This is a genomic window from Accumulibacter sp. (assembly GCF_023806635.1).
Classification (GTDB): domain Bacteria; phylum Pseudomonadota; class Gammaproteobacteria; order Burkholderiales; family Rhodocyclaceae; genus Accumulibacter.
Genome location: NZ_JAMTDQ010000023.1, coordinates 1 through 56103, shown reverse-complemented (window position 1 = coordinate 56103; position 56103 = coordinate 1). Strand labels below are relative to the sequence as shown.

At 67.4% G+C, this 56103-nt stretch carries 55 protein-coding genes, 1 tRNA gene and 1 riboswitch; of the genes, 38 read left to right on the top strand and 18 right to left on the bottom strand.

Annotated elements, in window-relative coordinates; translation table 11 throughout:
* The first annotated feature begins 73 nt into the window (after positions 1–73).
* The 13 genes from NFW30_RS03910 (at position 74) to dacB (ending at position 13164) form a co-directional block, all read left to right on the top strand.
* Positions 74–820 (top strand): WbqC family protein, encoded by a 747-nt coding sequence (locus tag NFW30_RS03910; RefSeq protein WP_295357620.1) that lies wholly within the window; start codon positions 74–76, stop codon positions 818–820.
* Positions 817–2034, top strand: a complete 1218-nt coding sequence (locus NFW30_RS03905; RefSeq protein ID WP_295357618.1) for an ATP-grasp domain-containing protein — start codon at positions 817–819, stop codon at positions 2032–2034. The genes NFW30_RS03910 and NFW30_RS03905 overlap by 4 nt, the downstream gene beginning before the upstream one ends.
* Positions 2035–2054: 20 nt before the next feature.
* Positions 2055–2846 carry an amidohydrolase family protein gene (locus NFW30_RS03900; RefSeq protein WP_295357616.1) on the top strand — a complete coding sequence of 264 codons (792 nt, stop codon included), beginning with the start codon at positions 2055–2057 and terminating at the stop codon, positions 2844–2846.
* Entirely contained in the window at positions 2843–4501 is a 1659-nt protein-coding gene (locus tag NFW30_RS03895) for a glycosyltransferase family 39 protein (protein ID WP_295357614.1), read from the top strand. Before NFW30_RS03900 ends, NFW30_RS03895 begins: the two co-directional genes overlap by 4 nt.
* Positions 4502–4745: 244 nt before the next feature.
* Entirely contained in the window at positions 4746–5126 is a 381-nt protein-coding gene (locus NFW30_RS03890) for an EamA family transporter (protein ID WP_295357613.1), read from the top strand.
* 67 nt (positions 5127–5193) lie between these two features.
* Complete coding sequence (gene rffA / locus NFW30_RS03885; RefSeq protein ID WP_295357611.1) at positions 5194–6318, top strand: dTDP-4-amino-4,6-dideoxygalactose transaminase; 1125 nt, start codon at positions 5194–5196, stop codon at positions 6316–6318.
* Positions 6319–6560: 242 nt separating this feature from the next.
* Positions 6561–7337, top strand: coding sequence for a tetratricopeptide repeat protein (locus NFW30_RS03880; RefSeq protein WP_295357608.1), 777 nt, complete (start codon positions 6561–6563; stop codon positions 7335–7337).
* Positions 7338–7494: 157 nt separating this feature from the next.
* Positions 7495–7571 (top strand) — tRNA-Arg (locus NFW30_RS03875).
* A 115-nt stretch (positions 7572–7686) separates the two neighbouring features.
* Positions 7687–8583 (top strand): dTDP-4-dehydrorhamnose reductase, encoded by an 897-nt coding sequence (gene rfbD / locus NFW30_RS03870; RefSeq protein ID WP_295357605.1) that lies wholly within the window; start codon positions 7687–7689, stop codon positions 8581–8583.
* A gap of 131 nt (positions 8584–8714) precedes the next feature.
* A complete protein-coding gene (rfbC, locus tag NFW30_RS03865; RefSeq protein WP_295357602.1) occupies positions 8715–9263 on the top strand; it encodes a dTDP-4-dehydrorhamnose 3,5-epimerase in 549 nt (182 codons plus the stop codon).
* A gap of 168 nt (positions 9264–9431) precedes the next feature.
* Complete coding sequence (locus tag NFW30_RS03860; RefSeq protein ID WP_295357599.1) at positions 9432–10139, top strand: Crp/Fnr family transcriptional regulator; 708 nt, start codon at positions 9432–9434, stop codon at positions 10137–10139.
* Positions 10140–10181: 42 nt separating this feature from the next.
* Positions 10182–11660 carry a CYTH and CHAD domain-containing protein gene (locus NFW30_RS03855; RefSeq protein ID WP_295357596.1) on the top strand — a complete coding sequence of 493 codons (1479 nt, stop codon included), beginning with the start codon at positions 10182–10184 and terminating at the stop codon, positions 11658–11660.
* Between the two features lie 115 nt (positions 11661–11775).
* Positions 11776–13164 (top strand): D-alanyl-D-alanine carboxypeptidase/D-alanyl-D-alanine-endopeptidase, encoded by a 1389-nt coding sequence (gene dacB / locus NFW30_RS03850; protein WP_295357592.1) that lies wholly within the window; start codon positions 11776–11778, stop codon positions 13162–13164.
* A gap of 10 nt (positions 13165–13174) precedes the next feature.
* Here dacB and NFW30_RS03845 read toward each other — a convergent pair whose 3' ends face one another.
* Genes NFW30_RS03845 through NFW30_RS03800 form a run of 10 tightly spaced genes read right to left on the bottom strand, consistent with a single transcriptional unit; the run spans position 13175 to position 24516 of the window.
* Positions 13175–14167: a HupU protein gene (locus NFW30_RS03845; protein WP_295357589.1), complete on the bottom strand. Its 993-nt coding sequence runs from the start codon at positions 14165–14167 to the stop codon at positions 13175–13177.
* Positions 14164–15624 carry a sigma-54 dependent transcriptional regulator gene (locus tag NFW30_RS03840; protein ID WP_295357586.1) on the bottom strand — a complete coding sequence of 487 codons (1461 nt, stop codon included), beginning with the start codon at positions 15622–15624 and terminating at the stop codon, positions 14164–14166. Before NFW30_RS03840 ends, NFW30_RS03845 begins: the two co-directional genes overlap by 4 nt.
* Positions 15621–17351, bottom strand: coding sequence for a hydrogenase maturation protein (locus NFW30_RS03835; protein WP_295357583.1), 1731 nt, complete (start codon positions 17349–17351; stop codon positions 15621–15623). The genes NFW30_RS03840 and NFW30_RS03835 overlap by 4 nt, the downstream gene beginning before the upstream one ends.
* Positions 17352–17364: 13 nt before the next feature.
* Positions 17365–18414 carry a hydrogenase expression/formation protein HypE gene (gene hypE / locus NFW30_RS03830; RefSeq protein WP_295357580.1) on the bottom strand — a complete coding sequence of 350 codons (1050 nt, stop codon included), beginning with the start codon at positions 18412–18414 and terminating at the stop codon, positions 17365–17367.
* Positions 18411–19556 (bottom strand): hydrogenase formation protein HypD, encoded by a 1146-nt coding sequence (hypD, locus tag NFW30_RS03825; RefSeq protein ID WP_295357577.1) that lies wholly within the window; start codon positions 19554–19556, stop codon positions 18411–18413. Before hypD ends, hypE begins: the two co-directional genes overlap by 4 nt.
* A 58-nt stretch (positions 19557–19614) precedes the next feature.
* Positions 19615–19863, bottom strand: coding sequence for a HypC/HybG/HupF family hydrogenase formation chaperone (locus NFW30_RS03820; protein ID WP_295357574.1), 249 nt, complete (start codon positions 19861–19863; stop codon positions 19615–19617).
* Between the two features lie 11 nt (positions 19864–19874).
* Positions 19875–22175 (bottom strand): carbamoyltransferase HypF, encoded by a 2301-nt coding sequence (gene hypF, locus NFW30_RS03815; RefSeq protein WP_295357572.1) that lies wholly within the window; start codon positions 22173–22175, stop codon positions 19875–19877.
* Position 22176: 1 nt separating this feature from the next.
* Positions 22177–23160 carry a hydrogenase nickel incorporation protein HypB gene (gene hypB, locus NFW30_RS03810; RefSeq protein WP_295357570.1) on the bottom strand — a complete coding sequence of 328 codons (984 nt, stop codon included), beginning with the start codon at positions 23158–23160 and terminating at the stop codon, positions 22177–22179.
* A gap of 17 nt (positions 23161–23177) precedes the next feature.
* A complete protein-coding gene (gene hypA / locus NFW30_RS03805) occupies positions 23178–23519 on the bottom strand; it encodes a hydrogenase maturation nickel metallochaperone HypA (protein WP_295357567.1) in 342 nt (113 codons plus the stop codon).
* On the bottom strand, positions 23512–24516 hold the full coding sequence (locus NFW30_RS03800; protein ID WP_295357565.1) for a hypothetical protein: 1005 nt from the start codon (positions 24514–24516) through the stop codon (positions 23512–23514). The genes hypA and NFW30_RS03800 overlap by 8 nt, the downstream gene beginning before the upstream one ends.
* Positions 24517–24654: 138 nt before the next feature.
* Here NFW30_RS03800 and ccmA point away from each other — a divergent pair, with 138 nt between their 5' ends.
* The 11 genes from ccmA to NFW30_RS03745 all read left to right on the top strand — a co-directional run bounded on the left by ccmA (position 24655) and on the right by NFW30_RS03745 (position 33546).
* Complete coding sequence (gene ccmA / locus NFW30_RS03795; RefSeq protein WP_295357563.1) at positions 24655–25296, top strand: cytochrome c biogenesis heme-transporting ATPase CcmA; 642 nt, start codon at positions 24655–24657, stop codon at positions 25294–25296.
* A gap of 8 nt (positions 25297–25304) precedes the next feature.
* Positions 25305–25973, top strand: a complete 669-nt coding sequence (gene ccmB, locus NFW30_RS03790) for a heme exporter protein CcmB (protein WP_295357561.1) — start codon at positions 25305–25307, stop codon at positions 25971–25973.
* Positions 25974–26723, top strand: coding sequence for a heme ABC transporter permease CcmC (ccmC, locus tag NFW30_RS03785; protein ID WP_295357558.1), 750 nt, complete (start codon positions 25974–25976; stop codon positions 26721–26723).
* A 1-nt stretch (position 26724) separates the two neighbouring features.
* On the top strand, positions 26725–26955 hold the full coding sequence (gene ccmD, locus NFW30_RS03780) for a heme exporter protein CcmD (RefSeq protein ID WP_287461488.1): 231 nt from the start codon (positions 26725–26727) through the stop codon (positions 26953–26955).
* Complete coding sequence (gene ccmE / locus NFW30_RS03775) at positions 26952–27431, top strand: cytochrome c maturation protein CcmE (RefSeq protein ID WP_295357553.1); 480 nt, start codon at positions 26952–26954, stop codon at positions 27429–27431. Before ccmD ends, ccmE begins: the two co-directional genes overlap by 4 nt.
* A 16-nt stretch (positions 27432–27447) precedes the next feature.
* Entirely contained in the window at positions 27448–29451 is a 2004-nt protein-coding gene (locus NFW30_RS03770) for a heme lyase CcmF/NrfE family subunit (protein WP_295357550.1), read from the top strand.
* 10 nt (positions 29452–29461) lie between these two features.
* Positions 29462–30046: a DsbE family thiol:disulfide interchange protein gene (locus NFW30_RS03765; RefSeq protein WP_295357547.1), complete on the top strand. Its 585-nt coding sequence runs from the start codon at positions 29462–29464 to the stop codon at positions 30044–30046.
* The gene (locus NFW30_RS03760; protein ID WP_295357544.1) at positions 30043–30528 is read left to right on the top strand and encodes a cytochrome c-type biogenesis protein; all 486 of its coding nucleotides are present in this window, start codon (positions 30043–30045) and stop codon (positions 30526–30528) included. Before NFW30_RS03765 ends, NFW30_RS03760 begins: the two co-directional genes overlap by 4 nt.
* A gap of 125 nt (positions 30529–30653) precedes the next feature.
* On the top strand, positions 30654–31868 hold the full coding sequence (gene ccmI / locus NFW30_RS03755) for a c-type cytochrome biogenesis protein CcmI (RefSeq protein WP_295357541.1): 1215 nt from the start codon (positions 30654–30656) through the stop codon (positions 31866–31868).
* A 142-nt stretch (positions 31869–32010) separates the two neighbouring features.
* Positions 32011–32598 (top strand): NapC/NirT family cytochrome c, encoded by a 588-nt coding sequence (locus tag NFW30_RS03750; protein WP_295357539.1) that lies wholly within the window; start codon positions 32011–32013, stop codon positions 32596–32598.
* A 108-nt stretch (positions 32599–32706) separates the two neighbouring features.
* A complete protein-coding gene (locus tag NFW30_RS03745) occupies positions 32707–33546 on the top strand; it encodes an ethylbenzene dehydrogenase-related protein (protein WP_295357537.1) in 840 nt (279 codons plus the stop codon).
* Positions 33547–33697: 151 nt separating this feature from the next.
* On the opposite strand, the gene NFW30_RS03740 is transcribed toward NFW30_RS03745, so the two are convergent.
* Entirely contained in the window at positions 33698–34522 is an 825-nt protein-coding gene (locus tag NFW30_RS03740) for a DNRLRE domain-containing protein (RefSeq protein WP_295357534.1), read from the bottom strand.
* 214 nt (positions 34523–34736) lie between these two features.
* Positions 34737–34923, top strand: a riboswitch (cobalamin riboswitch).
* A gap of 42 nt (positions 34924–34965) precedes the next feature.
* Here NFW30_RS03740 and bluB point away from each other — a divergent pair.
* From bluB to cobO, 3 genes are all read left to right on the top strand, one after another.
* Complete coding sequence (bluB, locus tag NFW30_RS03735; RefSeq protein ID WP_295357533.1) at positions 34966–35724, top strand: 5,6-dimethylbenzimidazole synthase; 759 nt, start codon at positions 34966–34968, stop codon at positions 35722–35724.
* Positions 35725–35787: 63 nt separating this feature from the next.
* A complete protein-coding gene (gene cobD, locus NFW30_RS03730; RefSeq protein ID WP_295357531.1) occupies positions 35788–36816 on the top strand; it encodes a threonine-phosphate decarboxylase CobD in 1029 nt (342 codons plus the stop codon).
* Positions 36803–37390, top strand: coding sequence for a cob(I)yrinic acid a,c-diamide adenosyltransferase (gene cobO / locus NFW30_RS03725; RefSeq protein WP_295357528.1), 588 nt, complete (start codon positions 36803–36805; stop codon positions 37388–37390). The genes cobD and cobO overlap by 14 nt, the downstream gene beginning before the upstream one ends.
* 202 nt (positions 37391–37592) lie before the next feature.
* Here the strand turns inward: cobO and NFW30_RS03720 are convergent, their stop codons facing one another.
* A complete protein-coding gene (locus tag NFW30_RS03720) occupies positions 37593–38000 on the bottom strand; it encodes a hypothetical protein (RefSeq protein WP_295357525.1) in 408 nt (135 codons plus the stop codon).
* Positions 38000–39280 carry an ATP-binding protein gene (locus tag NFW30_RS03715; protein ID WP_295357522.1) on the bottom strand — a complete coding sequence of 427 codons (1281 nt, stop codon included), beginning with the start codon at positions 39278–39280 and terminating at the stop codon, positions 38000–38002. The genes NFW30_RS03720 and NFW30_RS03715 overlap by 1 nt, the downstream gene beginning before the upstream one ends.
* Positions 39281–39565: 285 nt before the next feature.
* On the opposite strand from NFW30_RS03715, the gene NFW30_RS03710 reads away from it, so the two are divergent.
* The 3 genes from NFW30_RS03710 to NFW30_RS03700 are packed head-to-tail and all read left to right on the top strand — an operon-like array spanning position 39566 to position 41122.
* Positions 39566–39943, top strand: a complete 378-nt coding sequence (locus tag NFW30_RS03710) for a hypothetical protein (protein WP_295357519.1) — start codon at positions 39566–39568, stop codon at positions 39941–39943.
* A 34-nt stretch (positions 39944–39977) separates the two neighbouring features.
* Entirely contained in the window at positions 39978–40415 is a 438-nt protein-coding gene (locus NFW30_RS03705; RefSeq protein ID WP_295357515.1) for an antitoxin Xre-like helix-turn-helix domain-containing protein, read from the top strand.
* Entirely contained in the window at positions 40412–41122 is a 711-nt protein-coding gene (locus NFW30_RS03700; protein WP_295357512.1) for an RES family NAD+ phosphorylase, read from the top strand. The genes NFW30_RS03705 and NFW30_RS03700 overlap by 4 nt, the downstream gene beginning before the upstream one ends.
* A 411-nt stretch (positions 41123–41533) precedes the next feature.
* Here the strand turns inward: NFW30_RS03700 and NFW30_RS03695 are convergent, their stop codons facing one another.
* From NFW30_RS03695 to NFW30_RS03680, 4 genes are all read right to left on the bottom strand, one after another.
* Positions 41534–42295 (bottom strand): DUF4239 domain-containing protein, encoded by a 762-nt coding sequence (locus tag NFW30_RS03695; protein ID WP_295357509.1) that lies wholly within the window; start codon positions 42293–42295, stop codon positions 41534–41536.
* 85 nt (positions 42296–42380) lie between these two features.
* A complete protein-coding gene (locus NFW30_RS03690) occupies positions 42381–42680 on the bottom strand; it encodes a DUF126 domain-containing protein (protein WP_295357506.1) in 300 nt (99 codons plus the stop codon).
* Between the two features lie 174 nt (positions 42681–42854).
* Complete coding sequence (locus NFW30_RS03685; protein ID WP_295357503.1) at positions 42855–44210, bottom strand: APC family permease; 1356 nt, start codon at positions 44208–44210, stop codon at positions 42855–42857.
* Between the two features lie 10 nt (positions 44211–44220).
* Positions 44221–44592, bottom strand: coding sequence for a methyltransferase domain-containing protein (locus NFW30_RS03680; RefSeq protein WP_295357500.1), 372 nt, complete (start codon positions 44590–44592; stop codon positions 44221–44223).
* Positions 44593–45115: 523 nt separating this feature from the next.
* On the opposite strand from NFW30_RS03680, the gene NFW30_RS03675 reads away from it, so the two are divergent.
* Positions 45116–45859: a hypothetical protein gene (locus NFW30_RS03675; RefSeq protein ID WP_295357499.1), complete on the top strand. Its 744-nt coding sequence runs from the start codon at positions 45116–45118 to the stop codon at positions 45857–45859.
* Between the two features lie 35 nt (positions 45860–45894).
* Here NFW30_RS03675 and NFW30_RS20035 read toward each other — a convergent pair whose 3' ends face one another.
* Positions 45895–46128 (bottom strand): type II toxin-antitoxin system PemK/MazF family toxin, encoded by a 234-nt coding sequence (locus NFW30_RS20035; RefSeq protein WP_363322064.1) that lies wholly within the window; start codon positions 46126–46128, stop codon positions 45895–45897.
* A 5-nt stretch (positions 46129–46133) separates the two neighbouring features.
* Between NFW30_RS20035 and NFW30_RS03670 the strand changes: the two genes are divergently transcribed.
* The 7 genes from NFW30_RS03670 (at position 46134) to NFW30_RS03635 (ending at position 55253) form a co-directional block, all read left to right on the top strand.
* Entirely contained in the window at positions 46134–47189 is a 1056-nt protein-coding gene (locus NFW30_RS03670; protein WP_295357497.1) for a permease, read from the top strand.
* 441 nt (positions 47190–47630) lie between these two features.
* The gene (locus tag NFW30_RS03660; RefSeq protein ID WP_295357496.1) at positions 47631–47864 is read left to right on the top strand and encodes a thioredoxin family protein; all 234 of its coding nucleotides are present in this window, start codon (positions 47631–47633) and stop codon (positions 47862–47864) included.
* Between the two features lie 239 nt (positions 47865–48103).
* Entirely contained in the window at positions 48104–50116 is a 2013-nt protein-coding gene (gene pgaA, locus NFW30_RS03655; RefSeq protein WP_295357494.1) for a poly-beta-1,6 N-acetyl-D-glucosamine export porin PgaA, read from the top strand.
* Positions 50104–51645 (top strand): poly-beta-1,6-N-acetyl-D-glucosamine N-deacetylase PgaB, encoded by a 1542-nt coding sequence (pgaB, locus tag NFW30_RS03650; protein ID WP_295357491.1) that lies wholly within the window; start codon positions 50104–50106, stop codon positions 51643–51645. Before pgaA ends, pgaB begins: the two co-directional genes overlap by 13 nt.
* Entirely contained in the window at positions 51642–52925 is a 1284-nt protein-coding gene (pgaC, locus tag NFW30_RS03645; RefSeq protein ID WP_295357488.1) for a poly-beta-1,6-N-acetyl-D-glucosamine synthase, read from the top strand. The genes pgaB and pgaC overlap by 4 nt, the downstream gene beginning before the upstream one ends.
* The gene (gene pgaD, locus NFW30_RS03640; protein WP_295357485.1) at positions 52880–53350 is read left to right on the top strand and encodes a poly-beta-1,6-N-acetyl-D-glucosamine biosynthesis protein PgaD; all 471 of its coding nucleotides are present in this window, start codon (positions 52880–52882) and stop codon (positions 53348–53350) included. Before pgaC ends, pgaD begins: the two co-directional genes overlap by 46 nt.
* A 1114-nt stretch (positions 53351–54464) precedes the next feature.
* Positions 54465–55253 (top strand): PEP-CTERM sorting domain-containing protein, encoded by a 789-nt coding sequence (locus NFW30_RS03635; protein WP_295371771.1) that lies wholly within the window; start codon positions 54465–54467, stop codon positions 55251–55253.
* Positions 55254–56103: the final 850 nt, after the last annotated feature.

The window sequence follows — 56103 nt, the reverse complement described above, 5'->3', positions numbered from 1 at the left end:
CGAAGGCTCCGGCAGGGTGGAGCGTTCAGCGCAACAGCGAAGCCCCGCGATTGCAGGAGATGGGAAGCCTGAAATGAAATCCGTTGCCATCCTGCAATCCAACTACCTGCCGTGGAAGGGTTACTTCGACATCATCCACAGTGTGGACCTCTTCGTGTTCTACGATGACGTTCAATACACGCGGCGTGACTGGCGCAATCGAAACCGGATCAAGACCACGCGCGGCGCCGAGTGGTTGACGGTCCCGACCGATGGTGACCAGGACAAGCGCATCTGCGACGTGCGACTGACCGATCCACGTTGGCAAGGCAAGCACTGGAAGTCGATCGAACAGTCCTACAGCAAGGCGCCATTCTTCCACTCCTACCGCGAGTCTCTGCAGGAGGTCTATCTCGGTCGACGCTGGGACCACCTGTCCGACCTCAACCAGCACCTGATCATGATGATCGCGCGCGAGATGCTGGGGATCCGGAGCGAGTTTGCCGACTCGCGAACCTATGCTGCACGCGGCAGCAAGCAGGAGCGGATTCTCGATCTCCTCGATCGCTGCGCGGCCAGCTCCTACCTTTCAGGCCCAGCCGCCAGGGACTACATCGAAGAAAGTCGTTTTGCGGAGCATGGAATCGAGCTGCATTGGCAGGATTACTCTGGCTACCCGGAATACGTCCAGCCGCATCCACCCTTCGTGCATGGAGTCACCATTCTCGATCTGCTGTTCAGCGTCGGCCCGGACGCTCCGTGGTACATCTGGGGCTGGCGCAGCGACCGGCGTGACCCATTGGCGCGGCTGCCGGCGGCAGTGGCGGGCAACGCCGGATGAAAGCGAAACTGCTGCATGTGCTGGGAGGCGGGCAATGGCAATTGCCGACCGTACGACTCGCCAAGGCCCTCGGGCACCGCGTGCTGGTCAGCGACATGTATCGCGAGCGGCCAGCCTATGCCTTGGCGGACGAGCACGAGGTGGTCGATATCACCGACTGCGGAGCGACGCTGCAGCTTGCCTCGCGCTACCGCATCGACGGCATCATCTGCGACACCACCGATGTCGGCGTCGCGACCGCCGCTTTCGTCGCCGAGCGACTCGGACTGCCGGGAATCGGCTACGAGACGGCGCGCAATTTCACCGACAAGGGGCGGATGCGTCGCCTGACCGCCGCCGCCGGCATGGTCGTTCCCCGTTACCGCCTGCTGTCGTCGGCCGCCGGTCTGACGGCGGCGGCGGCAGAAGTCGCCTACCCGCTGATCGTCAAGCCGGTGGACAGCCAGTCGGGGCGAGGCGTCAGCAGACTGTCCGGACCGGACGGACTGGATGCCGCCTACCGTCTCGCGCGAAGCTGCTCGCGGTCGGGTGAGGTTCTGATCGAAAGCTGCGTCGACGGCAGCGAGATCATCGTCGACGGCTTCGTGGTTGCCGGAACGGCCCGGATCCTGGGCATCGCCCGGAAGGTGCCGTTTGCCGATTCGCTCACCGTCTCATCCCGCATTCACTATCCGGGAGCGCTGCCAAACGCCGAATTCGAGCGCATCCGGGCAACGGTCTGCTTCACGCTGTCGGTGCTCGGTCTCCAGGATGGCGTATTCCACGCCGAGTTCATGCTCAGCGGCGAGCACGTGGTGCCACTTGACATCGCTGCGCGCGGCGGCGGCGACATGATCTACACCCACGTCCTGCCGCACATCTCGGGGGTCAACGTGAATCAGGCGATGATCGAACGGGCACTCGGTGAGCCGGTCCACATCAACCCGCTGGCGGTGCCACGAGCCGCAAACATCGAGTTCTTCAGCATGCCACGGGGCACGATAGCGGAAATCGGCGGGGCCGACGCCGCAGCCGCGGTTGCCGGTGTCGTCGCAGTCCACTTCAACCTGCAAGCCGGTGATGAAGTCGGTCCGCTCGAGCACAAGGATCGCCGCCCCGGCTATGTTGTCAGCCTCGCCGACAACCCGGCCGAGGTCATTGAGATCGCCCGGCGTGCCATTTCCCTGTTGCGGGTCCGCATGGCTGGCGACGACGGATTCACCAGCATCGGCTGATTGACTGAAAGGAGAGCAGGATGAAGTTCTTCGACTCGCTGACGCACGTCACCCGTGACGGCAGCTGGTGCGGCGAGCGGCGCTACGACGCAACGCTTGCGCGGCTGTTGCAGGACATGGACGAGGCCGATGTGTACCGTGCCTGCCTGGTGGCTATCGCCGATTACGTCGACAACGAAGTGATCATCGAGTCGGCGCGCGCGCATCCGCAGCGCTTCGTCCCGATCGCCGGGCTCAACCCGCGCACCCTGCCGACGCTGCGCCGGGTCGAGGCGGTGGTGTCCGAACTGGCAGCGCAGGGCTTCGCCGGCATCAAGCTGCATCCGCGCATGAACGGCTACGATCCGCTCGACGCGAAATGCATCGCCGTCTTCGACGCGGCAGCCGAGCACGGGCTGGTTATCCTGCTCGACACGCTCTTCCGGCGTCGCGGACTGGCGACGACCAATGCCCCCGACACCATCGACTACATCGCCAACGCCTGCCCGGACACGCGCATCCTGCTGCTGCACGCCGCCGGTCCGTCGATGCTCGACCTCTTCGAGATCGTGCGCGCCAACCCGAACCTGATGCTCGATTTTTCCTTCACGCTGATGCGCTACGCCGGCAGCCGCCTCGACGACGACATGCGCTACCTCTTCTCGACGACCGACCAGTTGATCACCATCGGCTCTGACTTCCCCGAGTACCCGCCGGCGAGGATCCTCGAACGCTTCGCCCTGCTCAGCGAGGGCATCGAAGCACACCGTGTCGAGAACATCATGTACCGCAACCTCGAACGCCTGTTTGCCGGCTACCAGGTGCCGGTATGATCAGCGGCGAGCAGCGCCGCGCCGTCTTCGCGGTTCAGCCGGGCCAGCCCGCGGCGGGTGGGAGTGCGTCCCGGGACAACACCCACTGGTTGCTCCCCGCGCTGCTCCTGGCTGCCCTGGCCCTGCGCCTGGCGTTCTTCACCGGCTGCTTCGGTTCCGACGAAGTGACCTACACCGAGCAGGCGCTGAAGATTGCGCACGGAGAATGGGCGCGCTCCGACTACATCGGCGCCGTTCGCCTGGGAATCAGCCTGCCGGTCGGTTTCCTCGTCTCGATGCTGGGCCGCAGCGAGTTCGTTGCCAACCTCTGGTCCCTGCTCTGCTCCTTGGGCGAAATCGCCCTCGTCTACCTGATCGCGCGGCGCTTCTGGGGCGAGCGGGCGGCCGTGCTGTCAGGACTCGTCCTCGCCTTCACCCCCCTGCACGCCCACTATGCCGGGCGCCTGATGGCCGACGCGCCACTCGCCTTCTTCATCAGCCTGAGCTTCTTCGCCCTCTTCGAGGGCGATCGCAGCGGTCGGCGAGCGTACTACCTCTGCGCCGGGCTGGCAGCCGGCTTCGTCTGGTGGATCAAGAGCTCGGTCGCGCTGGTTTACGTCCTCGTCTTTGCCCTCTACGTGGTTCGCGAAAGGCGGCTGCATGGCAAGTGGCTGCTGATGGCCACTGGCTTCCTGGCAATGCTCGTGCTCAACGGACTGCTGTTCCTGATCATGGAAGACGACTTCTGGAAGATCTGGCGGATGACGACCTCGGGCGCCGCCGAGTACGTCCAGAAGGTGAGCAGCAGCAACGACCCGACCTTCTACCTGCGGCTCCTCCTGCTCGACATCAAGCACACCTGGCTGCTCGGGCCACTGGCAGTGGCGGGACTCCTTCTCTGGCTGACGCGGAATCGGCACGACGACGGCCTGACCCGTATCGCCATCTGGTGCCTCGGACTGATCGGCGTTTTCAGCCTGTTCATCGTCTCGTTCAGACCGCTGCTGTTGATCACCAAGCAGGTGAACTACGCCATCGTGTTCCTCGCCCCGCTCTCCCTGCTGGCAGGCTATGCACTGTCGCGCCTCGGCCGCAGCCTGGCGACCCTGGTCGCCGTTGGGGCGATCATTCCCCTCGGCATCATTGGCACCGCACTTGAACAACAGGTCATCCAGTCCTTCGTGGCGAACAGCAAGGCGGCGCTTCATTACGCCCGCGAGCGTCCCGACAGCGTCGTCTTCGGCATGACCAGCGCCATCCGCACCGGAAACTACGCCCGGCTGTTCGCAACGTCCCCAGCCGATGCGCCACGCATCGCCGATATCCAGTTGCTCGCCCGAAACGCCCCGGGCGTGGCCTTGAAGGCGGACGCCGACGGATTCGTCGCCTACGCGGTTTTCGATCGCCAGACTGCGGACTGGGGCCAGCAGGGCCCGTATTCACGCCAGGATGGTCTTCCCCGCTGCTGGCACCGCCTCGGCGAACTCGAGCCGGCCGGCATGGGACTCGGTTCATGGGTCGTCAGCGGTCTGCGTTCTGCCGCAGCGATCCTGCCTGCCGTGATCGCCGAGAAGGTGACAAGGCAGCTGGACTTGCTGGCACGCCCCCTGCCGGCGACGATCTACGGCATCAGAGCCGATTGCCTGGCGGACACCGCCGACGCGGAAGCGCGCTGAGGCGCGTGCTGCGCCGGCGGAAATCTGACGATGACTGATCATTCGATCACATTCACCAGCTTCTCCTCGCGCTATCGTTCGCGACGCCGCTGGAGGTGCCGCGGTCTGCGCGCGGCAGGCTCCCAGGGAAGACGAGCAGCAGCGCCGCCAGACGTCGATCGCCGGGGCACCACCAGGCCAACCCCCCGCCGACAGATCGCGGGCAAGACCACCGGTTGGCGGACCTTGACGAGGAGAAAGCCCGATGCAGGCGAGATTTGACATTCCCGGACACGTATACATTGCGCTCACGCTGCTGTTCACGGTGTACGGCCAGCTCGTTCTGAAGTGGCAGATGGGCAGCGTCGGCCCCATGCCCGCAGGTACGCTCGGCAAGCTGCAATTCCTGCTCCTGCAGTTCCTCAACCCATGGATCATGACCGGCCTGGCGTCCGCCTTTCTCGCCTCGCTGGCCTGGATGGCAGCCATGACACGCCTCGACCTGAACTACGCCTACCCGTTCATGAGCCTGGCCTTCCTCATCGTCATGGCTTTCTCGGTCGTCTTTCTGAATGAGGCGCTTTCGCTGCAGCGAATCCTGGGCACGTTGCTGGTGGTCACCGGCCTGGTGATCATGACTCGCTGATCAACAAGCAAGCCCGACCCACGCCTCGCCTTGGCCCCACTTCGACATCGCGTTCGGACCAACACTCATGATCCCGTTCAACAAGCCGTACATGACCGGCAAGGAACTCTGGTACATCTCACAGGCACACGCCGCCGGACACCTCGCCGGCGACGGCCAGTTCACCCGGCACTGCAACAACTGGCTGGAAAGCCGCATCGGCTGCCGCAAGGCCCTGCTCACCCACTCCTGCACCGCAGCGCTGGAGATGGCGGCGATCCTGGCCGACATCAAGGAGGGTGACGAGGTGATCATGCCCTCCTACACCTTCGTCTCGACCGCCAACGCCTTCGCCCTGCGGGGTGCGGTACCGGTCTTCGTCGACATCCGGGCCGATACGCTCAACATCGACGAAACACGGATCGAGCAAGCCATCACGCCGCGCACCAGGGCGATCGTACCCGTGCACTATGCCGGAGTCGCCTGCGAGATGGACAGCATCATGGACATTGCCCGACGTTACGGCCTGCTGGTCATCGAGGACGCGGCGCAGGGCATCATGGCCACCTACAAGGGCCGGCCTCTCGGCAGCATCGGTCACCTGGCAGCGCTGTCGTTCCACGAGACGAAGAACATCATCTCGGGCGAGGGCGGTGCACTGCTGATCAACGATGCCAGCCTGGTGACCAGGGCCGAGATCGTTCGCGAGAAGGGGACCAACCGCAGTCAGTTCTTCCGTGGGCAGGTCGACAAGTACACCTGGGTCGACATCGGCTCTTCTTATCTCCCCGGAGAGATCATCGCCGCCTTCCTCTGGGCGCAGATGGAAGAAGCAGACGCCATCAACAAACGCCGGCTTGCCCTCTGGTCGACCTACCATCAGTGGTTCCGGCGAGCCGAGGAGAAGGGTGCCTGCCGGCGGCCAATCATTCCGCGCGACTGCTCGCACAACGCGCATATGTATTACCTGCTGCTGCCCGACCTCGAACGCCGAACGCGCTTCATAGAAACGATGCGAGCGCACGCCATCGGCACGGTGTTCCACTACGTCCCGCTGCACAGCGCGCCCATGGGCCAGCAACTCGGACGCATCTGCGGCAGCATGGGTCATACCGATTCACTGTCCGAGCGGCTGGTTCGCATGCCCCTGTGGCTCGGTCTCGAGGACGAGCAGGCACGGATCATCCAGGAAGCAACCAACGCTCTTGCTTGATGGCGACATCTCCGGCAGCACAGTCCGGCTGCGGCGCGCAGGCTGCCATGTTCCGCGGAGTGCCGCTAGAATGCGAAGTGCGCCGGATCATGCCGACGGCGCTGCAAGACCGTCGCCGGCACGATACGCTGCCAGCCACCTCGACCAGGATGGCACAAACCCGAACGGGACGCAGTGCGCAGCGAGCCACCGGCGCTGACCGTGACCTCCCACCACCCCACCTGAGAACAGGAAAGCCGAGCATGTTCAGCGATGCCAACCGGTCCCGCCACCTCCCTGACCATCCAGTCGTACGCCTTGCCTGCGTCATCGCCCTGTGGAGCCTGACCGGGGTCGCCAGTGCGCAGGTGAAGAACGTTACGGCTGCCGAGATGGCCGCAGCCCCAAGCTACTGCCCCTACACGGCAAGCCATGGCAGGAGCGGAACGCCCGGCGCCCCGTCCGCCGAAGCCAAGCGCTGGGTCGCCATCCTGGGCCCGACCTTCTGGCATTTGCACCATTATTGCTGGGGGAAGTTGAACCTGCAGCGAGCGATGCGCAGCAGCACCACCGAACAGGAAAGGCAGTTCCTTCTCGGCACCGTGGTCGGCGACTACTGGTATGTGATCCGGAACAGCAACCGCGATTTCATCCTGCTCCCCGAGATCTACGCCGGCATCGGCGAGATCGAACTGCGTCGCGGACGCCCGCCGGAAGCGAGCAGGGCCTTCGCCGAGGCCAGGGCGCTGAAACCCGATTACTCGCCCGGATATTCGCACTGGGCCGAGCACCTGATTCGGTCCGGACAGAAGGCAGAGGCCAAGCAACTGGTCAGGACCGGACTCGAATACAATCCGGACGCCAAGACCCTGCGCGAGCAGTATCACCTGCTGGGTGGCAACCCGTCGGAGATCGTGCCGCGGGAAAAGGATGGTGGGAAGCGAGCGGAACCGATCGACGATGGCGAATCGCTCATGCTCTTCGAAGAGTCCGAACCCGAGGCAGCTGGCGCGTCGCGCCGGAGCGCGACGACGCCCTGATACGCGCAGCGGAACCCGGCTCCCGCACGACCGCGCAGGCGCGCGCGTTCACATCCCCGGCAAGCGGGTGATCCGGGTGGAAACAGTACAAGAGTGCAAAATTGTGCTTGAGCACGCGCCATCCGCCCAGTATAATCCTGCCCTCAAACACGGCAAGGCGCCCGTAGCTCAGATGGATAGAGTACTTGGCTACGAACCAAGGGGTCGGGCGTTCGAATCGCTCCGGGCGTGCCACTGGCAGCAAACACTGAAGCCACCGTCGCGGTGGCTTTTTTGTCGCCTCCCGGCAGCCGTCCATGCGAGAATCTTATTTCATCCACCGAACCGCGCGGCGACACCACCTGCCACCTTGAAGATCCTGCTCAGCGGCAAGAATGGCCAGGTCGGCTTCGAACTGCAGCGAGCGCTCGCGCCGCTTGGCGAGGTCGTCGCGATCGGCCGGGCGGAGTGCGACCTTGCCAAGCCCGCGGCCATCCGCCAACTGGTCCGTGCGGTCCGCCCGGCGATCATCGTCAACCCGGCAGCGCACACCGCGGTGGACCGAGCGGAGACCGAGCGCGATCAGGCCTTCGCGGTCAACGCGACCGCGCCACGAGTCTTCGGCGAGGAAGCGGCGCGGCTGGGCGCGTTCGTCGTGCACTACTCGACCGACTATGTCTTTGACGGCAGCAAGGAAGGTCCCTACGATGAACTGGACGCAACCCGACCGCGCAGCGCCTACGGTCAGAGCAAGCGTGAGGGCGAAGTCGCCCTGCAGGCGGCCACCCCGCGCCACCTGATCCTGCGTACCGGCTGGATTGCCGGTGCCCACGGCGGCAACTTCGCGAAGACCATTCTGCGGCTTGCGAGCGAGCGCGACAGTCTCGGCGTCGTTGGCGACCAGTGGGGAACCCCGACTTCGGCTGCGCTGCTGGCTGACATCACCGCCCACCTCGTTCGCCAGCAGCAACGAGCGGACGACCTGCAAGCCTTCCCCTACGGAATCTACCATTGTGTCGCCGGCGGCGACACCAACTGGTGCGACTACGCCCGCTTCGTCGTCGACGAAGCGATCCGTGCGGGCAGGCAGCTGCGGGCGAAACCGGAAACGATCACGGCGATTTCGACCGCCGAATACCCGACTGCCGCCAGCCGCCCCGCCAACTCCCGACTCGACACGCGCAAGCTGCAGCATGCCTTCGGCCTGGAGCTGCCACACTGGCATAGGGGCGTGCGACACGTTCTGCAGCAGATCCTCGGCACCTGAACGATGCCTGGCAGCCGGCTCCCCTTCGCCGCATCGCGGCCCCACACCGACGGCAGCAGAGTGGCGACCGCCGCTGCAACCTCGACGACCAGGGAAGCCCGGCCAGCGAGAAGACAGGAACCGGAGCACGGATGATCGTCACCGCCACCGCCATTCCCGACGTCCTGCTGATCGAACCGGAAGTTTTCGGCGACGAACGCGGATATTTCTTCGAGAGCTTCAATGCCCGCTCGTTCGCCCGCGCAACCGGCCTCGAACCCTCCTTCGTGCAGGACAACCACTCGCGCTCCGCCCGCAACGTCCTGCGCGGACTGCACTACCAACTACCGCCGAAGGCCCAGGGCAAGCTGGTGCTGGTCGTGCAGGGGATGGTCTTCGACGTCGCGGTCGATCTGCGCCAGCACTCGCCGACCTTCGGCCGTTGGGTCGGTCACGAACTCAGCGGAGAGAACAAGAGGCAGTTGTGGATTCCCCCGGGCTTCGCCCATGGCTTCTTGGTGCTGTCGCAAAGCGCCGAGTTCCTCTACAAGACGACCGACTACTACTCGCCGGAACACGAGCGCAGCCTGCTCTGGAACGACCCGGACATCGCCGTCGACTGGCCGCTCGATGGGCCGCCGATTCTCGCCCGCAAGGATGCCGGCGCACCGCCGCTGGCGGCTGCCGACCGCTTCCCCTGAATCCCGTATGGCCCTGCGCTCGCGCAACTGCCGTGGCACGGTCGGCGCCCCGAGCGGCGGCTGCGGCGATCATGGCACCGCTCCGGAACGCCGATCGTCCGGCGGCAGCTTGCCGCCGGGGGTGACACGTGCGAAGATTGGCGACCGACCCCTCCCGCGCTGACCGACTTGATCGGACCACACGCTCACCCACACCAACACGGCATCAACATCGAAGCGCTGCTGGCGCACGTCCCGCTGTTCAACGGACTGGAACCCGAAGAGATTGCCCGCCTGGCCCGCGGCTCGCGTGAAATCACCGTGACCCGTGGCGACATCCTGTTCCACAAGGGAGACACGCCGACCGGCTTCTACCTGATCGTCTATGGGCAGGTCAAGCTGGCCTTCACCTCGCCACAGGGTGGCGAGAAGGTCGTCGACATCGTCGGCCAGGGCCAGACCTTCGGCGAGGCCGTCATGTTCATGGACAAGCCGTTCATGGTCTACGCGCAGGCACTCGCCGACTCGCTGTTGCTGCACATCTCGAAGACCGCGATCCTCGACGAGCTGGACAAGGATCCGAAACTCGGGCGCAAGATGATTGCCGGGTTGTCGATGCGCCTGCACCACCTGATCAACGATGTCGAGTCCTATTCGCTGCACTCCGGTCGGCAGCGGATCATCGGCTATCTGTTGCGCGAGTACCCGAACGGCGGCGAGCGGGCGATCACCGTGACGCTGCCGACCAACAAGGGCGTCATTGCCTCCCGTCTCAACCTGACGCAGGAACACTTCTCACGCATCCTGCACGAACTCTCCGAAAAGGGATTGATCGTCGTGGAAGGACGAAAGATTCACATCCCGGAAGTCGAGAAGCTGCGTTGCCACGAGCACTGAGGCCGGGGCCACACCATACCAACCAAGAGGAGACAATGAAGCATGGCACTGGAAACCGAGATCAAGCTGAGCCTGCCCGCAGCGGCCGTACGCCGCCTGTCGTCTCACCCGCTGCTGGCCGCAAGCAAGCCGATGCGACAGAAACTGGTCAATACCTATTACGACACCCCGGACCAGCGACTGCAGCGCAAGCGCCTCGCCGTTCGTTACCGGCAGAAGGGTGAGGCATGGCTGCTCACCGTCAAGAGCGACGCCCCGTCGCCCGGCGGACTGGCGCAGCGCCGCGAATGGGAAGTACCCGGCCAGCCGGGGCAGTTCGACTTCACCCATGTCGACAGTCCCAAATTGCGCCGCTTCCTCGATGAGGCCACAGCAGAGCTCGCCCCGGTATTCACCACCGACTTCACGCGCAGCCTGTGGGTACTGACGCCGCGCGAGGGCAGCCGCATCGAGGTTGCTCTCGACCGCGGAACGATCGTCGCCGGCGAACGCAAGGAAAGCATCTGTGAACTCGAAATCGAGCTGCTTGAGGGAGATGCCAGCGACCTCTTCGCCGCCGCCCTGGCCCTGCAGTCCGATCTGCCGCTGCACCCTGAAGGCGCCAGCAAGGCCGAGCGCGGCTACCGTCTGGCGCACGATGCCAAGCTGGCACCCGTCAAGGCGGGGCCAGTCCCGCTGAGCATGGGGATGACCAGCATCGGCGTCTTTCGCAGCACTGCTTTCTCCTGCCTGTCGCAGCTGCAGGGCAACGAACGCGGCGTCCGTGAAACCGATACCCCGGAGTTCATCCACCAGGCACGGGTGTCGATCCGCCGCCTGCGCTCGGCGATCCGCCTTTGGCGACCGCTGCTGCCCGAGGACTACGTCAGCAACTTCGACCCGCGCTGGCGGACGCTGGCCAACCAGCTCGGCGACACGCGCAACTGGGATGTCTTCATCACCGAGATCCTGCCGCCGATCGTCAAAGCCTTCCCCGATCATGGTGACGTCCAGAGACTGTCGACGCTGGCGCGCAACCACCTGACCGCCTGCCGCAAGACGGCGCAGGCGGCGATCAAGGCGGAGTCCTACTCGCAGCTGCTGCTCGAGTTCACCGCCGCCACGCTGGCGCTCCCGGAGAGTCGAAAGCCCACCATCACGACCTTTGCACCCCGTTCGCTGAACAAGCGCGCGAAGCGTGTCGCCGCGCTCGCAGCCGAAACCCGCGATTCGAACCCGGAAGCCCGGCACGCCCTGCGGGTCGCCCTGAAACGCCTGCGCTACGCCATCGAGTTCTTCGCGCCGCTGTTCCCGGCGAAGCGGCTGCAGCGCTACCACCAGAGTGCCGCCGGCCTCCTCGACCTCCTCGGACGGATGAACGACGCGACGGTCGCCGAGCAACTCGTCCTGCAGGCCGTTCCGGGCCACCACAGCGACCTCGTGCGCGCCTGGTTGGCGGGTCGCAACGACCTGATGCTGACGCAGCTGGAGCCGCTGCTGGCCGAGTTCCTCAGCCACCCGCCGCCTTGGGAACATGGCTGAACGCCGGGCCGGCGATCGGCCCTGAGCCGGCGCCGATGAGGTTGCAGCGAGCCGTCGCCAGCACGCCGAGGTGCCGCATGTGGCCGCGAACTGCCGCAGCCGGACGGCGAACAGCTTGATCCGCGCCGCCCTCGTGCTGATGCTCGCCGGCTGGCTGGGCATGGTCGCTGCCGCCGAATTGCCGGCCAGCGTCAGCCGCGCGCTCGAGCAGGCGGGAATTCCCGTCCGCTCGGTCGGCATCGTCGTGCAGGCGGTGGAGGGTGGAGCACCACTGCTCGCCCACAATGCACGGACAGCGCTGAACCCGGCGTCGGCGATGAAGCTGCTGACCACCTATGCCAGCCTCGAACTGCTCGGCCCCGCCCACACCTGGCGCACGGAAGCGCTCGCCGACGCCGCCGTCCGCGACGGCCGGCTCGATGGCAACCTCTACCTGCGCGGCAGTGGCGATCCCAGGCTCGGCCTCGAGCAGTTCTGGCTGCTCCTGCGGCAGATCCGTGTTCGCGGCGTCAGCGAGATCAGGGGCGATGTCGTGCTCGACCGCAGCGCTTTCGCCGTCGCCGAACACGATCCCGGGGCCTTTGACGGCCAGCCCCTGCGCCCCTACAACGCCGGTCCCGACGCGCTGCTGGTCAACCTGGCGAGCATCCGGCTGACGCTGCAGGCTGACGCCGCACGGTCGATGGTCAGGGTGATCGCCGAGACGCCGAGCGACGGCCTGCGCATCAGCAACCGGATCAGCCTCGGGCACGAGGGCTGCGGCGACTGGCGCGAACAGATCCGGACGACGGTCAGCGGCCAGACGATCGAACTCGCCGGCAGTTTCCCGGCGGCCTGTGGCGAGAAGGCGCTGCACCTCATGCCCTGGCCTGCCGACAATCAGGTCGAGGGACTCTTCCGCGCCCTCTGGCAAGAGCTCGGCGGCAGTTTCGGCGGCCGCGTGCGTGCCGGGCGGACACCGGGCACGGCCAGCATGATCGCCAGCCAGGAGTCACCGCCACTCGGCGAGATCATCCGCGAGATCAACAAGTACAGCAACAACGTCATGGCGCGCCAGCTGTTCCTCAGCCTCGATGGCGAGCGACCCGCCACCGCCGACGGCGCACGCCGGCAGGTCGGAGCCTGGCTGCGGGCCAAGGGCCTCAAGCTGCCCGAACTGGTGGTCGACAACGGCTCCGGGCTGTCGCGCAGCGAGCGCATCTCGGCCGAGGGGCTGACGCAGCTGCTGCACGCCGCTTGGCAGAGCCCGGTCATGCCCGAATTCATCGCCTCGCTGCCGCTCGCCGGCGTCGACGGCACGCTGCACCGGCGCCTCAACGGCAGTGCCGCCGGCGGCAGAGCGCATCTCAAGACGGGCTACCTCGAGGGCGTCCGGGCGGTGGCCGGCTACCTTCTCGATCAGGGCGGCAGGCGCTGGATCGTCGTCTTCCTGATCAACGACCCGAAAGCCAGGCTCGGCAAGCCGGCGATCGACGCCCTGCTGCAGTGGCTGGCGGAGCGCTGAGCGGCATCACTCACTTGCCGCCGCCCTTGCGGACTCCCGGCGCGATCAGGGGATGGTCGGAGCGCGAATTCTCGCGCACCCGTTTCGGCGTCGCCGACTTGGAAAGCGCGGCCAGCGCGACGAACCAGGCCTTCGGCATGTCGACCGGCAGTCCGGTCGGGATGCCGGCGATCTTGGCGGTCTCCATGAACGGGTGGCCGGGTTCCTCGAAGCCGGGCTCGGTGCACGAGATGCATGCAAAACCACCGCGCAGGCAGGAGCCGACGCCGTGCCAGGGCCGCAGGTTGCAGTCGGCACTGGCCTGCGTCCCCTTGCAGCCCAGGTTCTCCATCAGGCAACCGAGATCCGAGGGCTTCTGGGCGCTCGCCTTGAACTCGTAGTACTCGTTGCGCGGGCAGCCGTGGTGCACCAGTTGCTCGGTGTAGAAGCGCGGTCGCCGCCAGGCGTCGAGGTCGCCGGCAGCCAGCGCATCGAGCGCCAGCGCGAGCAGCGTATCGACGACCCAGCCGGGATGCGTCGGACAGCCGGCGACGTTGATCACCGGCATTCCCGAGCTGGAACGGAAGTCGATGCCCAGCAACCCGCCCTCCTGATCGCCGTCGAACTGCAGGCCGCAGGCCTCGCTGCGGTTCTCGCCGGCCGAGATGATGCCGCCGTAGGCGCTGCAGGTGCCGATCGCCAGCACATGCCGGGCGCGCAGCGCCAGATCACGCACCCACTCGATCAGCGGCCGGCCGGCCAGGGTCTGGAAGCGGCCGCTGCCGTTCGGGCCACGCAGCAGCGCGCCTTCGATGCACAGCAGGTCGAATGGCAGTTCGCCGGCGACGGCGGCGCCGAGCAGCGCCAGCGTCTCGCTGCCGCTGGTCTCCGACAGCGCGGGGTGGAAACACAGCTCGATGCCGCTCTCTGCCAGTTGCGCCAGCACGCCGTCGCGACCTTCGCCAGCCAGCAGCGACTGCGTGCAGCCGCCGCAACCCGCCGCCTGCAGCCAGATCAGTTTCATCCGCGCTCGAGCCCGTAGCGCACGAGCTTGCCGCGCAAGCCGACGCGCGACAGGCCGAGTTCGCTCGCCGCACGCGACTTGTTCCAGCGGTGGCGGATCAGCGTCTCTTTGAGGACGCGCGCCTCGAGCGCCTCCATCCGCTCCTTCAGGCCACCCGCGAGCGGAATCAGCTCGAGCAGATGGTCCTCGCTCTGGTTCACCGCCGGCGTGCGCAGGATGCGCGGCGCCAGCAGGTCGGCGCCGAGCCGTGGCGTGTCGGCGAGGGCGAGCATGCGCAGGATCTCGTTCTGCAGTTCGCGCACGTTGCCCGGCCAGGCGTAGGCAGCGAGGCAGGCCAGGGCCTCGGTACTGAAGCCGGCAACGCTCTTGCCGAGAAGCTTCTTGCCGGCATCGAGCAGGCTGCCGGCGAGGAGCGGAATGTCCATCGCCCGTTCGCGCAGCGGCGGCACGCGCAGCGTCACGGTGGCCAGCCGGTAGTAGAGATCCTCGCGGAAGGTGCCGGCGCGCACCTCGGCCTCGAGGTCATGGTGCGTCGCGGCGACGACGCGCACATCGACCGACTGCGGCCGCGTCGCGCCGAGCGGCCGGAACTCGCCCTCCTGCAGCACGCGCAGCAGCTTGACCTGGAAGACCGGGCTGGTATCGCCGATCTCGTCGAGGAAGATGGTGCCGCCATCGGCCTCCTGGAAGCGGCCAGGGCGATCCTCATAGGCGCCGGTGAAGGCGCCGCGCTTGTAGCCGAAGAGTTCGGCCTCGAGCAACTGGTCGGGCAATGCCCCGCAGTGCTCGACGACGAACGCCCGGTCCGCCCGCCGGCTGCGGTAGTGGATGGCGCGCGCGAGCATCTCCTTGCCGGTTCCCGACTCGCCGCTGATCAGGACCGACAGGTCGAACGGAGCGATGCGTTCGACGAGATCGCAGACGGCGTTGAGCGGGCTCTGCGGACTGCGGATCAGGCCATCGAGCGCAAATTCCCGGCGCGCGCGTTCCTGCCTGCTGTCGACCCGCCGCGCCAGCACCGGCTCCGCCGTCCGCAGCTCGAGCGACAGGCGCTGGTTCTCCTGCTGCAGGCGATGCACGCGGGCAGCGGTCTGCAGCGTCAGCAGCAGTTGTTCGGGCTGCCAGGGCTTGAGCAGGTACTGGTAGATGCCGGCTTCATTGACCCCGGCGATGATGTCCTCGGCGTCGGTATAACCGGAGAGGATGATGCGCAGGGTATCCGGCCACTGGCTGCGCACGCGCCGCAGGAACTCGACACCGCTCGTCCCGGGCATGCGCTGGTCGCAGACGATGATCTGCACCCACTCGCTTTCCATGATGCGCTGCGCCTCGTCGGCGTTCGCCGCGGTGAACACCTCGAAGTCCTCGTCGAGCGTGCGCCGCAACGCTTCCTGCGAGCGCACTTCGTCGTCGACGACGAGCACGGTCGGCAGGCGCGGTCTCGGGTTGGCGGTCATGGTGCAGGCTGCCAGCCAAGCTCGCGGTGAATCGCCAGATGGCGGGGCGTCCACGAGTGCGGGGTCTTGTGCACGAAATGGTGCCGGGCGATGTGGTAACTCGGGTCGAAACCGTAGAAGTTGCGCTCCAGTTCAGCCATTTCGGCGGCGCGGTAGTCTGCCAGCGGCCGCTGCAGCTCGTCGGCCGCGCGGCGCGCGCGCTTCTCCCGCAGGCGGCTGGCGAGACCGGGCGCCTGCGCGAGTTCGCGTGCGCGCCGCGCGACGTCGATGCGGAAGGACTCCGGATCGTTCGCCAGGCAGGCATCGAGCAGGCCGGCGGAGACGCCGGCGCTGGCGCTCAAGGGCAGCCGCTGCTGCATGATCGCTGCCGCCGCCATCTCGCCAACCCGGGCCGGCAACAGGTAGGTCCAGTACTCGGAACCATACAGATTGCCCATGTTGCGGTAATGCGGGTTGAGGACGACGCCCGCGCGTGCCCAGACGATGTCCGCGGCGCGGGCGAGAAAGCAGCCGCCGGCGGCGCAGTTTCCCTGCAGGGCGGCGATCGTCAGCCGGTCGTCGGTGCGGATGATCGCCTCGGCGAGATCGTCGATGGCGTCGATGTTGGCCCATGATTCGTCGGCCGGCGATTCGGCGGCCTCGATCTGCTGCAGATGGATGCCGTTCGACCAGAGGTCGCGCCCGCCCATGAGGACGATGACCTGCAGCGGCCGCTGCCTGACCCAGTCGTAGGCCGCCAGCAGGCGCCGGCACTGGCGGCTGCTCATCGCCCCGTTGTAGAACTCGAAATGCAGGAAGCCGACGTCATCGGCCTCCTCGTAGCGGATGTCCTGCCAGGTACGGTGCGGCGCCGCCCAGCAGGCGGCGGGCGACGCGGACAGCGGCGCTTCGCGGATGCCGGCGAGTTGCGTGGCAAAGACCTCCGCCGCCGGCAGTTTCAGCGAATCAGGCGGCGTGCAGCGGCGGACATGGCCGATCCACACCGCGCCATCGACGGTGGCGCGCAGGATCGCCGTCTCGCGCCAGGCGATCACCGCGCCGGCAGGACCACCGCGCAGGATGTCTTCGGGCCAGGCGTCGAAGAGCAGACAGGGCTCGCCGAACAGCTCGTCGGCGACGCCCGGAAAGCCATCGGCAGCGTGCAGACGGGCGAGGACGCGACGGCTGTCGTCGCGCTGCCAGTCGATCGCCCGCTCCGCCTGTCGCAGCAGCGGCCGCAGTTCGCCGCCCGCCGCGGTCACCGTCTGCGACGGCGGCAGCGGCACGAAATCGCCGCGTGAGAAACGTTCGACCGCGCACAGCACGGCCCGGGTCGCCGCCTCGCTCACCTCGTGGCGGTAGAGGCTCGACTTGCGGGCCAGACGCATCGGGAAGACCGCCGACGCCCAGACGGGACCGGCGTCCATCTCGCCGGTCGCCTGCAGCACGGTCACGCCCCACGCACGCTCGCCGTCCTGGATCGCCCGGTCGAGCGCCGACGGCCCGCGATCGCCGACGATTCCCGGATGGACGACGAGACAGCAGTGCGCACGCCAGATCGTTTCCGGAATCGCTCGCCGCAGGTAGGGAGCGATGATCAGATCGGGGCGGAAGAGCGCCACCGCCTCCTCGGCCACCGAATCGGCGATGTCGTACTCGACCGACAGCACGTGGCCGCGACCGGCCAACTCGCAGTAGAGGCACTGGCTGAGGCTGTTGAACGCATGGCAAAGGAGCAGGATGCGCATCGTCGCTCGCCGTTCAGCAGATGCGCGGCAACTGGTCGCCGCTCAACCAGTCGACGATTCGCCGTCCACCGAGCGTCGTGCTCATCTGCACGAAGCACTGCGCATCCTCATGCACGCTGCCGATCAGTGCGGCGTGCCGACCGAGCGGATGCGCGCGCATCGCCGCCAGCAGCCGTTCGGCGTCGGCGGCGGCGACGATGGCCAGCAACCGGCCCTCGTTGGCGACATAGAGCGGGTCGAGGCCAAGGAACTCGCAGGCAGCCGCCACCTGCGGCTGCACCGGCACCTCGCTCTCGCGCAACATCATGCCGACCCGCGACTGGCGGGCAATCTCGTTCAGCGTGGTGGCGACACCGCCACGCGTCGGGTCGCGCACGACGTGGATGTCGGCACCGCTGGCCCGCATGGCGGCGATCAGTCCGTGCAGCGGCGCCGTATCGGAAACGATTTCGGCGGCGAAGCCGATGCTCTCGCGCTGCGCCATGATCGCCATGCCGTGCTCGCCGATGCCGCCCGAGACGATGATGCCGTCGCCCGGCCGCGCCCGGTCGCCGGACCAGTCCTCGCCGTCGGCGACGACGCCGACGCCGGTAGTGGTGATGTACACTCCGTCACCCCTTCCCCGCTGCACCACCTTGGTGTCGCCGGTGACCACCGGCACGCCAGCGGCGGCCGCTGCCGCCGCCATCGAATCGACGATGCGCACCAGATCGGCGAGCGGGAAACCTTCCTCGAGAATGAAACCGGCAGCCAGATAGAGCGGCGTCGCGCCCATGACCGCGACATCGTTGATCGTCCCGTTCACCGACAGGCAGCCGATGTCGCCGCCGGGGAAGAACAGCGGCGAGACGACGTGCGAGTCGGTCGACACGACCAGCCTGCCGACCACCGCCGGCAACACCGCCGCGTCGTTGCCCTGTCCCGGATGAGGGTGGCCCAGGCGGCTGGCGAAGAGCTCGTCGATCAGTTGCGCCATCGCCCGGCCGCCGCTGCCGTGCATCATCTCGACGCGGCCTTGGCGCAGGTCGAGCGGTCGCCCGTATGCCTTGCGCACGGACGTCACGGCGCCACCTTCGCGTCGGCGAAGCGGCCGAAGGAGTAGTGCGCGGCGCAGGCTCCCTCCGACGAGACCATGCACGAACCGACCGGGTTCTCCGGCGTGCACACGCTGCCGAAGATGCGGCAGTCCTGCGGCCTCCTCGCACCGCGCAGCACCGCGCCGCACTCGCACGCCGGATGGTCCGGCACCGCCTGATAGCTGATCGGGAAGCGACGCTCGGCGTCGTATTCGGCAAACTCGCGGCGGATGCGCAGCGCGCTGTACGGCAGCTCGCCGAGTCCGCGCCAGGCGAAGGAGCGCCGCAACTCGAAGACCTCGGCAACCATCTGCTGCGCCTTGCGGTTGCCTGCGCGCGTCACGGCACGGGCAAACTCGTTCTCGACCACCGCCCGGCCGGAATTGACCTGCGCGATCAGCATCAGGATCGCCTGCATCACGTCGAGCGGCTCGAAGCCGGCGATGACGACCGGCTTGCGGTACTCGGCGGCAAAAAACTCGTACGGCCGACTGCCGATGATCGTCGACACGTGCGCCGGGCCGATGAAGCCGTCAAGGCGGACGCTGCCCCACTGCCGCACCTCGGGCGACTCGAGGATGCTGGCGATCGCCGCCGGCGTCAGCACATGGCAGCAGAGGACCGAGAAGTTGCGCAACCCGAGCGCCCTCGCCTGCCTGATGACCACCGCCGTCGGTGGCGTCGTCGTCTCGAAGCCAATGGCGAAGAACACCACCTGCCGCTGCCCGTTCTCCTGCGCCAGGCGCAGCGCATCGGCGGCGCAATAGACCATCCGGATCTCACCGCCGCCGGCCAGGGCGGCCCTCGCCCGCAGCAGCGACAGGCCGCCGGAAGCCGGCACGCGCAATGGATCGCCATAACTGCAGAGGATGACCCCCTCGTCCATCGCCAGGCGGATCGCCATGTCGATGCGACCGATCGGCAGCACGCAGACCGGACAGCCGGGGCCATGGATCAAGCGCACGTTCACTGGCAGGAGGTCGCCGACGCCGTAACGGGCGATCGCATGCGTGTGGCCGCCACAGAACTCCATGAAGTGATAGTCACGCTGCGGCTGCGCCGCCCGCCCGATCGCCGCCGCCAGCCCGTACGCCAGTTCCCGATCACGGAACTCGTCGATGAACTTCATCTGGCGCCACCAGCGGCGCGCGCTCCCGGCATGGTGCCATCTTCCTGCGGCACGGCCCTCAGGCGCTCCAGGCCGGCGGCTCCGGCGCGGCCGCCTGGCCGAGCTCGGCAAACAGCGCCAGGGTCTTGAGCGCTTCGTCGGCATCGAGGCGGGTCAGCGCATAGCCGACATGGACGATCACGTAATCGCCCACCGCGACCTCATCGACGAGCGCCAGCGAAACCCGTCGGCCGACGCCGTCGACATCGACCGTCGCCTGCTCGCCGGGCAACAGTTCGACGACTCGACAGGGCAGCGCCAGGCACACCGCCCGCTCTCCTAATGGCTCGCCAGGTGCTGCAGCGCAACCCAGGCCTGGCCAACCGACAGGCCACCGTCGTTGGGCGGCACCTGGCGCGCTTCGATGAGTTGCATCCCCTTCGCCCCGAGCCGGGCCCGCAGTCCGCGCATCAGGACCTGGTTGAGGAAGCAGCCGCCGCTGCCGACCACCGCCCTGGCCTCGGGTGCCAGCACGCGCAGCCAGTCGGCGAGGGCGGCGGCGAGCGTCGCATGGAACAGCGCCGCCCCACGCTCGGCGTCCTTCTCGTCGGCGAGCGCGCCGAGCAGCGGCAGCAGGTCCAGCCTGCCGTCGTCGATCGTCCAGCACTGATCGAGCGGCAGCACGTCGCCGTAGCGCTGCGCCATGCTCTCGAGCAGCATCGCCGCCTGCCCTTCATAGGCCATCACCGCCTTGATGCCGAGCAGGCCGGCCGCCGCGTCGAACATCCGGCCCATGCTCGAAGTCGGCGGACAATGGATGTCGCCGACGAGCATCTGCGCCACCGCCTGCGCTGCCTGCTGCTCGGCGAAGCGCTCGCGGATCTCCGCGTTGCGACCCAGACGATGCAGCGCCGCCGCCGCCATCCGCCAGGGCTCGCTGGCGGCGCGGTCACCTCCCGGCAGCGCCAGCGGCTGCAGATGTCCGAGTCGTTCGAAGCGGGCGCCGTCGACCTGCAGCAGTTCGCCGCCCCAGGCAGAACCGTCGGTTCCCATGCCGACCCCGTCGAGCGACAGCGCCAGCGTGCTGCCCTCGATCCCGTGTTCGGCCAGCACCGCGGCGACATGCGCGTGGTGGTGTTGCACGCCGAGCAACGGCAGGCGCAACTGCTGCGCGAAATCGGTGGCGAAACGCGTCGAGTGGAAATCCGGGTGCAGATCATGCGCGACGATCGCCGGTTCGACGCCGAGCAGCCGGATCATCTGTGCCACCGTCTCGTCGAGGAAGTCACAGGCGGCGGCGTTGTCGAGGTCGCCGACATGCTGCGAGACGAAGGCCTCGTCACCGCGCGTGACGCAGACCGTGTTCTTGAACCAGCCTCCGAGCGCCAGTACCGACGGTCCCGAACGCGGCAGCTTGATCGCCCGCGGCGTGTAGCCGCGGGCGCGGCGGATGAACTGCAGACCGCTGCTGGTGATGCGCGCGACGCTGTCGTCGCAACGGGTGACGATGTCGCGATCGTGCATCAGGAAGGCATCGGCGATGCCGTAGAGCCGCAGCAGCGCCTCGCTGTTGCCGATCACCAGCGGCTCGCCGCCGGGATTGGCGCTGGTCATCACCAGAGCCAGATCCTGCGCCCGCTCGAGCCAGCCGAGTCCCGCCGGGCGCCTCGCCGCTTCGTGGAAGAGCAGGAAGTGCAGCGGCGTGTACGGCAGCATGACGCCCAGCCAGGCGAGCCCGGGCGCGACCCCGGGCAGCGCGGCGTCGCAACCGCTGCGCTTGCGGATCAGGATCGCCGGCCGGGTCGGCAGGGTCAGCAGACCGGGTTCGCCGATGCCCATCTGGACGAAGGATGCCGCCGACGCCGGATTGGCCAACATCACGACGAACGGCTTCTGCTCGCGCTGCTTGCGCTCGCGCAGCAGCGACACGGCCACCGTGTTGCGTGCATCGCAGACGAGATGGTAGCCGCCGAGCCCCTTGATGGCGACGACCCGGCCGTCGCGCAGCAGATCGATCGTCAGCGCGACCGGATCACCCGCCAGACGGTGCCCCTCGCCGTCGAGCAGGAACAGCTGTGGTCCGCACTTCGGACAGCAGTTGGCCTCGGCATGGAAACGCCTGTCGTCGGGGCGGCGATACTCGGCCTGGCAGCGGGAACACATCGGGAAAGGCTTGAGGCTCGTCCGCGAGCGGTCATACGGCAGGCCGCGGCTGATCGTGTAGCGCGGGCCGCAGTTCGTGCAGTTGGTGAAGGCGTGGCGCCAGCGACGGCTGGCGGGATCGAACATCTCGGCAAGGCAGTCGCGGCAGACGGCCGTGTCGTGACCGATCATCGTCGCCGCGCGTCCGCTGCGGCTGTCGATGATGACGAAACCGTCGCCGGCGCGCGCCGGTGCCGCATCACGTGCCACCACCGAATTGATCCGGGCCAGTGGCGGCGCCTCCTGCTGCAGGCGCTCGACCAGCGATTTCACCTGCTCGGCGGCGCCGCGCACTTCGATCTCGACACCACGCGAATCGTTGCGTACCCAGCCGGCCAGACCCAGCTCCCGGGCCAGGCGCCAGACGAAGGGACGGAAACCGACTCCCTGGACGACACCGCTGACGCGGATGTTCTGGCAAACCATCGGCTCGGCCATCTCAGCACCTCGCGCCGCTGGACAACAGGTTCTCGAGCTCGGCGACCCGTCGGCGCAGCGCGTCGATCGTCGTCTTCCTGCTCCGCTGCGCCGCGGCACACCCCTGGTCGAGCCAGGCCAGCCATTCATCGAAACCCTCGCCGGTGGTCGCCGACAGCCGCATCACCCGCAGCGCCGGATTGACCTGTCGCGCATGCGTGATGGCCAGGTCGACATCGAAGCTCAGGTGAGGCAGGAGATCGATCTTGTTGAGCAGCAACAGCGAAGCCGCGGCAAACATGTTCGGGTACTTGAGCGGCTTGTCCTCGCCCTCGGTGACGGAAAGGATCACCACCTTGTGCGCCTCGCCCAAGTCGAAAGCCGCCGGGCAGACGAGGTTGCCGACGTTCTCGATCAGCAGCAGCGAGTCGTCGCCCGGCGACAGACGTTGCAGCGCGTGGCCGACCATGTGCGCGTCAAGATGGCAGCCCTTGCCGGTGTTGATCTGCAATGCCGGAACTCCGGTCGCGCGAATCCGCTCGGCATCGCGACTGGTCTGCTGGTCACCTTCGATGACCGCCAGCGACAAGCGGCCACGGAGCAGTTCGATGGTACGGCAGAGCAGCGCGGTCTTGCCCGACCCGGGGCTGGAAACCAGGTTGAGCGCGAAGATCCCCTGCTCCTCGAAGCGGCGACGGTTCTCCGCCGCATGGGCGTCGTTGCTGGCCAGGATATCCCGCTCGATCTGCACCAGGCGCGCCGGCGTCGTCGCCGTACCCGGCCCGCCGTGATGCCCGTGGTGGGGGTGGTGTTCGTTGTGCCCGTGATGCCCGTGATGCCCGTTCCGGCTCGACACACCGTCGGGGTCGACCGGCGTCGCCACGACTGCCGGGCGATACCGCCGTGCCTGCCCAGACTCCGGCAATGCAGCCGCATCGCCGCTCGCCGGCAGCGGCTCGCCCGCGACGCGGGTGTCCCCGACGCCACAACCACAAGTCGTACACATGATGCTGTCTCCTGTTGTTATTCGACCTCCAGCTCCTTGACCCGCATCTCGGTACCACCGGTCGCCTGCACCGGGTGACCGCCGCAGGCTGGGCAGGGGTCGTACAGCGCCGCTAGCGGCACCGTCTGATGACAATTAAAGCATAAACCTTCACCCGCCACATGCACGATTTGCAGGCGCGCCCCTTCGGCCAGCGTGCCGCGGGTCACGGCGGAAAAACAGAAGCCGATGGCTTCCGCTTCCACCGCCGCCAGCTCACCAATCTCGATCGCCACCGTCAGCACCCGCTGGAATCCCTGCGCCCTGGCTGCCTCCTCGATGAGGTCCACGATGCCGACGGCAAGCGACATCTCATGCATCGACGAAGCTGCAGCTGAAGGGAACGCAGGGGTCGAGCGACAGCGCCAGCCGCTCGGCCGCGAAGCGCGCGGCCCGCCGGCTGTCCGCCGGGCAGCCACCGATCTCGCGCACGAAAGGGCCCTGCGGATGGAAGTTCCATTCGGTCGGCGAGACGATCAGGTAGTGCCCGACGCCATCGCCGGCCAGATCGAGACGATGCAGGAGAGTGCCACGCGCCGTTTCGACCCGCGCCAGGCCGACATCGGCGCGCACCGGACGGGCGTCGAGCAGCGCCGACAGGCGCGGCGGATCGGCCAGCGCCGCCGCCAGCGAGTGCAGCTCCAGCAGGCGTGCCCGCAGCCTCGCCTCGATCCGCCTGCCCGCGGCAAGCAGCCGGGTGATCGCCGCAGCGCCCGCCTGTCGCGCCAGGGTGCCGGTCTCGGCCACCTCGCCGGCGAGGTTCGGTCGGAGTGCGAAGTCCTCCATCAACTCCATGCACGCCCATTCGGCTGCCGGCAGCAGGGGCAGCAGCGGCGCCACTGCGCCGTGTGGCGACTCATCGCCGGGCGACGGCAGGTCGGCTTCGCCGAGCCAGCCCACCAGATCGGCCGCAACGGCCGCCGCCGACCGCCGGTCGGCGGCGGCCCGCAGGCGACGGCGCCAGTCACCGCAGTCGGCCACCCGGGGCGGCCGCGACGGATCGGCGAGCAAGCTCGGCCAGGCAATCAGCAAGTGGCAGAGGTGCTCCGAAATGGTCTCGAGCGCCACCGGCAGCGCCAGTTCGTCGAGCGCACCGGGCGCCAGTCGTTCGCCGCGCGCCGAACGGACGCACAACGCGGCCGCGGCAGCCTGCGCCTGACGACAGATGCCGAACAGCTGCAGAACGCGGTCGCTCACCGCTGCCGCCGGCAACCCACGCAGCAACGACGCCACCTGCGGCCGCTTCGAGACCACCGTGGCGGCAACGATCCGCTTCCCGTCCCAGGTCAATGCCAGATCCAGAGAACCCTCGTGCACGGCCACGCTCCCGGAAATCACTCGCAAACGATACTAGAGACCATTGAATCCATTTTGATTTCGGTCAATCCGGGGCTAAACTCGCGCGTTCACAATACGCCCTCGCCGGCACTGACCCCGACCCGGACCCCCTCTGGCATGCTCGAAGCTTCCAATCTGGAATGTGTGCGCGGTGAACGCTGCCTGTTCGCCGGCGTCAGCTTCCGTCTCGAAGGTGGCGAGATGCTCGCCCTGCAGGGCAGGAACGGATCCGGCAAGACCAGCCTGCTGCGCATGCTGTGCGGCCTGACGCCAGCGGCCAGCGGCGAGATCCGCTGGTGCGGCCGGCCGATCGCGCAACTCGGCGACGAATTCCGCAGCGAACTGTGTTTTCTCGGCCACCAGAACGCGATCAAGGAGGAACTGACTCCGCTCGAGAACATCCTGTCGACGGCGCGACTGGCGCAGGAACCGCTCGACGAGGACGCGGCACTCGCCGCGCTCGAACTGGTCGGGCTGCTGGGCCGCGAAGACCTGGCCTGCCGCTACCTGTCGCAGGGGCAGAAGCGACGCGCCGCGCTCGCCCGCCTGGTGCACGAGAAGCGCGCGCTGTGGGTGCTCGACGAGCCTTATGTCGCGCTCGACAGGGCGGCTACCGAACTCGTCGCCGGGCTCGTCGGTGCCCACCTGCAGCGTGGCGGGCTGGTGGTGCTGACCACCCACCAGGCGGTCGCGGTACCCGCCGGCAACGTCCGCGAGCTGACGCTCGGCGACGACGTTGCGTTGCAGCAACGATTGTAGGCGGGCAGGTGCTATCATTGATCCGTGCCGTCATCGGCCGCGACCTGCGACTGGCGATGCGGCGACAGGCCGACATCGTCGCCGCGACGTTCTTCTTCATCATCGTCGTCAGCCTGTTCCCGCTCGGCGTCGGGCCGGAACCGGATCAGTTGCGCCGACTGGCGCCGGGCGTCCTGTGGGTCGCCGCGCTGCTGGCGACGATGCTGTCGCTGCCGCGTCTGTTCGCCGACGATCATCGCGATGGAACGCTCGAGCAACTGGCCCTCGCACCGCAACCGCTGGCGCTGATCGTCCTCGGCAAGGTGATCGCGCACTGGCTGGTCGCCGGGCTGCCGCTGGTCGTGCTGGCGCCGGTGCTGGGAGTCCAGTTCGACCTGGCGGGCGATGCGCTGGCGGTGCTGACGCTGTCGCTGCTGATCGGCACGCCGGCGCTGTCCGGGATCGGCGCCATCGGCGCCGCGCTGACGCTCGGCGTGCGCGGTGGCGGCGTGTTGCTGTCGCTGCTCGTGTTGCCGCTGTACATCCCGGTGCTGATCTTCGGCGCCGGTGCCGTCGACGCGACGGTCACCGGCCTCGGAGCGCAGGCCCACCTGTCGCTGCTCGGCGCCCTGGCGCTCGGCGGTGTGTTCTTTGCGCCGTGGCCAACCGCGGCTGCCTTGAGAGTCGCCCTGGAATAGATGCGCAACAAGCTGATCAACTGGTTCCGGTATGCCAGCCCGCAGACCTTCTACCCGCTCGCCGGCCGGATGATTCCATGGTTCTGGGGACTCGCCGCGATCTTCGGCGTCGCCGGCCTGTTCATCGGCTTCCTGCTGGCGCCGACCGACGCGCAGCAGGGCGAGGGCTACCGCATCATCTTCCTGCACGTGCCGGCATCGTGGATGTCGATGTTCATCTACCTGGTGATGGCTTTCTGGGCGGCGACCGGACTCGCCTTCAACACCCGCCTGTCGGGAATGATGGCCTCGGCGCTGGCGCCGACCGGCGCCCTCTTCGCCTTTCTCTCGCTGTGGACCGGAGCACTCTGGGGCAAGCCGATGTGGGGCACGTGGTGGGTCTGGGACGCCCGCCTGACCTCCGAGCTGATCCTGCTCTTCCTCTACATCGGCTTCATCGCCCTGCAGGCGGCGATCGACGACCCGCGCCGCGCCGACAAGGCGGGCGCGATCCTGGCACTGGTCGGGGTGGTCAATATCCCGATCATCTATTTCTCGGTCCAGTGGTGGAACACGCTGCATCAGGGCGCTTCGGTCAGCCTGACCAGGGCACCCAGCATGGCGGCGATGATGCTCTGGGGAATGCTGCTGTGCGCGCTCGCCTGCTGGATGTACAGCATCGCCGTGGCGCTGATGCGCGTGCGCGTGATCATGCTCGAACGTGAGCGGCACACCGACTGGGTGCGCGCGCTGCTGCGCGGGAAGGCATAGGATGATCCACTGGAACAGCCTCGCCGAATTCCTGGCGATGGGCCGGCATGGCCCCTACGTCTGGGGATCGCTGCTGGTGATGGCGCTGCTGATGGTGGCGGAACCGATGCTGCTGCTGCAGGGTCGGAAGAGGTTGATCGCCCGCCTCAGGCGGCAGCATCGGGCGGAAGCCGCGGAACGCGGGCAAGCCAGCGCCGGCGACCGGAGCATGGCAAACGGGAGCAACGATTGAAACCTCGTCACAAGCGCATCGCGCTCATCCTCGGCGGCCTGGCGATCCTCGCCATCGCCGCGACCCTGGTGCTCAACGCTTTCCGCAGCAACCTCGTCTTCTTCTTCTCGCCGACCCAGGTCGCCGCCGGCGAGGCGCCGCAGGGCAAGAGCTTCCGCATCGGCGGCATGGTCAAGGAAGGCTCGCTGCAACGCCAGCCCGACGGCGTGACGCTGCGCTTCGTCGTCACCGATACCGAGAAGGACATGACCGTCGCCTACAAGGGAATCCTGCCCGACCTCTTCCAGGAGGGCAAAGGGGTCGTCGCGCAGGGCAAGCTCGCAGCAGACGGCGTCTTCACCGCCAGCGAGGTCCTCGCCAAGCACGACGAGAACTACATGCCGCCGGAAGCCGCCAAGGCGCTCGGCGATGCACACCAGCGGGCGGCAGCGAACAGGGCGGCTGCCGAAGCCGCCGCCCGCACGACCAAACAGTGACCCGGACGAGAGAGCCATGATCCCGGAACTCGGTACCTTCGCGCTCATTCTCGCGCTCTGCGTCGCCCTGGCCCAGGGCACGCTGCCGCTGCTCGGCGCCCACTCCGGACGGCAACCGTGGATCGCCCTCGCCCGCCCGGCGGCGATCGTCCAGGCGCTGCTGCTGGCGCTCGCTTTCGCCTGCCTCACCGCCGCCTTCGTGCAGAACGACTTCTCGGTGCTCTACGTCGCACAGCACTCGAATACCCTGCTGCCGCTGCAGTATCGCATCGCCGCCGTCTGGGGTGGACATGAGGGCTCCCTGCTGCTCTGGGTCCTGATGCTCGTCCTGTGGACGCTGGCGGTCGCCCTGTTGTCGCGACAGCTGCCCGATCACATGGTGGCGCGCGTACTCGGCGTCCTCGGACTGGTCAGCGCCGGCTTCCTGCTCTTCATCCTGCTCACCTCGAACCCCTTCGAGCGCCTGCTGCCGGGCGCCGAGGAGGGTCGCGACCTCAACCCGCTGCTGCAGGATCCCGGCCTGATCTTTCATCCACCGATGCTCTACATGGGCTACGTCGGCTTCTCGGTGGCCTTCGCCTTCGCCATCGCCGCGCTGCTCTCCGGCCAACTGGACGCCGCCTGGGCACGCTGGTCGCGACCGTGGACGACGGCCGCCTGGATATTCCTGACGCTGGGAATCGCCCTCGGCTCGTGGTGGGCCTACTACGAACTCGGCTGGGGTGGCTGGTGGTTCTGGGATCCGGTCGAGAACGCGTCGTTCATGCCCTGGCTGGTCGGCACGGCGCTCGTCCATTCGCTGGCGGTGACCGAAAAGCGGGGCAGCTTCAAGAACTGGACGGTCCTGCTCGCCATTTCGGCTTTCTCATTGTCGCTGCTCGGCACCTTCCTCGTCCGCTCCGGCGTCCTGACCTCGGTGCATGCCTTCGCCACCGACCCGCGGCGCGGCATCTTCATCCTCGCTTTCCTCGTCGCCGTCATCGGCAGCTCGCTCGCGCTGTTCGCCTGGCGCGCGCCGAAGGTCGGCCTCGGTGGCCGCTTCGCCCTGCTTTCGCGCGAATCACTGTTATTGACGAACAACGTGCTGCTCGTCGTCGCCTGCGCCTCGGTGCTGCTCGGCACGCTCTACCCGCTCCTGATCGACGCCCTCGGCGCCGGCAAGCTGTCGGTCGGCCCGCCCTATTTCGACGCCGTCTTCGTGCCACTGATGCTGCCGGCAGTGTTCCTGATGGGTGTCGCACCCTTCGTCCGCTGGAAGCAGGCGGACCTCGGCGAGCTGCTGCGGACGCTGCGCTGGGCTTTCCTGACGGCAGCGCTGGTCGGTGCCGGAGCACCATTCCTCGCCGGTGGATGGAAACCCCTGGTCGCGCTCAGTCTGCTGCTGGCGGCATGGATCGTCTGCAGCACGCTGCTCAACATCTACCAGCGGGTGCAGGCGACGCGCGCCGGGAAGGCGCTGCTGCCGACGCTCAGCCGGCAGCCGCGCAGTTTCTACGGCATGCACCTGGCGCATCTCGGCATCGCCGTCTTCATCGTCGGCGTCGCCATGGTCGGTGGCTACCAGACCGAGAAGGACGTGCGCATGGACGTCGGCGATACCGTCAGCGTCGGTGGCTACGTCTTCCGCTTCAATGGCGTCCGCCAGCAGCAGGGCCCGAACTACCGCGCGCTGGTCGGCGACGTCGAGCTGATCCGCGACGGCCGCACGCTGCGCAAGATGTACCCCGAGAAGCGCTTCTACGTCGCGTCTTCGATGCCGATGACCGAGGCGGCGATCGATACCGGCCTGCTGCGTGACGTGTACGTTTCGCTGGGCGAACCGATCGACAAGTCGCGGCCGGAAGCGGCGTGGGCGGTGCGCGTCTACCACAAGCCATTCGTCGACTGGATCTGGGGGGGCTGCGTGCTGATGGCCATCGGCGGACTGGTCGCGATGACCGATCGTCGCTACCGCATCAAGGTACGAGCGTCCTCCGCACAGCCGGCATCGGCTGCCACGCCAGTGGCGCAGAACAGTTGAGGGATCGCGCATGAACCGCTTTCTCTGGCCGTTGATCGGCTTCGTCGTCCTCGTCGTCCTGCTCGCCGTCGGCCTCAACCTGAACCCGCGCGACGTCCCCTCGCCGCTCGTCGGCAAGCCGGCACCGGCGTTCTCGCTGGCGCGCCTGGATGCACCGGAGCAGAAGTTCTCGCCGCAGGAGATGCTCGGCAAGGCCTGGCTGCTCAACGTCTGGGCATCATGGTGCGTCTCCTGCCGGCAGGAGCACCCGCTCCTCGTCGAACTGGCGAAACGCCAGAGCGTGCCGCTGATCGGCCTCAACTACAAGGAAGTGCGCGGCGACGGCGCGATCGACAGCAGCAGGCTCGACGCCGCCGCCGAGAAGAGGATGACCATCGAGCGCGCGGGCGGCTGGCTGGCCCGGCATGGCGATCCGTACGCCCTCTCCGTGCTCGACATCGACGGCCGCGTCGGTATCGACTACGGCGTCTATGGCGTCCCCGAAACCTACGTCATCGACAAGGCCGGCATCATCCGGATGAAGCACACCGGCCCGGTTACGGCGGACATCCTGTCCGGCAAGATCCTGCCGCTGCTCGCCGAGCTGAACCGATGAACCGCTGGCTGCTCATCGTCTTCCTGGCCCTCACCGGCGTCGCCGGCAGCAGCCTGCAGGCCCGGGAGGCGGCGCTGCTGGCCGCCGACGAGGCGACCGAGAAGCGCCTGGTGGCGATCTCCTCCGAGTTGCGCTGCCTCGTCTGCCAGAACGAATCGCTGTCCGGATCGAACGCGGAACTGGCCAACGACCTGCGCCGCGAGATCCGCAGCCTGATCCGTGACGGCCGCAGCGACGCCGAGATCATGGAATTCATGGTCAGCCGCTACGGCGATTTCGTCCGTTACCGGCCGCCGCTGAAGGGGACGACGGTGCTGCTCTGGTTCGGTCCCGGCCTGCTCTTCGTCGCTGCCCTGGGCGCGCTGCTGCTCCACCTGCGGCGGCGCGAGCGCACACTGCGCGACCAGCGCCCGCTGAACGCCGACGAGACGCGGCGTGCCGAGGCGCTGCTGCACGATCCGGACGCGCCGCCACGGCCATGAACTCTGCCGACGGGGCCGCAGGTGCCCGGCATCGCCTCATTCCACCGCCAGCGGGCGGTTTCCAGTCTGCCGCCCGGGAAGACGCCGCATGAATCCAGGCCGCAACGGTCTCGACTAGGACGAGCATGACTGCCTTCATCATCGTTGCGGCGCTGCTGCTCGCCGCCGCACTGGCCATCCTGCTGCCGCCGCTGTGGCGGTCGGCGCCACCGGCCGCCGGCGCCGACCGGCGCGAAGCCCAGCTGGCGATCTTCCGCGACCAGCTCGCCGAGCTCGAACGCGAGCGGAACGAAGGCACGCTCGGCGCCGCCGAGGAGGCGCAGGCGCGCAGTGAACTGCAGCGCCGCCTGCTCGACGAGGTCGAGGCGCAGCCAGCCGCACCGCTGACCCGAGGCGGTGGCCGGCGAACGGCACTGCTGCTCCTCCTCGTCATCCCGCTGGCCGCTGCTGCCGGCTATGCGCTGCTCGGCAACCCGCGCGCTCTCGACCCGCTGCAGCGACAGGCGCGCATCGCTCCCGAGCAGATCGACGCGATGATCGGCGGCCTGGTCGAGAAACTGAAGAAGAACCCGGAAGACGGCAAGGGCTGGGTAATGCTGGCGCGCTCGTACAAAGTTCTCGAGCGTTACCCCGAGGCGGCCGACGCCTACGCCCGCGCCGGCAGCGTCGTCGATCAGGACGCCGGCCTGCTGGCCGACTACGCTGAGGTGCTCAGTCAGGTGCATGGCGGCAGCCTGCAGGGCAAGGCGGGCGAACTGATCACGCGGGCGCTGCAGATCGACCCGAACGAACCACAGGCGCTGCTGCTCGCCGGCGCGGCAGCACGCGAGCGGCAGGATTTCGCCGCTGCCGCCGACCACTGGTCACGCCTGCTGTCGCAGCTCGAACCCGGCAGCGACGAGGCGAAGACGGTCGCCGCGGCGATCGGCGAGGCACGCGAGATCGCCGCCGCCCGCACCGCCGGGGGCAAGGCGGCGGCGAAGACCGGCAGCGGAAAGGGCCAGGTCGCCGGCGAGGTGACGCTGAGCGGCAAGCTCGCCGGCCGTGCGCAGCCGGACGATGTCGTCTTCGTCTTTGCCCGCGCCGAGGAGGGGTCGCGCATGCCGCTGGCGGCGATGCGCGCGACGGTCGCCGACCTGCCGCTCGACTTCCGTCTCGACGACTCGATGGCGCTCGCCGGCGGCCGGAAGATTTCCGACTTCACCAGCGTCAGCGTCGAGGCGCGCATCACCCGCGCCGGCAACGCCAGTACTTCGTCCGGCGACCTTTTCGGCCGCATCTCTGGCGTCAAGCCGGGCAACCGCCAGCTGCGCCTGGTGATCGATCAGGTACAGCCCTGAGAGGCCGCCGGCGGCCCTGACGCGGGCCGCCCTTTCCTGCATTTGTTAACCTAGATCAAACCGTCGCCGCTGCCCCATCCGCTAGACTTCGGGCAGCCTCGGCAGGTGACCGACGGCATGACAATGACAGGGAGGTAGTCGCGTGACCGATAACAGCTCAGGGTTCTGGGCCCGCCTCAAACGCCCCAGCACGAAGTACTCGCTGCTGGCGCTGCTGTCGGTCGGCTTCTTCGCCGGCATCTTCTTCTGGGGCGGCTTCAACACGGCGATGGAAGCGACCAACACACTCGAGTTCTGCATCGGCTGTCACGAGATGAAGGACAACGTGTACCAGGAGTACAAGAAGACGATTCACTACAGCAACCGCACCGGCGTGCGCGCCTACTGCTCCGACTGCCACGTGCCGAAGGACTGGGGGCACAAGATGATGCGCAAGATCGCCGCCAGCAAGGAGCTGTACGGCAAGGTCATGGGCACCATTTCGACGCCCGAGAAGTTCGACGCCAAGCGGCTCGAGCTGGCGACCAACGAGTGGAACCGGATGAAGGCGAGCGACTCTCGCGAATGCCGCAACTGCCACTCCTTCTCGGCGATGGACATCGAGAAACAGAAGGCGCGTGCTTCCAAGATGCACAAGATCGGTCAGGAAGACAAGAAGACCTGCATCGACTGCCACAAGGGAATCGCGCACTCGAAACCGAAGAACATGCCGGAAGAGGACGACGAGTAACCACCTTCCCCGCAGCATCCTTGCCCCAGGCGCGGCCATGGACGTTCGATCGACGTCGCCTGGCCGCTGACACGTACCAACCGCATCAACCCTTGAGTGGAGTCCGAAATGAAAAGAACGAGCGTTTCACTGGCCCTCTTCGGCGCCCTGCTGGCCCTTGGTCCGCAGCTCGCGCAGGCTGCCGCTCCCGACTGGAGCAAGGTTCCCAAGCGCGACATCCAGGTGTTCCACGCCGGCGTGACGCCGATCGAATGGATCATGAAGAAGTCCGACCACAGCGGCCGCACCGGCCTCAACAAGGGCGAGAGCTGCGTCGGCTGCCATGAGGAGAAGGGCGGCCTCAATTTCGACATGAAGCGCCTCGCCGGTAAGGATCTGGAGCCCAAGGGCGCGCCGAAGACGATGAATTTCCCGGTCGCCGTGCAGACTGCCTACGACAAGGACAACCTCTACGTCCGGCTGACCTTCAAGGCACCCGGCGGCGGCGTCGACCCGGCCGACAAGGAGAACGAGGTCAAGGCGACCGTCCTCTTCGCCAACGACAAGGTCAGCCAGGGCGCGCAGGTCGGCTGCTGGGCCAGCTGCCACGGCGACGCGCGGACGATGCCCGGCGCCGACGACAAGAAGACCAAATACACCAAGGACGGCGCCTACGAGCTGATGCAGTGGAAGAGCGCCAAGGGCGCCAAGGCGGCTGACGGCTCGGTGACCGACAAGCGCAGCATGGAAGGCGGCAGCGCCGGCGTCAAGGCCGAGGGCAGCAAGAGCGGTGACACCTACACCGTCACCTTCACGCGCAAGCTCAACGGCACGCTCGCCGAGGGCAAGGCAACGCCGATCGGCGTCGCCATCCACAGCGACCACGCGATCGGCCGCTTCCACCACGTCTCGATGGGCTACACGCTCGGCGTCGGCGCCGACGGCGACATCAAGGCCGCCAAGCAGTAAGCGCAGGGCAACTGGCCGGGAGGCTTCCCGGCGGCGGGCAGAGTGACGGCTCTGCCCGTTTCGTTTCCGCCCCGCCACCGTCGATCGGCGAAATGCCCCAAATCGGCCACGCCGCCGCTCGCCGGCAGGATGCCACCACCGGCAGGCCGCTTCAGGCCTGCCGCCTGCGCCGCTTCACCCAGCCAAACAGCCCGAGGCCACCCGCCAGCAGCACCGGAGTGGAGGGCTCGGGAACCGCCGAGATCTCGAGCATCGGCCGCAACCCGGCATCGGCCCACGCGGAAGACGCGTAAAGCGAGGCGAGCGGCTTGCCGGAGGCAGCCATGACGATATCCGGTTGCCGCAGCTCGACACCGAAGTTGCCGGCCGGATCGGCGAGCCAGTCGCGAACCAGAGCGGTGACGTCGAAGGAAACCCACTGGTTCACGCCATCCTGCGTCACCGAAGTCACTGGCCCGGAGACCGCCGGCTGCGTCTCCCAGGTGACGCCGGTCTCGCTCCAGCTCTCGGTCACGCGGTGCAGGTCGGTGGTGATCGCTTGTGCCGGCGTCGGATTGTCGAACGGCGGCAGACCGGGCAGTGCGAAGAGCCTCAGGCTGGCGCTGACCACCTGCCCGGCGGTGATGCCGAGCCCGCCCGGATCGAAACGCAGCAGCGAGCGCGTGTCGTGCGCCCGGCTTTCGCCCTGCGCACCGATCAGCGGTACGGTGTTGCTGCTGCCGAGGAAATTGCCGAAGGGCACCGCCGGCAGGGGGACGAGGCTGTTCAGCGTCTGGCTGTCGAGGTTGGTGACGCGCGCGGCGGTGGCGATGCCGAAGGCACCGGGAACCGCGAACTCATAGACGAAGACGTCCTGGCTGGCCGCTTCGTCCGGCTGCAGCGTCAGGTTCATTGCTGCCTGCGCCGGCTGTGCGAGCGTGGCGAGGAGCAGGAGTGGTGCGAGCGAAGCGGCTTTCGCCGGAACGTTGTGCGACATGGCTGGATCCTCCGTTTGGTCTGTGCGCTGGCGACAACGCCCGCTGCGTGGCCGCTGCACCGCTTGATACGCACACCGGCGGCGTCCGGATGCAGGCACCGGATGACCCTGCGAAACCGCACCGTACGGCCAGGCGGCGCATCGCCCGCGGACCAACCCCGCGACGGATGAAAAAATCCGCCGCTTGTGGCACCATCACGGTCGCCCGGGCTGATCCGGGCGGGAGTCTCCAGGTGCCGCCCGGCAACGCCGCGCGGAGAATCGGGAAGGCGGTGCAAGTCCGCCACGTGCCCAGCGCTGTGAGGAAGACGGGCGATGCATTGGCCACTGACGCGAGTCGGGAAGGCGCATCGCACGGGTGAATCCGAGTCAGAAGACCGGCCAGGAGACGAACGGACGCTGCCCGGCCAGGCAGCCGCACAGTCTTTCCAGAAGGGGAATCGATGGAAAACCCGGGCGCGCCTGCGGCGCACGCCTTCTCCGACACCGACCGCGCAGCGGTCTATCAGGCGATCTACAGCCGCCGCGACGTGCGCGGCCAGTTTCTTCCCGACCCGGTCGCCGACGACGTCCTCGGTCGCGTCCTGCTGGCGGCGCACCACGCGCCGTCGGTCGGCTTCATGCAGCCGTGGAACTTCCTCGTCGTCCGCTCGCCGGCGGTCAAGCAGCGCGTGCACGACGTCTTCCGCGCCGCCAATGCCGAGGCCGAAAGGCTCTTCCCGGACGAGAAGCGCGCGCTCTACAGCCGCATGAAGCTGCAGGGAATCCTCGAATCGCCGATCAACCTGTGCATCACCTGCGACCGCTCGCGCAGCGGGCCGGTCGTCCTCGGCCGCACGCACATGCTCAGCATGGACCTCTACAGCAGCGTCTGCGCCGTCCAGAACCTGTGGCTCGCGGCGCGCGCCGAAGGTCTCGGCGTCGGCTGGGTGAGCATCTTCGAGCAGCGGGCGCTGCAGGACGCCCTCGGCATCCCGCACGACATCGTGCCGATCGCCTACCTGTGCATCGGCTGGGTCAGCCACTTCAACGAGCGGCCGGAACTCGAGAGCTGCGGCTGGCTGCCGCGCCTGCCGCTCGCCGAACTGCTCCACTACGAGCAGTGGGGGAGCACCACGGGGACGCCGCCCGACGCGGCCCTGACGGCAACCGTCAGCAGCCTGCAGGACGGCCTGCAACGGCTGCAGCGGCAGGCGGCATGAAGCAGCGCCGGACTGGGCGTGGACACGCCGGCGACCCGGCCCGCGCGCCTGCCGGCGGCGCCAATGCTTGAGCACGGCGGCCGCCTGCGCGCCGCGGCGGCGCACTACGGCACTCCACCGGCGGCGTGGCTCGACCTGTCGACCGGCATCAACCCCGACCCCTGGCCGGTCCCGCCGCTGCCGGCGAGCGTCTGGCAGCGGCTGCCGGAAGACGACGACGGACTCGAAGCCGCCGCCGCCAGCCTCTACGGCAACCCCGGCCTGCTGCCGGTCGCCGGCTCGCAGGCGGCGATCCAGCTCCTGCCAGCATTGCTGCCACGCGCTGCCGTCGCCTGCCTGTCGCCGCTCTACGCCGAACATCCGCACTGCTGGCGGAACGCCGGCCACCGCGTGCGCCTGATCGAGGGCAGCCTGCCGCGGGCGCTCACGGCCGCCACCCCCTACGTCCTGCTGTGCAACCCGAACAACCCGACCGCGACCGCCCATACGCGCGCGGCGCTGCTCGACGCGGCCGGCGAACTCAACCGCCGCGGTGGCTGGCTGATCGTCGACGAGGCCTTCATCGACCCGACTCCCGCCGACAGCGTCACCGATCTCGCCGGCACGGCGGCGGCGCCGCGGCTGATCGTCCTGCGCTCACTCGGCAAGTTCTTCGGTCTCGCCGGCGCGCGCGTCGGCTTCGTCTTCGCGGCAGCCGACCTGCTGCGACGCATGCGCACCGAACTCGGCCCGTGGACCGTTTCCGGCCCGGCGCGGAGCGTCGCGCGCCGGGCGCTGGCCGACCTCGACTGGCAGCAGGCGGCGCGTCACCGCCTGCTCGCCGCCGGCGAGCGCCTGCGCGGGCTGCTGGCAGCGCATGGCGAGGTCCGCGGCACGGCGCTCTTCGCAACACTGTGCGGCGCCGACAGCGCGCAGATCCACGACCACCTGGCACGCCGCGGCATCCTGACGCGGCTGTTCGCCGAGCACGGCCTGCTGCGCTTCGGACTGCCGGGCAGCGAGGACGACTGGCAGCGGCTGCACGCCGCGCTGCAGTCGCTGCCGCAGCAGGCCGCCGTGACCCGGCCAGGAGCGATGCATGCCGACGCATGAGGAACGGATGCAGAAGAAGCAGGCCATCGTGCGCGGCCGGATCGAGTCCGCACGGCACGAGCGCGGCATCCTGCTGCTCAATACCGGCAACGGCAAGGGCAAGTCGAGCGCCGCCTTCGGCGTCCTCGCGCGCGCGCTCGGACACGGCCTGCGCGCCGCCGTCGTCCAGTTCGTCAAGGGCCGATCGGACACCGGCGAGGAAGCCTTCTTCCGCGGCCACGCCAGCGTCGCCTGGCACGTCGGCGGCGAGGGCTTCACCTGGGAGACGCAGGATCGCGAACGCGACGCGCGTGCCGCCGCTGCCGCCTGGCAGGTTGCCCGCACGCACCTCGACGACCCCGGCATCGACCTCGTCATCCTCGACGAACTGACCTACGCCTTCAAGTACGACTGGCTGCCGTTGCCGGAAGTGATCGCCGCGCTGCGGGCGCGGCCGCCGCTGCAGCACGTGATCGTCACCGGCCGCGGCGCGCCGGCGGCGCTGCGCGAGATCGCCGACACGGTGACCGAGATGAACATGGAGAAGCATGCCTTCCGGGCGGGAATCCGGGCAATGCCGGGGGTGGAATACTAGGCACGTGGACCGGCTGCCATCACGGCCCTTTCCGCCGCCATTGCCTGGCGTTCTTTTCGGTGATCAGACGCCGGCTGTCAAACGCCCATCCGGCGCGCCCGAGTTGGCGGTCGATCCGTTCTTGGCGGTTGTTGCGCTCGGTCTGCATTGGTGAATGGCGATCCGAGGTGGGCGGACAGACCAACGCCAAGGCCGGTTGAAATCAGTGCCCGAACCAGCCAAGGAGTTGCCTCCGCAAGCGTTGGAACGTTGGATCGGTGCAATGCTGAAGGCTGATGCGACCGGTGATCTTTTCGTAGATGGCCGAAGAGCGGGGCAGCCTTTGTTCGCGACAAACCGCTTCCATCGCCTCTTTCGGTTGCCGCGGCTTGCCTTGGACATCGAAATCAAAGCCCTGGGCATGCAGCCAGTCGCGAATTGGGGTGGCCTTCCGCCATTGCAGAACTTCGTGCAGTGCGTTGTCGGCTCCCCACAGCCAGATATCGACTTCCGGCGAGATCACGATCACCTTGGCGCGCGCGCCCCACACGCGCTGCACTTGCTCGTCCAGACTGGCTTCCAGGTTCAGTGGGGTCTCGTGTTCCTGCCCACAGCCCTGAAAATCCAGCATCAGCTCAGAATACCGGCAGCAAACAACACTCCGAGGTCCGGTTGCCCCTGCTTCCATTGCTGCAGGGCCGGATGACGGTCGCCGGCAACGATATCCGTCGCTCCCGACCGGTCCTTGGCGAAGCAAAGGACCTGTGCCGGGTCGAGCATGTTCAGTGCGACAGGACTGTGCGTGGCAATCAGCATCTGGCCATCGTAGATCGACGACAGTGACTGGATGACGGTCTCGATGGCGCGCGGGTGTATGCCGTTTTCCGGTTCCTCGATCAGGAAGACACCATCGAGATCCTTCAGGTACGCTGGAATCGTCAAGGCCAAGAGCCGCAGCGTACCGTCGGAAGCCAGCCACGAAGGGACCTCCGCACCATTGGCGTACTTGATGACCAGGTAGCGGTGCCGATCCTCCTGGCGCTCGACCGTATCGATGTCGACAATGTCTTCGAGCGCCGTACGCACGTGCTCCAACCAATCCGCAAAGCGCTGCGGCTCGCGGCGCAGTTCGGCGATCACCCATGGCAGGTTGGAGCCGTTGGTCTGGAACTCGAGGCCCAGTCCTGGCGGGCTCGGTTGACGAATGATCTGGCTGTTGAGCACCACCTTGCGCACGCCTGTTTCGAGCAGGTCCCGAAACCAGGAACTGACTGGAAAGCTCGCCTCGTCAGCCGGAATGTGCGCCAGCGCCAGTTTGCTGCGCCCCAGGCGAAACGAGGGTGCGTAGGACTTCGCTCCCTCCGTGTAATAGTTGTCGTTGCCTCCGGGCGTCTTTTTCATCACCACCTTGCACTCCGGTCGCCCCTTGGCCACGAGGATCGTCGGCGCGTCGACGGGCACCAGCGGGAACATGTCGCGCTGCAGCGGCCGCCGCTCTTCGTCGGGTGTGCGCAACCAGAGGGTCTCGTGGTTGAGCCCCAGTTCATTGCTTGCGACGTCCAGCCCAATCTCCAGCTCGTACCGTACCAGCGTATACCGGCGCTTGTCCTCGGCCATGCGGAGACGAACGGCAGCGGGTATGGGTGCCTCGACGGCAAGCTGGAAGGCTGCGCGTTGCCGCGAGTCCTCACCCGGCCCCTGCCAGATCAATTGGTGAAAGCTGGCGCTGCGCGACAGTATGGTCTCACGGACGTTGCCTCGGCGACGGACCAGATCGCTGAGCAAGCCGATGACATCGAGAAACGTCGTCTTGCCGCTGGCGTTCGGGCCAACCAAAGCCTGCATCGAGGCCAGTCGTTGATCGACGGCCTTGAGGCTGCGGAAATGACGCGTCTGAATATGCGAGAACATCAAGGCGTGATCAAGGCCAGAGGACAGGTGTGGGAATGCCGAGAGTATATGAGGCTTTGCACTTTCGAGCCACAGCGACCGCGCAGCACGATCAGGCCGTTGGTCCGGTTTGCCTGAGCCATGCCGCAGGGAGTCGCCGCTGCTCTCCGAGCCAGGCGCATCGTCCCGATTGCGTCCGGGCAGCGCAAAGCGAACCGCGCTATCCTGCGGCAGCGCGACCGCGTCGTCCGTCTCGGTCGACCTGCTCGATCTGTCGGAGGGTGCTGTCGGTTCGCGGGCGGCGGCGTGATCGCCGTGAACATGAACGGGCCGATCGAGACACCGAGGCGACGCAGCAACGCGAGATTGACAAGCAAGTGGCGGATCCGGGTTGACCGCCGGATCCCCCTCCCTCGCGTTTGCACCTCGCAGCCCGGCATCGCCGACACGGTGACCGGGATGAACATGGAGAAGCACGCCTTCCGCGCCGGCATCCGTGCGATGCCGGGAGACGAGCGGGCGCTGCCTGCCTGCTGTCCATCGACGATGCGGCAGAGCTCCGGGAGCTTGCGGAAGGCATCCGCGGCCTGCACGACCGTGCCGAGGAGAAACAACCCGCGCGAGCGCGACAGGGTTTTCAGCGAAGTCATCCTTGCGCGGCAATTCGCCTTGCAATCACGATAACGGAGTGTAAACTGTCCGGAAAAGGAGCCGTTTGATGAACCTTGCCTATGCTTACCCCGCCAGCCGCTTCGAGCCGGCGGCTCTCGTCGATCTCAATGCGCGCGCCGAGCGCGAGCGTCTGTCGAAGTCGGCGCTGCTGGGCTTCTTCAATCTCGCCGCTGCCTGGCGGCTGCGCGACGAAGACGCGCGCGAGCTGCTCGGCGGCCTGTCGAGCAGCGCCTTCTACGAATGGAAGAAGAACCCCGGCCGGCTGCTCGAAGTCGATCGGATCACGCGCATCTCCTACCTGATCGGCATCTACAAGGCCCTGCACATTCTCTACGGCGACAGGCTGGCCGACGAGTGGGTCAGCCTGCCGAACGGCAACCGGATCTTTGCCGGCCGCTCGCCGCTCGCTTTCATGCTGGGCGGCGGCCTGCTGGCGATGCAGATGGTTCGCAAACTGCTCGAGGCGCGGCGCGGCGGTATATGAGCCCGCCCGAGCCGCCCCTGGCGCGCCTGCGCCGGATCGATGCGGTCCGGCTGATTCCATCGCGCTTTGCCGAGCGCGAGGATTCGGTGCTGAGCGCGATCTCCGACAACCTCGACCACCTGCGCGACCTGTTCGAACTCGACAACGCCACCAACGAGAGACTGATCGGCGAGCGTGGCGGGCTGCCGGGAATCGGCGTCGACGAACTGGTTTTCGGGGTGCCGAACTTCCGCATCGTCAATGCCGCCTTCACCTACCCGCGCCCCGAAGGCAGTCGCTTCAACGACGGCGAGCGCGGCGCCTGGTATTGCGCTTTCGAACGGGAAACGGCCCTCGCCGAGATCATTTTCCACAAGACCGTCGAGTACGAGGAAATCGGCCGCTTCGACGACAGTGTCAACTACCAGGAACTGCTCGCCGACTTCAGCAGCGAGTTCCACGACTTGCGCGACGCGCCGGCTTTTTCCGCCTGCCTCGACCCCGGCAGCTATGTCGCTTCGCAGAGTCTCGCGGCGCGACTGCTCGACGCCGGCTCGCTGGGAATCATCTACCCGAGCGTACGCCGCGCCGGCGGTACCAACCTCGCCTGCTTCCGGCCGGCGCTGGTCGGCAACCCGCGCCGCGCCGCGTCTTTTCGCCTGACCTGGGCGGGCAGCCGGCAACCCCGGGTCGAGAGACTGGACGGCCAGGAAACACGAGACTCGTGAAACATTCGACCCGGGATGTCAACCCGGCCACGGCCTGAGAGCCGCCGCCAACCACACGACCAACGCTGCTCGACAGGCACCGATTCAGCCTGGCGATCGTCCTTGCCCAGGGTGGCGCCCTGCATCTCCCGGAGCGGGGGCGCACGCGTCCTCGCCAACCAGGCATGCACCTGATGAGTCGGTGAACGACCGTTGACACCGGCGCCACCAGCCTCGGCTGTGGCGCGAGCAGCAGGCGCAGCTGGATCGGTAGCGTCAGCGCCCACTGGCGCACCGAGATTTGGTACATCCCGACGTTCGTGGCGAGTATTGGAAAAGAACCGCGTACACGCTGATCCCCACGCCCCGGGCAAGCGGCACTGCGAGCGCGCGTTCTCGACCCGCGGTCGCTGCCCCGTACGCGCGCCGGGCCTACCTGTTCATGTGCGAGAGCGCGTAATCCATCGGCGCCGACGACACCGAGATCAGGCCGTCGAAGGGCGAACTCATCTCCAGCACGAGGAAGATGGCCCCCGAGACCGACAGCGAGCAGACGAAAAGCACGAGCAAGATGGTCCGGCTGCGCGGCGCGAGCATGCCGAAGGTGGTGAACGTCACCGTCAGCCAGACCACGAGCACAGTCAGGAAGACAACGGGAACCGGCGCGGCAGTCCCCGCGACGACGACCCAGCGCGCGTCGAGCAGGGACTCCGCCGCGGCCACGGCGCGCGTCTTCAGCGCCCGCTGCTCGTCGGTCGCGGGCGTGAGCCGGTGTATCTCGCTGGAGATGTGCTCGATCGCCTCCATCGAGTGCGAGGGGTCGACTGTGCCCTTGCCCGAACGCCCCGCCTGCCAGACGCTGTCGACCCGCTGCGCCACCGCCTCCTGCAGTTGCCGGCGGATCTCCGTGGCCTCAGGGCCGTAGCGCGCGAGGGTGCGGTCGAGCGACAGCAAGCCGGCCGCCGCATGCTTGACGTTCGCATCCATGGCATCAAAGTTGCTTTTGGCCGACGCCGTGAGCAGTCCCAGCACCAGCGCGGTCACCGTCGCCACGAGGCCGATGCCCAGCTTGATGGTGTCGCGGGCGTCCCCGGACAGATGCTGGTCGGGCAGTCTGCTGCGCAACCGCATGCCGAGCTGGACGCCAGCGAAGGTAAAGGCCAGGACGACAATGCCGATGACGGACGGATGCATGCGGGACTCCTCTCGGTTGCAGCGCTCCAGAAACTCGATCCGCCTGCACGCCGGGGCGACCGACGCGATCGCCGGTCGTCAGGCCCTAGAGCGGATGCGGCGACCGGCCCTCGGTGATCGGGATGCCGGCGAAAGTGACGCACTGCCCCTGCACCGGGTTAGTAACGCCGAAGATGAATGCCTTCGGCGCGATCTTCTTCCACTTGCTGTCGTAGAACGCCCAGCCGGCTGCGCTGCCGCCCTTGGCGGTCGGAAGAACACACGGCTTGTCGACGATGCCCGCAGTTTCTAGCTTGCGCCCCGGCCTGGTGATCACGCCGGGGCAGCGGTCGAGGCCGAAGGACTGGAAATTCGACGGCACCGAGCAAAGTATATGAGCCCCCATCAAGCACCGTCAATGGCTGCGTCAAGGTGGAACTGGGACCCGGGAGCCCCTGCAAAGTCCTCCGACTTCGGCCCGCCCAGTGCCTCCAGTGATGACGGCGCTGATTCGCATCTCGCCTGCGCCGTGTGGAAAGACGAGCGGAAAGACCTCATGGATCCGCGCGAGCAGCAGTGCTCAGGCGTGGCGGGCGAGGCGCTCGTGCAGCAGCAGCCCGCCGAGGACGACGAGACCGGCCAGCATAACCAGGAGCGATACGTGCACCGCCGCCCTGATCGCGGCGTAGCTGACGCTCGACCATGCCAGCCAGGCGCAGGCGGCGCAGAACAGCAGCGGCGTCAGCGGGTAGAGCGGCACGCGGAACGGGCGCGCAACGCCGGGGTGGCGCCGGCGCAGCCGGAAGACGGCCAGCCCGACCATGAACAGGAAGGTCCAGAAGACCGGCGCCGTGAACTCCACCATCGCCTCGAAGCCATCGGCCTGGAAGGCGCCGAAGACGACCAGCGCGAGGCTGATGGCCATCTGCAGGACATGGCTGTTCACCGGCGTGCCCCGTCCGGCCTGCCAGCGGCCGAGGTGACGCAGCAGCGCCCAGTCGCGACCGAGCGCATAGTTGCTGCGGGCGCCGACGATCATCGTTGAATGGATGCTGGTGAGGGCCGCAAGCGCGACGAGCACGCCGAGCAGGCGCTCGCCCCAGGCGCCGAAATGCCGGCCGAGCACCTCGGCGCCGGCGGCCTTGCTGGTGGCCAGTCCGGCAAGGCCGAGGGCGTGCAGCAACGCGAGATTGGCGAGCAGGTAGAGGGCCGTGATGAGGCTCAGGCTGAGCATCAGCACGCGGGCGACGGCGCGCGGACCGCCGTGTACCTCGGCAGAAAGGTAGGCCGCCTCGTTCCAGCCGCCGAAGGTGAGTAGCACGAAGACCATCGCCAGCCCGAGCATGCCGACCGGCGGAGTGCTGGCGAACCAGGTCGGCGCCTGTTGTGTCGTCAGGCCAGCGGCTGGCACGGCGAATCCGGCGACGACCACGGCCGCGAGCCCGCCGACGAGCAGCAGCACCATCGCCGTCTGCAGACGGGCGGCGATGGTCAGCCCGAGGATGTTGGTGACGGTCAGCACGATGATGATGGCGACCGCCCAGAGCGCCGAAGAATGTGCGCCGAGATCGACGACGCGCGTCATGTAGTCACCGAAGACGTAGGCAAGCAGGGCGATCGAGCCGGTGTTGATCACCATCGCTTTCGACCATGCGTAGAGGAAGGCGAGGTGCTTGCCCCAGGCGCGGCAGAGGAAGTGGTACTCGCCGCCGGCATGCGGATGGGCCGCGCACAGTTCGGCATAGCACAGCGCGCCGGCGAGCGAGACGAGCGCGCCGGCCAGCCAGACGGCGATCAGCCAGCCGTGGTCCTGCGTGATGCCGGCGACCATGGCCGGTGTCTTGAAGATGCCGGCACCGACGACGATGCCGACGACGATGGCGACCGCACCCGTCGTGTGCAGCAAGTGACGGGGATCGTCGCTGCGGGCGTCCATGGCGGCAGCTTCAGTGGCGCTCGCCGCGCACGCTGCCGGTGGCCTGCGGGTGCTCCTGCTGCCCGACAAGGCGCCGGCCGTCGGCGGTAGCGGTGACGGTGACGCTTGCCGGCGTGCCGTCCGGCCGGACGTAGTCGAAATGCGGCGTCGCCACGGAGAAGTCCGCGACGAAGGGGGCGCCGGTGACGATCGTCATCCGCCCATCGAGGCCGGCGCGCCGGGCGTTGCGCCGCGCCAGCGCGGCGATCTCCGGCGAGTACTCGATGCCGACCGCACGAGCTCCGAACGCAGGTGCCGCGGCGATCGGAATCCGCCCCTCGCCGGCACCGAGGTCATGGACGAGCTCCGCCGGCGTCACCCTGGCGGTCCGCAGCATCAGCATCACCATGTCATCGGGCGTCGGCGCCCAGAAGACATCCTTGCGTCGTGCCCGTGTTCGAGGCGGAACTCCTCGTCGCCGCAGTTTCTGGCGGAATGGACGGGGTGCGCCAGCCCGAGGACCAGGAGGCAGAGGGCAAGGACGCAGAGGAGCTGTGCTGGCATGTTCGGCAGGCGTTTTGGAGGCGGAGGGCGAACGATTCGCGGTGGAGTATAGCCGCAGGTAGCGGCACCTCGTCACTTCGCTCGAACTCTCCCGCGACTGCCGCCAGGAGGCTTCCGGCCCAGCCCCTGTCGAACCGTGCAACCGCACTCGCACCGCTCCTGCCCCGCTGCGCACACCGCTTCCCGGCACGGCGCGGTCGCCTGCATCCACCGCTTTGCTGCGCGGCGCAAAGCGCATGTTCGTTTCCACTCCATCGCCAGCATCAGTCGAGGTGCAGACCAGGTGGCGCCAGCGATGTCTGCCGAATATCTGGTACCCTACGACCTGCTCCGTCCAACACCCTGCCTGAGCGAGGAATCCCATGAATCATTCATCTGCGTTGTCAGCCGTGCTGACCTTCCTGTGGCTGATTGTCGCACCCGTCGTACAGGCCGGCGAGATCCAGACCCAGGCCGTCCACTTCGCCAAAGGGCGCTCGTCCGCGACCATCGAAGGCAGGATCAAGGGCGGCCAGACCATCGACTACACCCTGCGCGCCAAGGCTGGGCAGACGATGAGCGTGACGCTGAAGACCGGCCATGGCGCCAACTACTTCAACGTGCTACCGCCGGGCAGCAACGACGAGGCCATCTTCATCGGTTCGACCGGCGGCAACGAGTGGACAGGCAACCTGCCGGCCGACGGCGAATACAAGGTGCGCGTCTATCTGATGCGCAGCGCGGCGCGACGCAACGAGACCGCCAGCTACACGCTGACCGTTGGCATCACCGGCGCACCGAAAGCATCCGAACTCGGCAAGGCGCCGGCCAGCGATGCCAGGGTGAAGGGCACGCCCTACCATGCCACGGGGCCGCTGCCGTGTTCCCTGGGCAAGGGCCGGCCCATGCAGTGCGAGTTTGGCGTGATCCGCGGCAAGCCCGGCAATGCCGAAGTGCATGTCACGCCGCCGGGTGGTCTGAAACGCATCCTGACCTTCATGGGCGACAAGGTCACCACCAATCCCGACGACAGGATCAAGGCTGTGAAACAGGGCGATGACTGGTCGGTCGAGGTCAATGACTACGAGCACTACACGATTCCCGAAGCGGTGATCTCGGGTGGCTGAGCCGCGGAGCACATCCGGGGCGTCGCCAAAGACAGCTACCCCGCCCGGAGTTCGCTGTCGTGACGGTGGCCATGCCGGCGCGGCGGCGGCACCGGCGCCGCCAGACCCTCGCTCGGTCCGATCGGCGTCAGCATCACGCGAAACGCGGCATACCTCAGTTCGCTGGTGATCGGGCACCGGATCAGGCGCCCAAGCTCCGGCAACGGATTCGACTGAATCACCAGCGCTGGTCGCGGGCGTTCGCAGTCAGCCGGCAACCGGAAGCACACTTTCCATGTCCAAACTCGCCGTGCAACTCAGACGCTGGCCTTACCGCCAGCCCCATGCATTCCTGGCCGTCGCCGCCGCCTTGTGGTTTGCGCTGTATCAGGCACTGAATCCGCTCTCCGAGGCGCTGGTCGTCCTGCTGCCGGTGGCGCGCAACAGCCATCTGGGCGGTGCATTGCAGTTCTTCCTCTACGATACGCCCAAGGTCCTGCTGCTCCTCACGGGGGTCGTCTTCGTCATGGGCATCGTGCATACTTTCGTCTCGCCGGAGCGCACACGGGCACTGCTCTCCGGCAGGCGGCTGGGCGCTGGCAACGCGATGGCCGCGATCCTGGGGATCGTCACGCCGTTCTGCTCCTGCTCGGCGGTGCCACTGTTCATCGGCTTTCTGCAGGCTGGCGTTCCGCTTGGCGTGACCTTCTCCTTCCTCATTTCTGCACCGATGGTCAATGAGGTGGCGCTGGCGCTGCTGCTCGGCATGTTCGGCTGGAAAGTTGCAGCGCTGTATCTGGGCATGGGCCTCCTGGTCGCCATCGTGGCGGGACTCGTGATCGGCAAGCTGGACATGGAGCGCCATCTCGAAGATTGGGTGCGTGCGATGCAGAGCACGCAGGCGGTCGTGACCTTCGAAGGTTCCGGCATGCCCTGGGGTGAGCGCATCGACAGTGGCTTCCACCACGTGCGCGAGATCGTCGGCAAGGTCTGGCCCTACGTCCTCGTCGGCATCGCGCTGGGCGCCGGAATCCACGGCTATGTGCCCGAGGATTTCATGGCCTCGATCATGGGCAAGGATGCACCGTGGTGGTCCGTGCCCGCGGCCGTCGCCATCGGCGTGCCGATGTACGCCAACGCCGCCGGGATCATCCCGGTGGTGGAAGCACTGATCGGAAAGGGTGCGGCGCTCGGCACGGTGCTCGCCTTCATGATGAGCGTGATCGCACTGTCGGCGCCGGAAGTGATCATCCTGCGCAAGGTGCTCAAGCCGCAGCTGATCGCCACCTTCGCCGCCGTCGTCGCAGCGGGCATTCTCCTGGTCGGCTACGTGTTCAATGCAGTACTGTGACGCCAGCCCGCCGGAGCCGGATTCGCATGGTCCAGGCGCACGATCAGGTTCACGCCCATGGCGGCGACGCCTGCAGTCCGGACCAGCGCTGGCGGCTGTTCATCGCGCTTGCTCTGACCGGTGGCTTCGCTCTGGTCGCGGCACTCGCGGGCTGGCGCGGTGTTTCGCTGGCGCTTCCGGCCGACGCCGGCCACATGGTGACGGACGGCGCGGCGCCTTCCTGCACGGGCTGGGTGCCGTGCCCGGCGCGGTCGCCGCCATCGTCTGCGGTGTCGTCGTCCGTCTGGCTGACCGGGTGGACGCCGGTCGACCGGCTGCCGTCGCGGCTGACTGGCGGCCTGGTTCCGGGCACCAGCCTGCGCTCCCTGCGCGACGCTCTGCCCGGCCTGCTGGACGGCATGGTTTCGTCTTCTTCGGCACCATCAACCACGGAGTTCACGCATGAAAAGCATCAAGGTACTCGGCACCGGCTGCGCCAACTGCAAGACCACCCTCAAGCTGATCGAAGAAGTTGCCGCCGCCAACGGTGTCGCCGTGCAACTGGAAAAGGTCGAGGAGATCAAGGACATCATGCGCTACGGCGTCATGAGCACGCCGGGCGTCGTCATCGACGGCAGGGTGGTGCACGCCGGCGGCATCCCGGGCCGCGACAAGATCGTCGGCTGGCTGACATAGGGAAACGACCATGGGGAAACGCATGAATCGCGATCTCGCTGCTGCCGATTTCCCGTCGTCGTCGGCGAGACTGATTCGTCCCCTGCAGAGGGATGCAGGCGCCGTTTCGTGACTGGCTCGACGCTGACCGGGGTATTCCCGAGCCAGGTCAACGGCTACCCGGCGACTCTGGCAGGCGCGGTGCGCGACGGCCACCGGGCCGCCGACGCTGTGCCCCGAAAACGCTACAATCCGTCGCCATGAATCCCTTGCGCATCGCCTTGCCGCTTTGCCTCACGCTTGCCGCGCCGAGCGTGGGCGCCGGCGAGGAGTGGGTCCTGCCGCCAAGGGCCAGGCACCCCGCCCCGGCGCCGGCCGCAGGCGTCGGCGGCGAGGACTGGGCGCCGGAGCTGGGCCGCCAGCTCGCCATCCTCCGAGCCCAGCCGGGCGACGTCGAGGCGCGCAAGGCTGCCTGGGTGGCCGCCATGCGCCTCGGCCTCTTCACGCAGGCCGCCGAGCTCGATGCGCCGCTTGCCGAAGCCGATCGGCGGGCAATGGAGGGCGACATCATCGCCCTCGACATCCGCTACGGCATCGTCGACCGCAACACCCTGCGCGGACCGGAACGCTTTGTGCGCCTCGACATGGCGCTGACCGCAACCGACGCCCTCGCCGCCGGCTTCTTCACCGGCAAGCTGCCGGACGCCGAAGACCGGCGCCGCCTGACCGACCGCCTCAGCGCGCTCGCCGCCCGCCGCCGCGCCGCCGATGCCGTCACGCTCTACGAGGCCCTGCTCGCACGCGACATTCCGGTTCCCCTGTGGGCGGAACGCGACGTCGCCGGCAGCTACCTCGAACTGCGCCGCCCGCAGCAGGCGCTGCTCCTCTACCAGCGGGTGGTCGCCGACAATGCGGACGATTTCGACGGCAACCTCGGGCTCTTCTACGCCCTGGTCGAGACCGAGCAGCTGGACGCCGCCACCGGACACATCGACCGCTACGCCGCCCGCCTGCCGGAGCGCCGCCATCTCGACGGCCGCTACAACGGCGAACGCCTGAGCGCCGACATCGCGGCCGACCGCGTGCGCATCTTCGCCGACCGCCTCGGTGAAGCGCAGACGCGCATCGATGCCCGCCACGCGGCGATTCCCCACAACAGCGAAGCCCGACAATCGTCGGCCAGCCTCGCGCTGGCCCGCGGCTGGCCGCACCAGGGCGACGAAATGCTGCGCCGGACCATCGGTACCGACCCGCTCAATCCGGCGCTGCACGCCGACCTTGCCGAGAACCTTCTCACCCTGCAGGACTGGCCCGCCGCCCGTGCCGCGCTCGACCGTGCCAGCGACCTCGACGCCGACAACGGCGCCGTGCGCCGCGCCCGCCGCAGCCACGAGTTGTACGACAGTCACGAACTCCATGTCGAAGCCGGCTACGGCGAGGGGCAGGACGTCAATTACTTCGGCAGCCGCGACTGGTCGATCGACAGCTTCCTCTACAGCCGGCCGATCAACGACACCTGGCGGGTCTTTGCCCACAATTTCTCGGCCAGCGCCGATTTCAACGGCGACAACCAGACCTGGATCCGCAGTGGCGCCGGCGCCGAATGGCGCCACCTCGGCTGGCGGATGACCGGCGAGGTCAACGGCGGCAACGGGGTCAAGGCCGGCTTCACCGGCATCGCGCGCTGGCAGCCCGACGACCGCTGGACCGTCTACGGCGCCGGCGAGAGCGTGACCAACCAGATTCCTCTCCGCGCCGTCGCCGACGGCATCCACGCCAGCCGCGTCAGCCTCGGCGTCGACTGGCGCCAGCACGAGTCGCGCAAGCTCGGGGTCGCGGCGTACTACAGCGATTTTTCCGACGGCAACCTGCGCCGCGGCGTCAACGCCCTGTGGTTCGAGCGCTGGCTGAGCGGCCCGCAGTGGATGTTCGAGACGACCCTCGGCGCCGACGCCTCGCGCAACTCGCTCAATGCCAGCGTCAATTACTTCAACCCGAAGAGCGACCGTTCGCTGTGGTTGACGGCCGCCGTCGAGCACCTCAGCTGGCGCAGCTACGACCATTCCCTGCGCCAGCGTCTCGCGCTGACCGGCGGCACCTACTGGCAGGAATTCTACGGTTCCGGGGCGATCGAGGCGATCGAATACGGCCACCGCTGGGAAATCGACCGCGACCTCTCGCTCCGCTACGGCATCGGCCGCCTGCTGCGCCCCTACGACGGCGCGCGCGAAGGCCGTACCTTCGCCAATCTGGTGCTGCTATGGCGTTTCTGATCCGCACCGTCCTCGGCGTCCTGCTGGCGCTTGCCGCCGCGCCGGCGAGCGCCGCCGACGCCCGCTTCATGGCGCTGAGCTACCACGAGGTGCTTGCCGACAGCGAGCCGCTGACCCCGACCGCCGTCCGCGCCAGCGATCTGGCCCGGCAGTTCGCCTGGATGCGGGCCAACGACTTCCACCCGGTCAGCATCGACCAGATCCTCGCCGCCCGCGCCGGCGGCCCGCCATTGCCGCGCAACGCCATCCTGCTGACCTTCGACGACGGCTTCAAGGATGCCTACACGCGCGTCTTTCCGCTGCTCAAGCTGTTCAACTACCCGGCGGTCATCGCCCTGGTCGGCCAGTGGATGGACGTCCCCGAAGGCCAGATCGTCGACTACGACGGCAAGCCGGTGGCGCGCAGCAAGTTCCTGAGCTGGGAGCAGGTTCGTGAAATGCAGGCCTCCGGGCTGGTCGAGGTCGCCTCGCATTCCTACGGCCTGCATCGCGGCATACTCGCCAACCCGCAGGGCAACACGCAGCCGGCGACGACCACCCGCCTGTACGCCAACGGCCGTTACGAGGACGATGCGGCCTACCTCGCCCGCCTGCGCCACGATCTTCGCGACCGCATCAGCCAGCACACCGGCAAGGTCCCGCGGATCATCGTCTGGCCCTACGGCCGCAGCAACCAGGCCGCCCAGGAAGTCGCCAGCGAACTCGGCATGCCGATCGGCCTGACGCTGGTCGACGGCTTCAACGATGCCGGCACGCCGAAGCCCGCCTGGAAGCGCCAGTTGATCGAGAACAGCCCGTCGCTGCAGGCCTTCGCCGAGATGCTGCGCGTCACCTGGGATGCCAACCCGGCACGCAGCGTGGAAGTCGACCCCGGCACCTGGCCGCCCGGAGAGGACGGCCTGTCGCCGACCCTCGACCGCCTGCTGACGCTGAGCCCGAACATCGCCTTCGTAAAGCCCGCAGTCGAACGCGACGGGCGCGAGATCGCGCTGTTCCCGACCGCATTGCGCCCGGTCGCCGAGGACAAGCTCAACCACATCGCCTGGCAGACCGAGCGCCGCGCCGGCGTGCCGGTCTTCATCGACCTGCCGCTCGCCTGGCTCGCTGAACCGGAACTGGTCGCCGACCTCGCCCGCCAGGTCAATTTCGCCGGCCTGCGCGTGCGCGCCGCGCCCGACAGCGCCGCCGCCCAGCGCCTGCGCGACGCGGCCGGACGCTGGGTCTGGCCGCTGCAGATCGCCTGGGCGCCGGAGCAGGCGCCGACACCGGCGCAATGGGCCGCCCTGCGTCCCGGCGACCTGATGGTGCTGCCTGCCAACGAGGAACACATCGCCGCCGTTCCCCGGGAGATGGCCCGGCATGTCCTCTTCGAGTTCGACCCCTCGCTGCCGCCGGAGACCGTCGCCCGCCACATGCGGCGCCTGGAGGCCGACGGCTTCCGCCAGTTCGGCGTCGGCGGCTTGCCGGAGAGCCTGATGGGACCGCTCTTCCCTTCCCTCTCGCTGCGCTGGCAGCCGCAACTGCCATGACCCCGCTGCCGGTCCTGCCCGGCGATTTCTGGAGCGCCATCCTCGCCTACGTCTTTTTCTACCCGGTGCTGATGTCGGTCGTCTGGATGATCGGCGGCATCGCGTTCTACCTGCGTTTCGAGCGTCGCCCGCACCGCATCGTCGACCAGCCACCGCCGCGCGACGACTACCCGCTGATCGCCGTCCTCGTCCCCTGCTACAACGAGGAGGCGAATGTCGAGGAAACCGTCGAAGCGCTGATGGAACTGCGCTACCCGAACTACGAAGTCATCGCCATCAACGACGGCAGCACCGACCGCACCGGCGAACTGCTCAACACGCTGGCGGCACGCTTCGCCAGGTTGCGTGTCATCCATCAGGTCGCCAACCAGGGCAAGGCGGTCGGCCTCAACACCGCCGCGTTGCTGACGGCAGCCGAAATCCTCGTCGGCATCGACGGCGATGCGCGCCTCGATCCCTGCGCCCTGAACTGGCTGGTGCGCCATTTCGACGAGCCCGACGTCGCCGCCGTCACCGGCAACCCGCGCGTGCGCAACCGGTCGACCCTGCTCGGCCGCATCCAGGTCGGTGAATTCTCGTCGATCGTCGGCCTGATCAAGCGCGCCCAGCGCTCGGTCGGACTGATCTTCACCGTTGCCGGGGTGATCGCCGCCTTCCGCCGTAGCGCGCTGCACGAGGTCGGCTACTGGAGCCCGGAAAAGCTGACCGAGGATGTCGACATTTCCTGGAAGCTGCAACTGGCCGGCTGGGAGGTTCGCTTCGAGCCGCGCGCCCTGTGCTGGATCCTCATGCCGGAAACCCTGCGCGGGCTGTGGAAGCAGCGTCTGCGCTGGTCGATGGGCGGCACCCAGGTGCTGCTCGACTACACGCCGCAACTGCTGTCACCGAAGAACGCAGCAATGTGGCCACTCTGCGTCGAATACGCAATGAGCATCACCTGGGCCTACCTGTTCGCACTGCTCGCCACCTACCGTGTCGTCGACCTGCTGTTCTTCCAGATCGACCTGCAGAGCGCACCGATCCTGCTGCTGGGGTGGGCCGGGCTGTTGATCGCAACGACCTGCCTGCTGCAGATCATGCTGAGCCTGGTCCTCGACCGGCCTTACGACCGGGGGCTGCTGAAGAACTACTTCTGGATGATCTGGTATCCGATCATCTACTGGGCCATCACGGCCGCCACCTCGGTGGTGGCCGTGCCGAAGATCCTTTTCCGTGACAGCGACAAACGCGCCCGATGGACGAGTCCCGACCGCGGCATCAAGCCCGACGCCTCCCGCTGATCATCGAGCGTCCCGACCTCGCGCACCCGCTGCGGCGGATGTCGGCTATCGTCATCACTTCGCTCGCCTGGCTTCTCTGGCTCGCCATGTGGGTCCCTTTTCTTTTCGCCCTCGGCCGGCATTTCGGCTACGACCTGCCGGAAATCCTCTTCCCGAGTCAGATCAGCCTCGCCACCTTTCTCGCACTGATGCAGGTGATGCCCTACGTCGTCGGCGTCGCCGTTCTCCTTTATCTCGTCGGCGCGCTGCGCGAAAGGCTGAAGGCGCGCATCGGCACCGCCGACGACCGCTGGCGGCCGGTCGGCATCGACCGCCTCGCAACCGGCGCCGCCCTCGATCCCGAGAAGCTTGCCGCATGGCAGAAGGCGCAGATTCTCTACGTCGAACACGGCCCTCGCGGCCGCGTCACCAACGCCGAAGAATGAGCGGTCGAACGCCACCGCCAAGCGTGCATGAGCCGGCAGCAGTTCATCCGGCGCCATCCCGCGCAGCGACGACAAACTGCCGGAGCGTCATCCGGGACTGTCATCAGAAGGAAAGCGCCCGAGGTGCTCCTGTCCGGCCGCTACCGGCTGTTCGTCGTCGTCGATGCACGCCGCGAGGTCCTCGGGAATTTCTCCGAGGCCGACAACGCGGCCCGACTGCCACAGACGCTCGGCCTCATGCCGCGTCCGGACGCCGACCGGCAGGTCGATTCGCTCCGAACGAGCGGCGCCGCGGCGAGCGGGCAGCCGCTGCGTGACAGCCGATCATCGCCACGACGGACACCAGCAAGCCATTCTCGCCGCAGGCCAACAACTCCATCCACCAGTGCGAAATGCCAATCCGGCTCGCCTCTTTCGTGCAGGCGTCTGAGTTGCTCTGTGGCGTCCAGCGTAGAGCTAACTTGCATGACCGGTGCCGGTCAGGCCTTCCTTCGCCTTCAAGGGGGCTTCTTTCACATTGACAATATGTGTGGACGATGCTGCTGGCGCGCATCTACGAAGTGTTCCCGCTCACCTGCCCCAAGTGCGGCGGCACGATGCGGATCATCGCCGTCATTGACGATCCGACCGCGAGGTGAAGAAGATTCTGACGCACCTCGGCGAGCCAACCGCACGCCCCTACTGGCGCCAGCGGGCGGGCCGCCACTGTGGGCGGCGGCGCTCCCAAGTGACGCCGACCCGTTTGCGCAACCGATGCCGGCGTTCGAATTCGATCAGCGCATCGCGTGGTAGCGGAGGCCTTCCAGCAGTCCGCCGGGTGAGCCTGTGCCAGAGCCTTGCAAGACGCCAGACGGCCGGCCTCTTGCGGGGCGCTGGCAGGCAAGGAGGGCGGGTCTTGCGAAAGTACGGCGGAATTTCGGTGGCAATTCCGGGTTGACGATGAGCGGCAAGCACCGGGATACTCGCGGCATGGCGGTTGAATTTCCTATCCTTTTTCGGTGTCGGGAATTTTTACACATATTACTATCAGCGCCGACAACTCATTGACTTTACGATGTATTTATGATTGGCATTATTTTTGCTTAATGCCAATCATTTTGAACGGAGATACAGTATGAACCGTACATTCGTCATCAGCGTGTGGCTCGCTTCCATGTGCGCTCTAGCGTACGCATCTACAGCACAAGCCGTCGTAACGATCACGACAATTGCCCCGTCGAACTGGGGAGCGTCCGACACTGCCCTCGGGCTGAACTACGGGAGCACGATCGAGGACTTCGAGGACATACAACTCGCCAGCGGCCTCACCGTCAGCGCCTCCGGCGCCGTGATCACTTCCGGTCCGAACTACTTGAGTCTCGGCGGCTACGGGCCGACCAGCACGCTGCCCAACCTGTTCAATCCGCTCGCAGATCCGAACGGCAATGCGTTCAGCACCTTCCCCTGCGGAACGGCTGCCTGCTCCAGCCTGTGGGATGGAAGTCATGCCTTGATCAATACCTGGAACAACCAGTCGATGCCCTACACCTGGGCGCCTTGGGGCAATCTTCAGTTCGACTTCGCCGGGAATGTTACTCATGTCGGCTTCAGCCTGCATCAGAACGAGGACGCCGTAAACGTCTACGTCAACAACGTTCTCGCAGACACCATCCCCGGCGGCGGCTCGGGGGCGGCACGCCGTGGCTACTTCCGGATCGACACGAGCGGGGGCACGTTGATCAACTCGGTCAGGCTCGACGGCACCGACCGAGACGCCTGGGTCGTGGACCACCTGGCCTTCTCGCCCCAGGCCGGTACGGGCGGCGGTAGCGTGCCGGAACCCACGTCGGTCTCCTCGGCGTTGCTCGGCTTGGGCGCGATAGCGCTGGCCCGTCGTGGTCGGCGCGAGCGCAAGCGCACCTGAACAGCTACGGTCGTAGCGCGGGTCGCGCTTGATTGGCGGCGCAACTGCCCTCCTCCCTCGCTAGGAAATTAGGGACGTACCACGGATTCTTGCGGCCCTGAATGTCGTCTTCAGTCGAACTGCTGACCCGCGACACAGCAAGCCCGAACGGCAGCAGTAGGTTCCCTGATGCCCGAGAACGTCCAACCCGGAAGCTGTCGTTCATAAGATTTACCGGGACAGTTCGCAATGGCAGCACCTGACCCGCTGCTGCCGGACATCAGTCTTGCCGAGCGACAACTCTGCTCTACACACCTGACGTCTAACGGTCATTGCAGTTGCGGCCGCCCCGGATGATGAAAGAAGATGCGGGCTGGGAGGCATCGGGTAGAGGTCGCGCAATATTTTGGCGGCTCGACCCCGCAAGCTAACGTGACCCGTCGAACCGACTCGTACCCCGGATTGCTGCCATCGAGCGCACACATTAATAGGGCCGCTGGCGACCCGGGTCAAGGGCGGGCGCCAGCCCTCCCACACCACCGGACGAACGGGTCACGTATCCGACGGTTGGATGACTTGAATTCCTACCGCGGCGCAAGGCTCGGCAGTTCCATTTGTTCGAAGAAGCGCAACGGGAGCGCGGTCGACAGGGCCGGCGTCTGCGACACCCGCCATGGACCGTGTGCGGACTTGCCGGTATGCCACGCTTCACGCACAGACACGCCACGTTTGCAGTTCCCGATAGCCCGCTCGACCCCATTGTTGCCAGAGATGGCAGCGTAACGGGCAAAGGACCCACTTGTCGAGGTCGCGCAGAGGTGTTACGTCTTCCTCTCCCAGAGGGCTGAGGCGCTCGCTCATCCCGCGAACG

Excerpts from the sequence above, each read along its gene's own strand:
- NFW30_RS03910 (WP_295357620.1), top strand. The coding sequence starts at position 74 with ATGAAATCCGTTGCCATCCTGCAATCCAACTACCTGCCGTGGAAGGGT.
- NFW30_RS03905 (WP_295357618.1), top strand. The coding sequence starts at position 817 with ATGAAAGCGAAACTGCTGCATGTGCTGGGAGGCGGGCAATGGCAATTG.
- NFW30_RS03900 (WP_295357616.1), top strand. The coding sequence starts at position 2,055 with ATGAAGTTCTTCGACTCGCTGACGCACGTCACCCGTGACGGCAGCTGG.
- NFW30_RS03895 (WP_295357614.1), top strand. The coding sequence starts at position 2,843 with ATGATCAGCGGCGAGCAGCGCCGCGCCGTCTTCGCGGTTCAGCCGGGC.
- NFW30_RS03890 (WP_295357613.1), top strand. The coding sequence starts at position 4,746 with ATGCAGGCGAGATTTGACATTCCCGGACACGTATACATTGCGCTCACG.
- rffA (WP_295357611.1), top strand. The coding sequence starts at position 5,194 with ATGATCCCGTTCAACAAGCCGTACATGACCGGCAAGGAACTCTGGTAC.
- NFW30_RS03880 (WP_295357608.1), top strand. The coding sequence starts at position 6,561 with ATGTTCAGCGATGCCAACCGGTCCCGCCACCTCCCTGACCATCCAGTC.
- rfbC (WP_295357602.1), top strand. The coding sequence starts at position 8,715 with ATGATCGTCACCGCCACCGCCATTCCCGACGTCCTGCTGATCGAACCG.
- NFW30_RS03855 (WP_295357596.1), top strand. The coding sequence starts at position 10,182 with ATGGCACTGGAAACCGAGATCAAGCTGAGCCTGCCCGCAGCGGCCGTA.
- NFW30_RS03845 (WP_295357589.1), bottom strand. The coding sequence starts at position 14,167 with ATGAAACTGATCTGGCTGCAGGCGGCGGGTTGCGGCGGCTGCACGCAG.
- NFW30_RS03840 (WP_295357586.1), bottom strand. The coding sequence starts at position 15,624 with ATGACCGCCAACCCGAGACCGCGCCTGCCGACCGTGCTCGTCGTCGAC.
- NFW30_RS03835 (WP_295357583.1), bottom strand. The coding sequence starts at position 17,351 with ATGCGCATCCTGCTCCTTTGCCATGCGTTCAACAGCCTCAGCCAGTGC.
- hypD (WP_295357577.1), bottom strand. The coding sequence starts at position 19,556 with ATGAAGTTCATCGACGAGTTCCGTGATCGGGAACTGGCGTACGGGCTG.
- hypF (WP_295357572.1), bottom strand. The coding sequence starts at position 22,175 with ATGGCCGAGCCGATGGTTTGCCAGAACATCCGCGTCAGCGGTGTCGTC.
- hypB (WP_295357570.1), bottom strand. The coding sequence starts at position 23,160 with ATGTGTACGACTTGTGGTTGTGGCGTCGGGGACACCCGCGTCGCGGGC.
- hypA (WP_295357567.1), bottom strand. The coding sequence starts at position 23,519 with ATGCATGAGATGTCGCTTGCCGTCGGCATCGTGGACCTCATCGAGGAG.
- ccmA (WP_295357563.1), top strand. The coding sequence starts at position 24,655 with ATGCTCGAAGCTTCCAATCTGGAATGTGTGCGCGGTGAACGCTGCCTG.
- ccmC (WP_295357558.1), top strand. The coding sequence starts at position 25,974 with ATGCGCAACAAGCTGATCAACTGGTTCCGGTATGCCAGCCCGCAGACC.
- ccmD (WP_287461488.1), top strand. The coding sequence starts at position 26,725 with ATGATCCACTGGAACAGCCTCGCCGAATTCCTGGCGATGGGCCGGCAT.
- NFW30_RS03770 (WP_295357550.1), top strand. The coding sequence starts at position 27,448 with ATGATCCCGGAACTCGGTACCTTCGCGCTCATTCTCGCGCTCTGCGTC.
- NFW30_RS03765 (WP_295357547.1), top strand. The coding sequence starts at position 29,462 with ATGAACCGCTTTCTCTGGCCGTTGATCGGCTTCGTCGTCCTCGTCGTC.
- NFW30_RS03760 (WP_295357544.1), top strand. The coding sequence starts at position 30,043 with ATGAACCGCTGGCTGCTCATCGTCTTCCTGGCCCTCACCGGCGTCGCC.
- ccmI (WP_295357541.1), top strand. The coding sequence starts at position 30,654 with ATGACTGCCTTCATCATCGTTGCGGCGCTGCTGCTCGCCGCCGCACTG.
- NFW30_RS03745 (WP_295357537.1), top strand. The coding sequence starts at position 32,707 with ATGAAAAGAACGAGCGTTTCACTGGCCCTCTTCGGCGCCCTGCTGGCC.
- NFW30_RS03740 (WP_295357534.1), bottom strand. The coding sequence starts at position 34,522 with ATGTCGCACAACGTTCCGGCGAAAGCCGCTTCGCTCGCACCACTCCTG.
- bluB (WP_295357533.1), top strand. The coding sequence starts at position 34,966 with ATGGAAAACCCGGGCGCGCCTGCGGCGCACGCCTTCTCCGACACCGAC.
- cobD (WP_295357531.1), top strand. The coding sequence starts at position 35,788 with ATGCTTGAGCACGGCGGCCGCCTGCGCGCCGCGGCGGCGCACTACGGC.
- cobO (WP_295357528.1), top strand. The coding sequence starts at position 36,803 with ATGCCGACGCATGAGGAACGGATGCAGAAGAAGCAGGCCATCGTGCGC.
- NFW30_RS03720 (WP_295357525.1), bottom strand. The coding sequence starts at position 38,000 with ATGCTGGATTTTCAGGGCTGTGGGCAGGAACACGAGACCCCACTGAAC.
- NFW30_RS03715 (WP_295357522.1), bottom strand. The coding sequence starts at position 39,280 with ATGTTCTCGCATATTCAGACGCGTCATTTCCGCAGCCTCAAGGCCGTC.
- NFW30_RS03705 (WP_295357515.1), top strand. The coding sequence starts at position 39,978 with ATGAACCTTGCCTATGCTTACCCCGCCAGCCGCTTCGAGCCGGCGGCT.
- NFW30_RS03700 (WP_295357512.1), top strand. The coding sequence starts at position 40,412 with ATGAGCCCGCCCGAGCCGCCCCTGGCGCGCCTGCGCCGGATCGATGCG.
- NFW30_RS03695 (WP_295357509.1), bottom strand. The coding sequence starts at position 42,295 with ATGCATCCGTCCGTCATCGGCATTGTCGTCCTGGCCTTTACCTTCGCT.
- NFW30_RS03690 (WP_295357506.1), bottom strand. The coding sequence starts at position 42,680 with ATGGGGGCTCATATACTTTGCTCGGTGCCGTCGAATTTCCAGTCCTTC.
- NFW30_RS03685 (WP_295357503.1), bottom strand. The coding sequence starts at position 44,210 with ATGGACGCCCGCAGCGACGATCCCCGTCACTTGCTGCACACGACGGGT.
- NFW30_RS03680 (WP_295357500.1), bottom strand. The coding sequence starts at position 44,592 with ATGCTGATGCTGCGGACCGCCAGGGTGACGCCGGCGGAGCTCGTCCAT.
- NFW30_RS03675 (WP_295357499.1), top strand. The coding sequence starts at position 45,116 with ATGAATCATTCATCTGCGTTGTCAGCCGTGCTGACCTTCCTGTGGCTG.
- NFW30_RS03670 (WP_295357497.1), top strand. The coding sequence starts at position 46,134 with ATGTCCAAACTCGCCGTGCAACTCAGACGCTGGCCTTACCGCCAGCCC.
- NFW30_RS03660 (WP_295357496.1), top strand. The coding sequence starts at position 47,631 with ATGAAAAGCATCAAGGTACTCGGCACCGGCTGCGCCAACTGCAAGACC.
- pgaA (WP_295357494.1), top strand. The coding sequence starts at position 48,104 with ATGAATCCCTTGCGCATCGCCTTGCCGCTTTGCCTCACGCTTGCCGCG.
- pgaB (WP_295357491.1), top strand. The coding sequence starts at position 50,104 with ATGGCGTTTCTGATCCGCACCGTCCTCGGCGTCCTGCTGGCGCTTGCC.
- pgaC (WP_295357488.1), top strand. The coding sequence starts at position 51,642 with ATGACCCCGCTGCCGGTCCTGCCCGGCGATTTCTGGAGCGCCATCCTC.
- pgaD (WP_295357485.1), top strand. The coding sequence starts at position 52,880 with ATGGACGAGTCCCGACCGCGGCATCAAGCCCGACGCCTCCCGCTGATC.
- NFW30_RS03635 (WP_295371771.1), top strand. The coding sequence starts at position 54,465 with ATGAACCGTACATTCGTCATCAGCGTGTGGCTCGCTTCCATGTGCGCT.